This is a genomic window from Pedobacter nutrimenti (genome assembly GCF_032678445.1).
GTDB lineage: Bacteria > Bacteroidota > Bacteroidia > Sphingobacteriales > Sphingobacteriaceae > Pedobacter > Pedobacter nutrimenti_A.
In genome coordinates, this window is the sequence record NZ_JAVTSQ010000009.1 from 346,029 (window position 1) to 390,076 (window position 44,048).

The 44,048-nt window shown below is 40.8% G+C and carries 48 protein-coding genes (1 of these 48 only partly in view); 32 read left to right on the plus strand and 16 right to left on the minus strand.

The window, feature by feature from the left end; translation table 11 throughout:
- The 3 genes in view from R2S08_RS18195 to R2S08_RS18205 are tightly spaced (at most 17 nt apart) and all read left to right on the plus strand, a layout consistent with a single transcriptional unit that may run on beyond the window.
- On the plus strand, positions 1-959 hold the 3' portion of the coding sequence (locus R2S08_RS18195) for a GntG family PLP-dependent aldolase (protein ID WP_316836461.1). It extends 67 nt beyond the left edge of the window; the window shows 959 of its 1,026 coding nt (coding positions 68-1,026); its start codon lies off the left edge, out of view; its stop codon occupies positions 957-959.
- A 17-nt stretch (positions 960-976) separates the two neighbouring features.
- On the plus strand, positions 977-2,455 hold the full coding sequence (gene accC, locus R2S08_RS18200) for an acetyl-CoA carboxylase biotin carboxylase subunit (RefSeq protein WP_316836462.1): 1,479 nt from the start codon (positions 977-979) through the stop codon (positions 2,453-2,455).
- A 14-nt stretch (positions 2,456-2,469) separates the two neighbouring features.
- Positions 2,470-3,054 carry a riboflavin synthase gene (locus R2S08_RS18205; protein ID WP_316836463.1) on the plus strand — a complete coding sequence of 195 codons (585 nt, stop codon included), beginning with the start codon at positions 2,470-2,472 and terminating at the stop codon, positions 3,052-3,054.
- Position 3,055: 1 nt separating this feature from the next.
- On the opposite strand, the gene R2S08_RS18210 is transcribed toward R2S08_RS18205, so the two are convergent.
- Positions 3,056-4,231 carry a tetratricopeptide repeat protein gene (locus tag R2S08_RS18210; RefSeq protein ID WP_316836464.1) on the minus strand — a complete coding sequence of 392 codons (1,176 nt, stop codon included), beginning with the start codon at positions 4,229-4,231 and terminating at the stop codon, positions 3,056-3,058.
- A gap of 175 nt (positions 4,232-4,406) precedes the next feature.
- Here R2S08_RS18210 and R2S08_RS18215 point away from each other — a divergent pair, with 175 nt between their 5' ends.
- Positions 4,407-4,703, plus strand: a complete 297-nt coding sequence (locus R2S08_RS18215) for a hypothetical protein (RefSeq protein WP_316836465.1) — start codon at positions 4,407-4,409, stop codon at positions 4,701-4,703.
- Positions 4,704-4,737: 34 nt separating this feature from the next.
- Here R2S08_RS18215 and R2S08_RS18220 read toward each other — a convergent pair whose 3' ends face one another.
- Positions 4,738-6,504, minus strand: coding sequence for a histidine kinase N-terminal 7TM domain-containing protein (locus R2S08_RS18220; RefSeq protein WP_316836466.1), 1,767 nt, complete (start codon positions 6,502-6,504; stop codon positions 4,738-4,740).
- A 149-nt stretch (positions 6,505-6,653) separates the two neighbouring features.
- Between R2S08_RS18220 and R2S08_RS18225 the strand changes: the two genes are divergently transcribed.
- The gene (locus R2S08_RS18225; protein WP_108553566.1) at positions 6,654-7,241 is read left to right on the plus strand and encodes a porin family protein; all 588 of its coding nucleotides are present in this window, start codon (positions 6,654-6,656) and stop codon (positions 7,239-7,241) included.
- A 185-nt stretch (positions 7,242-7,426) separates the two neighbouring features.
- The gene (locus R2S08_RS18230; RefSeq protein ID WP_316836467.1) at positions 7,427-7,702 is read left to right on the plus strand and encodes a hypothetical protein; all 276 of its coding nucleotides are present in this window, start codon (positions 7,427-7,429) and stop codon (positions 7,700-7,702) included.
- Here the strand turns inward: R2S08_RS18230 and R2S08_RS18235 are convergent.
- From R2S08_RS18235 to R2S08_RS18245, 3 genes are all read right to left on the minus strand, one after another.
- The gene (locus tag R2S08_RS18235) at positions 7,699-8,607 is read right to left on the minus strand and encodes a YihY/virulence factor BrkB family protein (protein WP_316836468.1); all 909 of its coding nucleotides are present in this window, start codon (positions 8,605-8,607) and stop codon (positions 7,699-7,701) included. The genes R2S08_RS18230 and R2S08_RS18235 overlap by 4 nt on opposite strands.
- Before the next feature lie 179 nt (positions 8,608-8,786).
- On the minus strand, positions 8,787-9,917 hold the full coding sequence (gene hppD / locus R2S08_RS18240; RefSeq protein WP_316836469.1) for a 4-hydroxyphenylpyruvate dioxygenase: 1,131 nt from the start codon (positions 9,915-9,917) through the stop codon (positions 8,787-8,789).
- A 67-nt stretch (positions 9,918-9,984) separates the two neighbouring features.
- A complete protein-coding gene (locus R2S08_RS18245) occupies positions 9,985-11,151 on the minus strand; it encodes a homogentisate 1,2-dioxygenase (protein ID WP_133780184.1) in 1,167 nt (388 codons plus the stop codon).
- A gap of 397 nt (positions 11,152-11,548) precedes the next feature.
- Between R2S08_RS18245 and R2S08_RS18250 the strand changes: the two genes are divergently transcribed.
- Complete coding sequence (locus R2S08_RS18250; RefSeq protein ID WP_316836470.1) at positions 11,549-12,544, plus strand: fumarylacetoacetate hydrolase family protein; 996 nt, start codon at positions 11,549-11,551, stop codon at positions 12,542-12,544.
- On the plus strand, positions 12,544-13,437 hold the full coding sequence (locus R2S08_RS18255) for a flavin reductase family protein (protein ID WP_316836471.1): 894 nt from the start codon (positions 12,544-12,546) through the stop codon (positions 13,435-13,437). Before R2S08_RS18250 ends, R2S08_RS18255 begins: the two co-directional genes overlap by 1 nt.
- Here R2S08_RS18255 and R2S08_RS18260 read toward each other — a convergent pair.
- The 3 genes from R2S08_RS18260 to R2S08_RS18270 form a co-directional block, all read right to left on the minus strand.
- Positions 13,434-13,952, minus strand: a complete 519-nt coding sequence (locus R2S08_RS18260; protein WP_316836472.1) for a C40 family peptidase — start codon at positions 13,950-13,952, stop codon at positions 13,434-13,436. The two genes, R2S08_RS18255 and R2S08_RS18260, sit on opposite strands and share 4 nt — an antisense overlap.
- Before the next feature lie 79 nt (positions 13,953-14,031).
- Positions 14,032-14,733, minus strand: a complete 702-nt coding sequence (locus R2S08_RS18265; RefSeq protein WP_316836473.1) for an SDR family oxidoreductase — start codon at positions 14,731-14,733, stop codon at positions 14,032-14,034.
- A 3-nt stretch (positions 14,734-14,736) separates the two neighbouring features.
- Positions 14,737-16,521: an aromatic amino acid hydroxylase gene (locus R2S08_RS18270; RefSeq protein ID WP_316836474.1), complete on the minus strand. Its 1,785-nt coding sequence runs from the start codon at positions 16,519-16,521 to the stop codon at positions 14,737-14,739.
- 226 nt (positions 16,522-16,747) lie between these two features.
- Here R2S08_RS18270 and R2S08_RS18275 point away from each other — a divergent pair, with 226 nt between their 5' ends.
- Both R2S08_RS18275 and R2S08_RS18280 read left to right on the plus strand, forming a co-directional pair.
- Positions 16,748-17,092 carry a helix-turn-helix transcriptional regulator gene (locus R2S08_RS18275; RefSeq protein WP_316836475.1) on the plus strand — a complete coding sequence of 115 codons (345 nt, stop codon included), beginning with the start codon at positions 16,748-16,750 and terminating at the stop codon, positions 17,090-17,092.
- On the plus strand, positions 17,079-17,414 hold the full coding sequence (locus R2S08_RS18280) for a helix-turn-helix transcriptional regulator (RefSeq protein WP_316836476.1): 336 nt from the start codon (positions 17,079-17,081) through the stop codon (positions 17,412-17,414). The genes R2S08_RS18275 and R2S08_RS18280 overlap by 14 nt, the downstream gene beginning before the upstream one ends.
- A gap of 8 nt (positions 17,415-17,422) precedes the next feature.
- On the opposite strand, the gene R2S08_RS18285 is transcribed toward R2S08_RS18280, so the two are convergent.
- From R2S08_RS18285 to R2S08_RS18295, 3 genes are all read right to left on the minus strand, one after another.
- Positions 17,423-17,896, minus strand: a complete 474-nt coding sequence (locus tag R2S08_RS18285; RefSeq protein WP_316836477.1) for a GtrA family protein — start codon at positions 17,894-17,896, stop codon at positions 17,423-17,425.
- Positions 17,897-17,915: 19 nt separating this feature from the next.
- Positions 17,916-18,614 carry a CAP domain-containing protein gene (locus tag R2S08_RS18290; protein WP_316836478.1) on the minus strand — a complete coding sequence of 233 codons (699 nt, stop codon included), beginning with the start codon at positions 18,612-18,614 and terminating at the stop codon, positions 17,916-17,918.
- Positions 18,615-18,741: 127 nt separating this feature from the next.
- Positions 18,742-20,223, minus strand: a complete 1,482-nt coding sequence (locus tag R2S08_RS18295; RefSeq protein ID WP_316836479.1) for a glycine--tRNA ligase — start codon at positions 20,221-20,223, stop codon at positions 18,742-18,744.
- Positions 20,224-20,409: 186 nt separating this feature from the next.
- On the opposite strand from R2S08_RS18295, the gene R2S08_RS18300 reads away from it, so the two are divergent.
- The 6 genes from R2S08_RS18300 (at position 20,410) to R2S08_RS18325 (ending at position 26,159) form a co-directional block, all read left to right on the plus strand.
- A complete protein-coding gene (locus tag R2S08_RS18300) occupies positions 20,410-21,117 on the plus strand; it encodes an ATP-binding cassette domain-containing protein (RefSeq protein ID WP_316836480.1) in 708 nt (235 codons plus the stop codon).
- A 92-nt stretch (positions 21,118-21,209) separates the two neighbouring features.
- Positions 21,210-21,740 carry a hypothetical protein gene (locus R2S08_RS18305; RefSeq protein ID WP_316836481.1) on the plus strand — a complete coding sequence of 177 codons (531 nt, stop codon included), beginning with the start codon at positions 21,210-21,212 and terminating at the stop codon, positions 21,738-21,740.
- 96 nt (positions 21,741-21,836) lie between these two features.
- Entirely contained in the window at positions 21,837-22,565 is a 729-nt protein-coding gene (gldF, locus tag R2S08_RS18310) for a gliding motility-associated ABC transporter permease subunit GldF (protein ID WP_316836482.1), read from the plus strand.
- Entirely contained in the window at positions 22,559-24,229 is a 1,671-nt protein-coding gene (gene gldG / locus R2S08_RS18315; RefSeq protein WP_316836483.1) for a gliding motility-associated ABC transporter substrate-binding protein GldG, read from the plus strand. The genes gldF and gldG overlap by 7 nt, the downstream gene beginning before the upstream one ends.
- 34 nt (positions 24,230-24,263) lie before the next feature.
- The gene (gene dnaN, locus R2S08_RS18320; RefSeq protein WP_133780198.1) at positions 24,264-25,388 is read left to right on the plus strand and encodes a DNA polymerase III subunit beta; all 1,125 of its coding nucleotides are present in this window, start codon (positions 24,264-24,266) and stop codon (positions 25,386-25,388) included.
- Between the two features lie 111 nt (positions 25,389-25,499).
- A complete protein-coding gene (locus R2S08_RS18325) occupies positions 25,500-26,159 on the plus strand; it encodes a DedA family protein (protein WP_316836484.1) in 660 nt (219 codons plus the stop codon).
- Here the strand turns inward: R2S08_RS18325 and R2S08_RS18330 are convergent.
- The 4 genes from R2S08_RS18330 to R2S08_RS18345 form a co-directional block, all read right to left on the minus strand.
- Complete coding sequence (locus R2S08_RS18330; protein WP_316836485.1) at positions 26,156-27,112, minus strand: zinc dependent phospholipase C family protein; 957 nt, start codon at positions 27,110-27,112, stop codon at positions 26,156-26,158. The two genes, R2S08_RS18325 and R2S08_RS18330, sit on opposite strands and share 4 nt — an antisense overlap.
- A 42-nt stretch (positions 27,113-27,154) precedes the next feature.
- Positions 27,155-29,008, minus strand: a complete 1,854-nt coding sequence (gene dnaK, locus R2S08_RS18335; RefSeq protein WP_316836486.1) for a molecular chaperone DnaK — start codon at positions 29,006-29,008, stop codon at positions 27,155-27,157.
- 83 nt (positions 29,009-29,091) lie between these two features.
- Complete coding sequence (locus R2S08_RS18340) at positions 29,092-30,183, minus strand: DUF3810 domain-containing protein (protein ID WP_316836487.1); 1,092 nt, start codon at positions 30,181-30,183, stop codon at positions 29,092-29,094.
- The gene (locus R2S08_RS18345; protein ID WP_316836488.1) at positions 30,183-31,517 is read right to left on the minus strand and encodes a dihydroorotase; all 1,335 of its coding nucleotides are present in this window, start codon (positions 31,515-31,517) and stop codon (positions 30,183-30,185) included. Before R2S08_RS18345 ends, R2S08_RS18340 begins: the two co-directional genes overlap by 1 nt.
- Before the next feature lie 106 nt (positions 31,518-31,623).
- Between R2S08_RS18345 and R2S08_RS18350 the strand changes: the two genes are divergently transcribed.
- The 4 genes from R2S08_RS18350 to R2S08_RS18365 are packed head-to-tail and all read left to right on the plus strand — an operon-like array spanning position 31,624 to position 33,966.
- Positions 31,624-32,937: a DEAD/DEAH box helicase gene (locus tag R2S08_RS18350; RefSeq protein ID WP_133780203.1), complete on the plus strand. Its 1,314-nt coding sequence runs from the start codon at positions 31,624-31,626 to the stop codon at positions 32,935-32,937.
- Positions 32,910-33,218 carry a hypothetical protein gene (locus tag R2S08_RS18355; protein WP_316836489.1) on the plus strand — a complete coding sequence of 103 codons (309 nt, stop codon included), beginning with the start codon at positions 32,910-32,912 and terminating at the stop codon, positions 33,216-33,218. The genes R2S08_RS18350 and R2S08_RS18355 overlap by 28 nt, the downstream gene beginning before the upstream one ends.
- Position 33,219: 1 nt before the next feature.
- Positions 33,220-33,552, plus strand: a complete 333-nt coding sequence (gene gldC, locus R2S08_RS18360) for a gliding motility protein GldC (protein ID WP_108555058.1) — start codon at positions 33,220-33,222, stop codon at positions 33,550-33,552.
- Positions 33,553-33,555: 3 nt separating this feature from the next.
- On the plus strand, positions 33,556-33,966 hold the full coding sequence (locus R2S08_RS18365) for a hypothetical protein (RefSeq protein ID WP_316836490.1): 411 nt from the start codon (positions 33,556-33,558) through the stop codon (positions 33,964-33,966).
- 9 nt (positions 33,967-33,975) lie between these two features.
- On the opposite strand, the gene R2S08_RS18370 is transcribed toward R2S08_RS18365, so the two are convergent.
- Entirely contained in the window at positions 33,976-34,491 is a 516-nt protein-coding gene (locus R2S08_RS18370) for a DUF421 domain-containing protein (protein WP_316836491.1), read from the minus strand.
- 120 nt (positions 34,492-34,611) lie between these two features.
- On the opposite strand from R2S08_RS18370, the gene R2S08_RS18375 reads away from it, so the two are divergent.
- From R2S08_RS18375 to R2S08_RS18430, 12 genes are all read left to right on the plus strand, one after another.
- The gene (locus tag R2S08_RS18375) at positions 34,612-35,274 is read left to right on the plus strand and encodes a heme exporter protein CcmB (protein ID WP_108555056.1); all 663 of its coding nucleotides are present in this window, start codon (positions 34,612-34,614) and stop codon (positions 35,272-35,274) included.
- A 14-nt stretch (positions 35,275-35,288) separates the two neighbouring features.
- A complete protein-coding gene (ccsA, locus tag R2S08_RS18380; RefSeq protein ID WP_133780291.1) occupies positions 35,289-35,948 on the plus strand; it encodes a cytochrome c biogenesis protein CcsA in 660 nt (219 codons plus the stop codon).
- A gap of 1 nt (position 35,949) precedes the next feature.
- Positions 35,950-36,168 (plus strand): CcmD family protein, encoded by a 219-nt coding sequence (locus R2S08_RS18385; protein WP_316836492.1) that lies wholly within the window; start codon positions 35,950-35,952, stop codon positions 36,166-36,168.
- Positions 36,169-36,317: 149 nt separating this feature from the next.
- Positions 36,318-37,739, plus strand: coding sequence for a Glu/Leu/Phe/Val family dehydrogenase (locus R2S08_RS18390; RefSeq protein WP_133780208.1), 1,422 nt, complete (start codon positions 36,318-36,320; stop codon positions 37,737-37,739).
- A 109-nt stretch (positions 37,740-37,848) separates the two neighbouring features.
- Positions 37,849-38,511, plus strand: a complete 663-nt coding sequence (msrA, locus tag R2S08_RS18395; protein WP_316836494.1) for a peptide-methionine (S)-S-oxide reductase MsrA — start codon at positions 37,849-37,851, stop codon at positions 38,509-38,511.
- 140 nt (positions 38,512-38,651) lie between these two features.
- Positions 38,652-39,062 carry a cytochrome c maturation protein CcmE gene (locus tag R2S08_RS18400; protein ID WP_316836495.1) on the plus strand — a complete coding sequence of 137 codons (411 nt, stop codon included), beginning with the start codon at positions 38,652-38,654 and terminating at the stop codon, positions 39,060-39,062.
- A gap of 8 nt (positions 39,063-39,070) precedes the next feature.
- On the plus strand, positions 39,071-41,545 hold the full coding sequence (ccsA, locus tag R2S08_RS18405) for a cytochrome c biogenesis protein CcsA (RefSeq protein WP_316836496.1): 2,475 nt from the start codon (positions 39,071-39,073) through the stop codon (positions 41,543-41,545).
- Positions 41,542-42,309: a Rossmann-like and DUF2520 domain-containing protein gene (locus tag R2S08_RS18410; RefSeq protein WP_316836497.1), complete on the plus strand. Its 768-nt coding sequence runs from the start codon at positions 41,542-41,544 to the stop codon at positions 42,307-42,309. The genes ccsA (R2S08_RS18405) and R2S08_RS18410 overlap by 4 nt, the downstream gene beginning before the upstream one ends.
- Positions 42,310-42,348: 39 nt before the next feature.
- Complete coding sequence (locus tag R2S08_RS18415) at positions 42,349-42,681, plus strand: 2Fe-2S iron-sulfur cluster-binding protein (protein WP_108555049.1); 333 nt, start codon at positions 42,349-42,351, stop codon at positions 42,679-42,681.
- A gap of 20 nt (positions 42,682-42,701) precedes the next feature.
- A complete protein-coding gene (iscX, locus tag R2S08_RS18420) occupies positions 42,702-42,944 on the plus strand; it encodes a Fe-S cluster assembly protein IscX (RefSeq protein ID WP_133780211.1) in 243 nt (80 codons plus the stop codon).
- Between the two features lie 3 nt (positions 42,945-42,947).
- Complete coding sequence (locus R2S08_RS18425) at positions 42,948-43,475, plus strand: HAD-IIIA family hydrolase (protein ID WP_316836498.1); 528 nt, start codon at positions 42,948-42,950, stop codon at positions 43,473-43,475.
- A 158-nt stretch (positions 43,476-43,633) separates the two neighbouring features.
- Positions 43,634-44,029 (plus strand): DUF4890 domain-containing protein, encoded by a 396-nt coding sequence (locus tag R2S08_RS18430; RefSeq protein WP_316836499.1) that lies wholly within the window; start codon positions 43,634-43,636, stop codon positions 44,027-44,029.
- Positions 44,030-44,048: the final 19 nt, after the last annotated feature.

The following is a 44,048-nucleotide window of genomic DNA, read 5'->3' on the forward strand; positions in this document are numbered from 1 at the left end:
TGACAGCCAGAATTGGCGATGATGTTTTTGGCGAAGATGAGAGCGTTTCCGAATTGGAACATAAACTTGCTGCATTGTTTAATATGGAGGCAGGATTGTTCTGTCCCTCTGGTACAATGACCAACCAGATTGCTATTAAATGTTTTACACAACCGATGGATGAGGTGATTTGTGATCAGACGGCACATGTGTACCGTTATGAAGGTGGTGGAATTGCCTATCACTCTATGGCTTCTGTCCGGTTACTAAATGGGACAAGGGGGATTTTGACAGCAGAAATGATTGAGCGGGAAATCAATGAGGAAAATATACACTATCCCAATTCGAGCCTTGTTGTTTTGGAAAATACGGTAAATAAGGGGGGAGGCGCTTGTTATACATTGAAGGATATTGAGCCTATTTACCAGCTTTGTAAAGCCCGCGGCTTGAAACTTCACCTGGACGGTGCACGAATTTTTAATGCTTTGGAAGCCACAGGAGATCAAGCCTATGCATACGGTTCCTGTTTTGATGGAATATCAGTTTGTTTATCGAAAGGGCTGGGGGCTCCCGTGGGCTCTGTGCTGTTAGGTTCAAAAGAAATGATACAAAAGGCCAGAAAGATCAGGAAGGTTTTTGGAGGTGGTATGCGGCAGGCTGGGTTTTTAGCTGCTGCAGGTATTTATGCCCTGGACCATCAGGTTAGCCGCTTGTCCCTGGACCATGCACATGCAAAAGTGTTAGGTAAGGTCCTTTCACAAACAAAATATGTTTCCGGTGTTATGCCAGTGGAGACCAATATTGTCCTTTTTGATGTTGATGAGTCATTTTCTACGGCAGGATTAATCAATGAATTGAACAAAAGAGGGATTTTATGTAACGCTACTGGGCCAAAAACTATTAGATTTGTTACGCATTTGGATGTTTCCGCGGAAATGATTGAGCAGGCAGCAGACATTCTGAAGAATTTGATTCCATAATTATATAAAGATTATTAATGAATAAAATCTTAATAGCCAATAGAGGAGAGATCGCTTTGCGTATTATGCGTTCTGCTAAAGAAATGGGGATTAAAACCGTTGCTGTTTTTTCGGAAGCAGACCGGGAAGCTTTGCATGTAAGATATGCCGATGAAGCTATTTGTATCGGCCCTGCGGCCTCCAACCAGTCTTATCTGGTTGCTGAGAACATTATCGAGGCCTGCAGGAGATCGGGGGCGGAGGCCATCCACCCTGGATATGGTTTTCTGTCTGAAAATGCAGATTTTGCTAAAAAAGTAAAAGCGGCGGGGCTAATACTCATTGGACCAACACCAGAAGCCATGGAAATTATGGGAAATAAGTTATCTGCTAAAGCAGCGGCTTTGAAGTACAATATTCCAATGGTGCCGGGAACTGAAGAAGCGATAACCAATGTGGCCGAAGCAAAACTTCGTGCAGTAGAGGTTGGTTTTCCGATTTTGATCAAAGCTGCTGCAGGTGGGGGTGGAAAAGGAATGAGGGTTGTAAACCAGGTAGAGGATTTTGAAGAACAAATGCAGCTTGCAGTGAGCGAGGCCACCTCTGCATTTGGTGATGGTTCGGTATTTATTGAAAGATATGTTTCTTCGCCAAGACATATTGAGATACAGGTGCTGGGTGATACGCATGGTCATATTGTGCATCTCTTTGAACGGGAGTGTTCTATTCAGAGAAGACATCAAAAGGTCATTGAAGAGGCGCCTTCTTCTGTCCTGACAGAAGAGATCAGGCAAAAAATGGGTAAATGTGCAGTAGATGTAGCACGGGCTGTGAATTATGTAGGGGCCGGAACTGTAGAGTTTATCCTGGACGAGAATCTGGATTTTTTCTTTCTGGAGATGAATACACGCTTACAGGTTGAGCATCCGGTTACAGAGATGATCACCGGACTGGATCTGGTGAAAGAGCAAATCAAAATTGCCAGGGGCGAGGCATTGTCTTATACCCAGCAAGATTTGAAAATTAGCGGACATGCTATAGAACTCAGGGTATATGCAGAAGATCCGGAAAATAATTTCCTTCCGGATATCGGTTTGCTAAAGACTTATCGCACACCCAAAGGCAACGGGGTACGGGTAGATGATGGATTTGAAGAAGGCATGGAAATTCCGATATACTACGATCCGATGATTGCCAAGCTGATCACTTATGGTAAAGACAGAGAGGAAGCAATAGACAGGATGGTCAGGGCGATTGATGAATATGACATTACGGGCATACAAACGACATTAGCATTTGGTAAATTTGTGATGCAGCATGAGATGTTTAGAACAGGAGATTTCAATACACATTTTGTGAATAAATATTTTCACGCCGATAGCCTTAAGGCAGAAGACGAACAAGAGGCGTTTATAGCCGCGCTTAGTGCAGTACTGGCCCTAAAAAAACAGCATGTGGTCCATCTATCTGATGAAACGAGCGTAAAGGACACAAACTGGAGGAGAAACAGAAGTTAATATTAAAGATTTTTATGTTTACAGGAATTATAGAAACACTTGGTGAGGTTAAAGAAATTGTTAAAGAAGGAACAAACCTTCATTTCAAGATCCAGTCTGATATTAGCCGGGAATTTAAGATAGACCAAAGTGTTGCGCACAACGGAGTTTGTTTAACCGTGGTGGAATTGAATGAAGGCACTTATACCGTTACAGCCATACAGGAAACGCTTGAAAAAAGCAATTTAGGAAGTTTGGAGGTGGGTAGAAAAGTTAACCTTGAGCGTTGTATGTTGATGAATGGAAGGCTCGACGGGCATATTGTTCAGGGACATGTAGACCAGACCGCAGTATGTATTAAAAGAGAAAGTCTTGATGGGAGCTCAGAATATAGATTTCGTTATGACGCCTCAAGAGGGAATGTTACCGTGGAAAAGGGATCCGTTTGTGTAAACGGAATCAGCTTAACGGTTGTTCATTCCGAGCTCAATGAATTCTCTGTGTTTATCATTCCCTACACGCTTGAACATACCAATTTGCATGAAGTCAATGTTGGGGACACAGTGAACCTGGAGTTTGACATCATTGGGAAATATGTAGCCAGACTGATCAATAGATAAATTATCTCTTCAGGTCATCTATTTTACTTTTGATAAAGGCTGCAAGTTTAGGATTTTTATCCATTTCCTTGAAGTTTTTCAGGTATAGATTGTAATAGGTGACTGCATTTTTTTTGTCGTTTAACTTGTTCTCATAGAGAAGGGCAATATTGTAATACAAGCTGCCATTGTTTTCGAACAACAAACCTCGTTTGTAAGCGCTGAGTGCTTCATCATTTTGATGATTGGACTCATAGGCCTCCCCAAGCAGACCATAATAAGAGGCGGTTTTTGGAGAAATACCTTGAGTGACAGTCTTATTGAAGAATTTTATGCCATTTTTAGCGTCTCTTAAACCTCTGTAACATAAAGCAATGGAGTAGGAGAGGTTTTCGTTATTGGTGCCTTCTCCTTTGATTTTTAAGAAATAATTCAATGCATTTTTATAATCCAGAAGATCAAAATAAGATTTAGCAAGATGGTTTAATGTCAAAGTTGAGCTGTCTCCAAAGCTCAGGAGCTTTAAGCCGGTTTGAATCGCTTCCGGATATTGTTTTAAAGCCCTTGCAACAGGTAATTTGATTCTTAACAAATGAAGGTTGGCACTGTCTGCCTGTATTGCAGGCTTTAATACCTCATCAGCTTTGTTGAAGCTGTTAAATTTGAAATAAGCCTCCGAAAGCGTCGCCGCAATCTCCGAATCGCCAGGGTTTAGTTTATTTGCCTGTATCAGGTATTTAAGTTGCTCCTCTGCTTTACCAGTTTCAAAGTCCAGATTTTCCTTACTTAGGAGGGCAAGTTGTTTGTTTGCATCGAAATTTGCACTATCTATGCTGAGAATTTCTCTATAATAATTACCTGCCTTTTCAAAATTTCCTCTTTTTAAATTTACTGTACCAAGGTTGTAAAGCAAGGCTGTGTTTTTTGGTTCCAAGGCATTTAAATTAAGATAAATCCGTTCGGCGTTAGAGAGATCCCCTGTCATCATATAGCAATAAGCAAGCGGTCTCCATATTTTAATTTCCTTACCATCCTCTTTGTAAAAGTTTTGAAGATAATTTGCTGCATCAGTATATTGCTGGTTTTCATAATATTCTGCTAGTTTGACAGGATCGGGAAGCGACTTTTTTTGGGCATGCAATATAATGGGTAAAAGAAGGAACAGGAACAAGGAGAGTATGTTTTTTTGTAAACGCATAGCGGCAGAATATAGGATTTAGTAATTTTCTTTAAAACTAAAGTATTAGGTATTGTTGAATAAACCAAAACTTATTGTCTTTGTTTTCTCTACTCAGACATTATTGATCAAACATAACGGGGATATCGTTTGTTGTTTATTCAATAGGATTGATTTTTAATTTAAAAAACAAAATATGGATACTTTAAAGAAGTTTGAGTTGATGGAAAAGATAGTAAGGGAATTGGAAGACTTACAGCACTCACAGCAGGCGCTTATCCAGAAGCTAGGTAAAATAGAAGTGGATAACATAGAACTGGGTGATAAAAGACTGGATAAAGATTTGCCTGATATGCATCAAAGGGTTTCCGATAACCTGGATACTATTAAAGGAATATTGGAATATTTCGCGGAGAAAACCCAGAATTTTGGCGATAAGAATAATGTTGATGCCCTAAAAGAAAAGCAAGCCATTAACAACGCCAACGGTTAATCAAAAAGGTGCCCAAATTTGAATTTGGGCACCTTTATTCTTTTACTGGGTCAACAGGTATTTTAATCGTAAAAATAGTACCCTTTTCTGGCTCACTTTCTACGGTGATGTCACCATCATTCCTTTGCATAAATTCTTTACAGATCATAAGTCCCAGGCCTGTTCCTTTTTCATGCATGGTACCCCTTGTAGATATATTGGCGCCACCAAAGACATTTTGAAAGACTTCAGCCGGCATTCCAATACCTTTATCTTCAATCAACAGATGAACGAAGCCGGTGCGCTGATAACTGGCAGATATATCAATGATGCCTCCCTCATTACTGAACTTAATAGCATTGTTGATGATATTTCTAACCACAATCTGTATCATAAGCATATCAGCAAACACGATCACATTGGGGAAAACGTTATGTACAATTTTGATTTCTTTAATAGATGCAGGAGGCTGATGATAGTCTATTTCATTGATAATGAGATTTCGGAGGTTAAAATATTCTTTATTAATTCCGTAACCCTTAAGCTGGCTCCTGGACCAATGCAGTATGTTTTCCAGAAGATCAGTGGTATAGATAATGTCTTTACTTAAAATAGGTGCAAGCATTTTGAATTCTTCAGGAGTAATGATGTCATTCGAAATCATTTTAAGCACTTCGGATAAATTGACAAGTGGTGCCCTTAGGTCGTGTGCTATAATGGAAAAGATTCTATCCTTTAGCTGGTTTAACTTTTGAAGTTCGACCGCCTGATCTTTTATCTTTAAAGATTCTTTTTTAATAGCAGTCTGGTCCTGAAATTTGACAATAGTGAGATCGCTGTTCAAATTATCTTCGATCATATGTGTGATGTCTGCTTCAAGATCCAATACTCCCCCGGAGGTGTCAATCTTCAGATCTAATTTTCCTGAAGTTTTACTTTGCAGATAGTGCATAAAGTTTAGCTGCGTTCCAAACAATTCGCTGGCATGTTTACCTATAATCTTTTCATTAATGATGAAATACTTGCGAAATGCATCATTATAGTCTATAATCCTTTGGTACTGATCAAGGATTATAAAGCCATCTTGCATCAATTCCAATACTTTTTCTCTGGCAACCGGCAAAATATCAAAGAGTCTGAACCTGTAAATCCCAATGGAGACCAGAAAAATGGTCACGATAAATGCAAAGGGAGTGACATCGAGATTCCCAAGTGGCCTGTATCCAAGAAGGTAAGAGATATTGGCCATCCAGGGGATCAGTGCACCCACAAGTATACTGTAATTTTGCTTTTTATAGACGGGGTCTGCCTTTCTGAATTTGCTGATGAGCAAATAGCTTCCTGTTCCCAGTAAAAGATAAAAATAGATGGTGAAAATCCTGTATCCTATTCCAGGAACGATTACAGCCATTGGGAAATCACTATTGTAGCTGATATATAGGTCTTTGTAATGTATGTGATGGTGGGTATTAGACCAAACCAGAATCAAAGTTGCAGCGGGAATGAATAAGGTCATCAGGAGATTAACTGGCTTTTTGAACCAGTGGTCTTTCCCTGTCATTTTTAAACAAAAGAAGAACCAGGTCAGGGGTAGGGTAACAATTCCAATATATTCAATATTGATGAATGTCTTGATTTGTGCTAGTGTGGAACTGGCCAGTTCAAAGCCGTAACCAAGTGACCATATCGCGTTGGCGAGCATCATTAACCCGAACCATCGAACGGCACCCCGGTCCCTGTTATATACATAATAGGAGATAAAGAGCGTTATAGTTCCGCAATAGATTAACGTTAGGGAGTAAGAATTAAAGGTAAATTCCATTTAATAACTGACCATAAAAATAACTTCTCATGAATAAAACAATTGATTTTAAACTAGTACAGAATAGTACATAAATTTACATAATATACTTCGAATTAAAAATATTCTTAGTTTTACATAAATTTAAATACTTTACATTAACACTGATTATGAAAAAAATATTACTTTCTGCATTATTTCTTTTTGTTGGCGCAGCAGCATTCAGTCAAGTATTACCAAGTTTCCAGTTTGGTATTAAAGGAGGGGCGAATCTTTCCAAGTTTAGTACCAGCAATACATTTGACAGCGATAACCGCGCTGGTTACTACGCAGGTTTCTGGGCCCGTATAGGCGCCGCAGGAATACATTTACAACCTGAGCTTTACTTAAGCGGTAAAAACGCCACGCTAACCAATGATGCTGGCGGAGAAAATAAAGTGAAATTTACCAGCTTGGATGTTCCGGTACTGATTGGAACCAAGATTGGTGCTGCTGGTATTGGAGTACGTCTAAATACTGGTCCGGTGGTGTCCTTTATCCTGGATGATAAGCAATCTTTTGGTGCCGCTGCAGGAAACGTGTTTAAAGGAGACTTTAAAGGACAGAACTTTGCATGGCAATTTGGTGCAGGCCTGGATATAGGTGGTTTGGGCATAGATCTTAGATATGAGAAAGGACTTTCTAAAATAGGAAGAGACGGATACAATGACACGAAGTTGAATTTGTTTACTTTTGGTCTGGCTTACAAATTATTCTAGAAAAACTATTTATCCACATTTTTTCAACAGAAATATTGTCTTTCTGGCGAATAACAGTGATTAAAGCCTTTAGGCTTTTATAGATTATATAAAAGGGTAGCTTTTAATAAGTTACCCTTTTATTTTGGCGTTAAAATTGCTATTGAAAACCGCTAACTAAATCTATTCAAAAAAACTGTAAGGCCATGAAAATTAAAGAACTATTGCTCAACGGCAGGAGCTTCTCTGAACTGCTGAAACAATTTTCTATCGAAGCAAAAGATGTTAAGATTCAGGATGAAGATACCATCCTCCAGGACAGTAACCGACAACATAAAGACATTGTTAAAGAGAGCATTTGCATTGAGGGCAAAAATAAAGACGGGATTGTTAACTTCTTCGGTACCCTACATTACAACTTACTGGATCAGCTTGCAGTTTTTGAAGTTCAGGGTTATGAACAGGTACAGCAAGCAGGCTAAACCTCTTTAAGTTCATAATTGAAAGCGCCTTTTATAGGCCTTATGGGAGTTTTGCGGGCCTCACTTAATACTTTTACAAAGCAAGCACCAAAGTAGAAGATAAAGGACGAATAAAATACAAATAACATAATGAGTACTATAGAGCCCGAAGCGCCATATATGTTTCCTATATTGCTTAATGGCAGCATGATGCGTAATATGTAACGGCCAATTGCAAAAAAAACACCGGTCAAAATTCCTCCTCTGATTGAAGTAGCCCAGGTAGGTCTTCCATTGGTTAAGAAGCGAAAAAGCACCGTAAACCAAATGGTTACAATAGCGATAAACAACAGTTGGTTGAGACCCAAAAGAAGGAACTTGCTAAATGTTGGTGCTGCGGTTTTGATATAGGCTCCTATAAATACCTGAATACTATCTGTAAGAAGCCCCACAAAAAACAACAGACCTGCAAGAAGTATAATCACCATTGATCTGGCCCTTAATTTAAGTTTAAAGTAGAAGGAAGACTTATCTTTGATACCAATAGACCAAATCTGGTCCATGGAATTCTTGATCACGCTGAATAAGGTAGTGGCGACAAACAAAAAGAAAATAAAGCTAAATAACGTTGCGTACCAGTTCTGATCCAGCCCCCGTATATTCCTTAAAGTTTGCCTTATTTGTTTAATGCTGCTGTCATCCAGTAGATTGGCAAGCCTTTCGAAAAGACGGTTAACCAGGACTTTTTTGTCAATAAAAAAACCAAATAATCTGATCAGGATAATCAGGATTGGAGGAAGAGCAAAATTTGCAAAAAATGCAGTGGCTCCGGCCAGACGTAAAGGGTCGTTTTTTTGAAATAATTTGAATGCAAGTCTAAAATGTATTACAAATCTCTTTATTTCATGTGTCCAGTTCTTAAGCATTCCCCTTTTTATCGCCTTTTTTTGAACCGAAAGTACTTATTTTTTATGATAATCCATGTTCATAGACCAGAGCTTTGTAAATGAAACAAGAATGTTATGAATGAGGTGTTAAAAGAAAAGCCGGGAAATATTCACCGGCCTTCTCAGTTTTCACTATGAATAAGTATTTTTAAATAGAACTATAGATTTCCTCTCAGTTCCTGTTCGCGTTCAAGTGATTCAAACAGGGCTTTAAAATTCCCCGCACCAAAAGACTGAGCCCCTTTTCTTTGTATAATCTCAAAGAACAAAGTCGGCCTGTCTTCTACAGGTTTAGTGAAGATCTGTAATAAATACCCCTCTTCATCGCAATCCACCAGTATGCCCAATGCTTTCAGTTTTTCAATTTCTTCATCGATTTCGCCTACGCGTTCCGGCATCATATTATAATAGGCTTCCGGAGGTGCACTTAAAAATTCTACCCCTCTGGATTTTAATTCAGAGACAGTTTTAAGAATATCTTTAGTGGCTACAGCAATATGTTGAACCCCTTCACCTTCATAGAACTCCAGGTATTCTTCAATTTGCGATTTCTTTTTTCCTTCTGCAGGCTCATTGATCGGGAATTTAGAGAAGCCATTGCCGTTGCTCATCACTTTGCTCATCAGTGCCGAATATTCTGTATTGATCTGTTTGTCATCAAAAGAAAGGATGTTCACAAATCCCATAACATCTTCATACCATTTCACCGTATCATTCATTCTGTGCCAGCCTACATTTCCAACGCAGTGGTCAATATATAACAGACCTGCATCTGAAGGATTGTAATCACTTTTCCATTCCTGATAGCCAGGTATAAATATACCTTCATAGGCCTTCCGCTCTACAAACATGTGGATGGTCTCGCCATAGGTATAAATCCCGGACATACGAACTTCGCCATGCTCGTCAGTCAGGGTAACAGGCTCCAAATATGGTTTTGCACCGCGTTTGGTCGTTTCTTCAAAAGCGCTATAAGCATCATCTACCCATAGAGCAAGTACTTTAACCCCATCTCCATGTTTTTTAACATGTTCTGCAATTGGACTTTCTGATTTTAGAGCTGTGGTTAAGACCAAACGAATCTTTCCTTGCTTGAGTACATAAGACGCCCGGTCGCGAACGCCGGTTTCCGGTCCTGCATAAGCCAGGGATTGAAATCCAAATGCTGTTTTGTAGTAATGTGCAGCTTGTTTAGCATTTCCTACATAGAACTCGATGTAATCGGTTCCATTAATGGGCAGGAAATCCTGTGCTTTAGAGATCTTTTCTGCAAATGTTTGTGTTGACATTGTTTTTTTATTTAATAGAGTTAGTTTCGTTTCATTGCTGTTTGTGAGTATTCGCTCGTGTTGGCTTTTATTCTACGTTGATCTGCCAGCTTTTATGATAACTTTCATCCTCAATGCTCAGGGCATCTTCAGTTAGCATCAATGGACGGAAAGGATCGATCATCACCGCTAGCTCTTCTGTCTTTTCTTTTCCAATAGATTTTTCTACTGTACCTGGATGAGGGCCATGGGGAATTCCCCCCGGATGGAGTGTGATTTGCCCCTTCACTACGCTTTTTCGGCTCATAAAATCGCCATCTACATAATACAGAACTTCATCGCTGTCTACATTGCTGTGGTTATAAGGAGCTGGAATAGATAAAGGATGATAATCGTATTTCCGGGGTACAAAAGAACAGATCACGAAATTATGTCCTTCAAAAGTTTGATGTACCGGCGGTGGTTGATGTAAACGCCCGGTTATAGGTTCGAAATCGTGAATGGAGAAAGCCCATGGGTAATGAAATCCGTCCCAGCCAATAAAATCAAAAGGATGGGTGCCATAGGTATAAGGATAGATCAATCCTTGTTTTTTAATGAGTACTTTAAAATCACCAAACTCATCTATAGTTTCCAGATCGGTCGGTTTTCTAATATCTCTTTCACAATAAGGTGAATGTTCCATTAACTGACCATATTCATTGCGATAACGTTTTGGACTGCGTATCGGACTAAAACTTTCTATGATAAACAGGCGATTGTTTTCTCCATTGAATTCCATCTGGTAAATAGTGCCGCGGGGAACCACAACGTAATCGCCATATTCAAATTTGATCTTTCCAAAACCTGTTTTTAGCGTTCCACTGCCTTCGTGGATAAAGATCACTTCATCCGCCTGACTGTTCTTGTAAAAGTAATCCGTCATGGATTTTCTTGGCGCAGCCAGAGAGATATGCAGGTCACTGTTGACCAATACAGGCTTTCTGCTTTTCAGGTAATCATCTTCCGGTTTGATATTGAAGCCGATCAGACTGGTATGTTTCAGGTGTTTTTCCCGTGCAATTTTCGGTTCCACGGAGTAAGGTTCTCCCAGTGATTTTACAATAGTAGGGGGATGGCAGTGATAAACAAGCGAATACAAGCTTGAAAACCCTTCGGTAGACACCAATTCTTCGGCATAAAGTTCACCGTCAGGTTTACGGAAAACGGTATGACGTTTTGCAGGAATGGATCCTAAAGTATGATATATAGGCATATCGTTAGATATTTGGTTAACGTAAGTAAGTTTGTTAAAAACAGATAAAAACGGGAAACGTTTTATAAATCAGAGCGTAAGCGTACGTCCTAAAGAAATGTTACAGGAAAGAATATTGAGCAAAGATGAGCTTGGACAGCATAGCATACCTGAAAGCCGCCAGGATCTGGCTGGAAATCTGTTTCTGATAGGTAAGATTACTGTCTGTCATAATTGTAGTGCTAAGTTAATGAATTTATATTTAACCATACAAGTCCATCACTTCTATTTATTTCTGTAAGTTTTTATAACCAGGATTGGACTAATTTTTTCTAGCTTTGGCTGTCAAAATCAAATAACCGTATGAAATGTACCAGGAAATGCTGGTCCTTACAGATCGTACCTAAATGTAAAAAGTATGAAACTAGTATCTTATAAGACAGAAGACACAGAACATCTTGGTGTATTCGTAAACGGACACATTTACAATTTAAATTCCTGTGATAAACAATTACCGGATGAAATGAATGCTTTTTTGCAGGGTGGAGAGGTTTTGATGGAAAGGGCAAAGAAAGTTGATGCTCAGATCAAAGCAGGTGAAATAGCGCCTAAAGAAGAGGTCTTTTTCGAACTTCTGGCACCAGTGCCTCATCCAACGTCCTGCCGCGACGGCTATGCCTTTCGCCAGCATGTGGCAGCAGCCAGGCGCAATAGAAAAGTGGAGATGATTGCAGAATTTGATCAGTATCCTATTTTTTATTTTACCAATCACAATGCGATCCAGGGACCTGGTGAGATAGAATGCATGCCTGATCATTTTCAAAAATTGGATTTTGAACTTGAGGTTGCCATTGTTATTGGAAGAAAAGGAAGAAATATTACGGCTGCAGAAGCAGACGACTATATAGCAGGTTACATGGTGATGAACGACATGAGCGCAAGAACACTGCAGATGGAAGAAATGCTGCTGAACCTTGGCCCGGCTAAGGGAAAGGATTTCTCTACAGTGATCGGCCCTTGGCTGGTTACTCCAGATGAACTGGAAGCTTATAAAACGGAGGCAAAACCAGGTCATACAGGTAATACCTATAATCTTAAAATGATTTGTACCGTAAATGGAGTGGAAGTTTCTGCCGGAAATATGGCGGATATGGACTGGACATTTGCGGAAATTATAGAACGTTGTGCCTACGGTGTGGATATTTTACCTGGGGATGTGATTGGTTCAGGAACGGTCGGAACCGGTTGTTTCCTGGAACTGAACGGTACTGGCTTGTTAAATAATCCGGATTTCAAACCACAATGGCTGCAAGATGGTGACGAGGTTGAAATGGAAATTACCGGTTTGGGCAGGCTGATCAATACCATTAAAAAGGCAGATTCCGATTTTTCTATACTTGCCCTTAAAAAATAATGCTGACGATAAAAACATCTGATCTGAGCCCGGCGCAATTGCAGAATTATTTACAATATGCGATTGCACCGAGGCCCATTTGTTTTGCAACAACAATAGATCTGGAAGGAAATATCAATCTCAGTCCTTTTAGTTTCTTTAATATGTTTAGTACCAACCCGCCCTTGTGTATCTTTTCACCTGCCAGGAGGGTTAGAGACAATACGACCAAACATACTTTGGAAAATGTGCTGGAAGTGAAGGAGTGTGTGATCAATATTGTGAATTACGCCATGGTTCAGCAAACCAGTCTGGCCAGTACGGAATATGGTAAAGGGATTAATGAATTTGAGAAGGCCGGTTTTACCATGCTGCCTTCTCAGCTGGTTCAACCTCCCAGGGTGGCTGAGGCACCTGTTCAAATGGAATGTGTCATTACAGAGGTGATCCATTTAGGCGAAAATCCCGGTGCAGGTAACCTTGTCCTTGCGGAAATTAAACTTATCCATATCAAGGAAGAGATTCTGGATGAAGAGGGCAAAATAGACCAGGCTAAAATAGATCTGGTTGCCCGTTTGGGAGGGGATTGGTATTGCCGGGTTACGCCAGAAAACTTATTTAAAGTAGCCAAACCACTAACCACACTGGGAATAGGAGTTGATGCTTTACCTCATGCGGTCAGAAACTCGTTTGTACTGACTGGTAATGATCTTGGGATGTTAGGAAATGTAGAAATACTGCCCGAAGCGGAAGAAATAGAGCTGATCCGGTTCCATCCAGCGGTAAAAGAAGTCCTGGATGCGACCATCGGAGATGCGGGTACCCGTGAACGGGAACTCCATGAACTCGCGCAACAATTACTGCATGGAGGATACATTCAGGAGGCCCTGAAAGTAGTGCTTCTGGAAACTTAGATGATACTAACTGCTTTAAGGAATCTGCTTCGGTAATAATCATCCATTTGGGTAATCGTTACACCGTGAGCCTTACCAGAAGTAGAGTGGATAAACTTGATCTCATCACCATTAATAGAATAAATGATCCCTACGTGCCCGATTTTTCGGACGCGTGGGTTCGTTCCCGTAAAGATCAGAACGTCTCCAACTTTTGCATTTTCCAGCGACACGGGCGTTCCGGCATCAGGGAATTCCCTGGAAGAGCGTGGTACACTGAACCCGAAATTTTCAAATACATAACTCACAAAACCTGAACAATCGAAACCTCTTTTTGGGTTACGGGAAGCATAGTGGTAAGGACTCCCGATCAGGGTCTTTGCAAAGCTGATCAATTGACCTGCAGTTTGCTGTGCGGGTAATTGCAAAACCAGTTTCTGAACAATTTGCTGAAATTTTAAAGGAACAACAGTTTGTGACTTGCCTTGCAGAGCGAAAAAGAACACAAAACAAAAAAGTGTAAGGGTTTTCTTCATATACAGCCAAAGATATTAAAATATTTATGGCATGGTTATAATGTTGATAACTTGATGATTATCACCCTTACACCCTAATTTAAGGGGTCGTTACGGCAACTGGAATAATTTTTCCGTTAAAAAATTTGTGTCCGGTCTTTGCAAAATCGGCAATATATTTACCCATTTCAAAGGCCATAACAGGAGACTGGTAACCTGGAAAAGCTTGTTCCAGCATCTCTGTCTGAGCGGATCCGAGGGCCAGGCAATTGACCTTGATCCCAGTTTCGGCCAGTTCGAAAGCGAGACATTCTGTTAAGGTATGAAGTGCAGCCTTACTGGAAGAGTAGGCAGACAGGCCTGGAAATTTAACACTGCCCTGAAATCCTCCCATACTACCTATATTGACAATATGGCTGCCGCTTTTCATCAGGGGTAAAACATGCTTGATCATATTAAAATGGCCCAGTACGTTACTTTGCAGCATTTCTGCGAAATCCTGTGCACTGGTATCTTTAAAGGCCTTATTGATCAAAGCACCCGCGTTGTTGATCAGGATGTCCACATGCCCGAGTCTCTCCGTTAAGAAGGGGATAAGGGCCGCGTAGTCGTCATTTACAATGTCAAATTCTACCGGAAGCAGATTGCAATCCGGATTGATACCTTTTGCTATTTCCAGTAGTTTTCTCAGTTTATCTGCAGAGCGGGCGATGCAAACGATATGGTTTTCTGTTCTTAAGCTAAATTCTAAAGCAGCTTCAAAACCAACTCCGCTGCTGGCACCTGTAAGTACTATATTCATGTGTTAATCTTCTTCTGTAATTAATTGGTTAACGGGATTCTCAATAACATTAAGACCGTCGGTAATCAGTTTTTTGTAATCCGATTTTATTGTTGCTTTGTGGGTAAGATAGCTGCGCAATTCCAGTTCCAGTTCCGGAAACAGCTTTTTATGGTAAACAATTTCAAGAATTTCCAGGGCACAAAGCCAGTCTTCAGGATATTCGTTTTTCAGAAACAGAAACAGTGCAGGCAGTTCTTCAGTATAGGTATTTTCTTCCCTGATAGAGCGTACGCGGGCATACAATTGATGCAGATGCTGCGTATGTTCATCACAGGTGATTTGGTGTGTTTTCTTCTGGCTAACGTGGATGATTTCGTCAAAAGCTTCTTTATCTGCCGATCCGTTAAATACGGAAATGATTTTTTCTCCCACAGCCATATCGTACGTGCCCCACTCTGGCTGGAATAAGATGTTTCCGGAGGCCTCTTTCACCGTACAATTCACCAGGCTGATCAGGATATTTTTGTCTTCATGCTGAAGTACCCGGGTAACCTCTCCCTTTACCTGGATTCCACTTTCAAAAATAAGGTCTGTGTGCTGTCCTGCATTTATACCATGTTTCTCCAATTCAGTAGTATCCATGTCTTCAATAGGGGTGCTTATCCCTTTTAATTTTCCTACTGGTGAAGAAAATCCATCTTTGTGATAGTGTTTGCTATGACCTTCCAACTGTTTGTTTGTAACAGCCAGTGCGGTACCTCCTGTAGTCCTGATGAAACTCAATTCGCCCTTCTCATTTGTGCCCATATCGGTAAATATACCTGTTACCTGCAAACCAGAGCTGTACACAGCAGTTGCAGGGTTTTTGCATTCTATGGCTTTATGAATGCTTTCTGCCCCGCCACGTCTGAAAGACATGGTATCTGCAAATTGTTCCAGTACATCAATTAGATTCTGGAAGGTTTCTGTGACAAACAATTGAGGCTGCGGTTTGGTAATATCGTACTGATAGTTGATGGTGTCAATGGTATACCACAGCTTTTCAACATCTTCTTTCATACAGGTTGAACTCTCTCCGATAGAGGAAAGCAAGCCTGCACCATAGATTTTTGGATTTTCTAAAGTGCCAATCAGGCCATACTCTACAGTCCACCAGTGCAGGCGGCCAAGTAAGGCCATTTCTGATGGTTCGCCCATATTGTCTGCAATTTTCCGTAAGTGTTTTTCTGCTTTCTCTATTTCGGTCTCATTGGCGTCTACAGCTTCTTTTAAAATGGAAAGATGACGTATGGCCTCATAGAGTTCAAAATCTTTGGACGAAAACATTGCTTTCGCACCAATAGAGCCGAAATAGCTTAAATAGCTGTTGTAATCTGCATCTGCAATAATAGGAGCATGTCCAGCCGATTCGTGAATGATATCGGGGGCAGGTGTATATTCTATATGATTGATCTGACGGATATCGGCGGCGATAACCAATACATGATAAGCCTGATATTCCATAAAAGCAGCCGGGGGGATAAAACCATCTACGGTTACAGCACCCCAGCCAAGCTTGCCCAGGTTGTCATTCATGGTCTGAAGATCAGGTATGCGTTCTATACTTAAGCCTGCGCGCTGTAATCCTTTTATATATGGATAATAGGCAACGTGTTTCAGGTAGCTGTAATTCTGGCGCATCACATAGCGCCACACCGCCTGGTCTATTGGAGTGTATTTTTTATAGTGCTGTTCCACAATGAATTGCCTTAGATGTTTTGGCAGTTTAGCCACTTGTGGATTGTTAAAGTCGTTGAAATCGGACATCACAGTTTTTTATAATCTGGTTAGTTAAATCAGTTGGGTAAAGTTAAACAAATAAAATCTAGAGGAGTTAATGTTGTTGCCTGGTTTGGAAAAGGAATATATATGGCTCAGGCCTAAAAGGGTATTGCAAAATTTTTAAATTATTTATTTTGCTGATGGTGATTAAAATATTTTTTGAATCTACATTGGTGGGTTATTAACTAAAACTTTACTGATTAAGAAATGTATGATGGAAACTATTTTGAAAAAAATTTCAGCCCTGAGAATTAGAAAGGGAATGCCGCAAAAGAATGTTGCGGAAGTTTTGCATGTTACCGCTTCTACTTATTATAAAATGGAGATGGGGGTCATCAAAATTACGTTGTCGAAATTGCTGTTGATTGCACAGGCACTTGGAGTTGATTGTGCTGCATTGCTGGATCAGGAAGATCCTGAGCAGGATCCTCTTGAGGCTGAATTAGAAGAAGATGAACGTCTGTTGAGCCAGTATCGCAGCCGGATTATTGAAGAACAGGGGAAATTAATCAGTTTGTTGGAGAAAAATATGGAGTATACAAATGAAACAAAATAGAGAGAACGTGGCCTCAGAAAATGTAGTAAACTTATTGAGCGGAACCAGTGCCAAAGAAAGAAAAAACATCGCTCTTGCACTTGGAATCGCAGTTAGAACCTACCAGAAGATTGAAAATGGACAAAAGGAGATCAACTTACAACAATTGTGCAAGATTGCAGAAATATTTAAAGTAAGAAGGGGAGCCCTGGTTACACCAGATCATCTGCGCCCCCATTTATCCAGTCCCGAAAAACTATTGATGCTACAAAAAATGAAAGATGCAGAAGATACCCTATGCATTTTGAAGGAAAGAATAGAAAGCTTCAGAGACGAGTCATAAAATAAGGACTATTTTCTGACTTTGAAGGAGAAGTGTTTTTGTGCAAAATAACTGAAAATAGCCAGGATAATGGTCGTAACGGCCTTAGCTATGGTTGGATAAAAGCCAAATGCCTCAATGAGGACTTTTATAAAACCGTAGTTAAGGCCAACATTTATGGCCACTACAAAGCCGTAACGGAACAACTGAATCCGGCCTTTTAAATTAGAATGTGTAAAAACCAGGTATTTGTTTAATGCAAAACCAATCAGGAAAGTAATAATGGATTCAATAGCCAATGCAGCTATAGGTGCGGTAACCAGCAAACCATCCATCTGCACATCTTTTTGGTGGAGAATGAGATTGTAAACGATAAAATAGACAACAATTCCAGACGCAGCGGTTGTTCCTCCAGAAGCCATATACCTGAAAGTATGCAGGGATATCCAGCGGGAAAAGAGCGGATAAAAGAAATCTATGATCTTTAATAGTGCTTTGCGCATGTTTTAAATTTGGGCGAAGTTAAATCTTAAGATTTGGAATACCAACAAAATCTATAACAGCGGCGTATTTATACCTGGGGTGTTGACGGATGCTGATCCCAACAATATTCAGTCCATAGGTACTGTTCAGGATATTCTTGCGGTGGCCCAGATCGGGAACACCCTTATCGATCAGCAACACACATACATTTGCCAGACCATTAGAAAAGCCAAATGCCAGATTTTCGGCCATAGACCTATTGGGATAGTATTTTGTAATCCTGTCCTTCATCGTTCGGCCGTCGTAGGAATTATGTCCTGCAAGATTATGATTGTTCATATCTTTTGCGTGCTGCAGCGAAACATAGGTTAATGTTTCATCGGGATAAAACAGCCCAAGATTTTTGATTTTTTTCAGATCAGCTTCCAGACTTTTGTAGTATCGGTCATTTTTTACGATTTTAAGTTCGTTATAATTGCTGTACTGCTGCATCCTTTGGTTATAATCAGCTATAAAATCCTGTAAATAGGTATTGAAGAATCGTGTACCATCCAGCCGGACCAGATTCATATAGAGAATAATGTCCTTTTCCTCCTGGGAGAGATAAGGTGTATTTTTTGCTGTGTTCGCCATATCCAGTTCTTCTTTAGACCAGGAGTTCTCCGGATGGACAGGCTTTTTCCCCGCAAGGGCAATCAGAGGGAAAACTAGAAATAAGGCTATAATGGTAGATTTCATGGTAAGATAAACGTCCTGATTTTCATTTTATGTATACAGGTTACATTTTGGCATGGTTCTGGTCTGTATTTAGCTGAATAAGAAGAAGAAGAAAGGGCCTGTAAAAAATACAAGCCCTTTTTAGTTTTTATCTCAGCAGGTTCTTCCAGCTTACTTTGCTCTCAATGATCGACTGAAGATCTTTGATCTCAATTCGCTGTTGCTCCATCGTATCGCGGTGACGGATGGTTACCGTATTATCTTCCAACGTTTGATGATCAATAGTTAAGCAAAATGGCGTTCCTATAGCATCTTGTCTGCGGTAACGTTTTCCAATCGCATCTTTTTCTTCGTAAGCACAGTTGAAATCGTATTTTAAACTGTTCATTACTTCTTTGGCCTTTTCCGGTAGACCATCTTTTTTGGTTAATGGGAAAATCGCAACTTTAACCGGCGCCAAAGCAGGATGCAAACGTAAAAGAGTTCTGCTGTCCTGTTTATCCCCTTCACTTAAATCTTCTATTTCAAAGGCATTGATCATGGTTAATAAGAACATACGATCTAAACCAATAGAAGTTTCAATAACATAAGGAACATAGTTTCCATAAGGTTTGCCTTCCTCGTTCAGGTCGTTGTCAAAATATTGCATCTTTTTACCTGAAAATTCCTGGTGCTGCGTCAGGTCAAAATCTGTACGGCTGTGTATACCTTCTACTTCTTTAAAGCCAAAAGGGAATTCAAATTCAATATCAGTAGCTGCATTAGCATAATGCGCTAGTTTAACGTGATCATGGTAACGGTATTTTGCCGGATCCGTGCCCAGAGCGGTATGCCATTTTAAACGGGCCTCTTTCCAGTAAGCAAACCACTTCTGATCCTCTCCCGGACGAACAAAGAATTGCATCTCCATTTGTTCAAATTCACGCATCCTCATAATGAACTGACGGGCAATAACCTCATTTCTAAACGCTTTTCCAATTTGAGCAATTCCGAAAGGAATTTTCATTCTTCCAGACTTTTGTACGTTTAAAAAGTTGACAAAAATTCCTTGTGCAGTTTCAGGGCGAAGATAAACCTCTTCAGAACCTTCGGCCATTGCGCCAAACTGGGTACTGAACATCAGGTTGAACTGGCGTACTTCTGTCCAGTTCTTTGTACCACTAACCGGACAAACAATATCGTGTTCTTCGATGATCGCTTTTAAACGGGGCAGGTCTTCTGCTTTCAATGCATCATCCATTGCAGCCTGGAGTTTGGCCGCTTTATCTGTTTTGCCGTCTTTTTCATAACGGGCAATTTTATCTTCAATTAACTGGTCTGCGCGATAACGTTTCTTTGAATCTTTGTTATCGATCATCGGGTCGTTAAAACCATCTACGTGACCGCTGGCTTTCCATACTTTAGGGTGCATGAAAATAGCAGAATCAATACCCACAATGTTTTCGTGCATCTGTACCATGGCCTTCCACCAGTACGTTTTAATATTGTTTTTTAATTCAGCACCAAGCTGTCCGTAATCATATACAGCACTCAGCCCGTCATAAATTTCACTGCTTTGAAATACAAAACCATATTCCTTGGCATGAGATATTACATTTTTAAATTGTTCGTCGTTATTGTTTTTGGCCATAATACTGCAAATATATAAAGTTGGGCATAAAAAATATTGTTATTTTTGACGGGAGGAGATTAATCTGATGCATTTCGTTAGGAGGGTATATAATAATACGGCCGTCATCCTGAATTTATTTCAGGACCCCGCACCTGCTATTCAAACCTTGCTTAAACGAGATCCTGAAATTAAAAAGATCAAAAATTGAGTGTAGAAGTAGAATCTTTATCTAAACATTATGGATCGCAGATAGCGGTAAATGCGATCAGTTTTAAAGCGGTACCTGGCAGGGTCATGGGATTCTTGGGTCCAAATGGTGCAGGTAAATCCACAACGATGAAAATGCTCACCGGATATCTGCAACCCAGTTCAGGAAAAGTACATGTAGGCGGATTTGATGTATTGACCCAAGGTCTGGAGGTAAAGCGTATTATGGGATATTTGCCTGAAAATACGCCTCTATACACGGATATGTATGTGAAAGAGTTTTTAAGTTTTGCAGGTCAAACCTATCAGCTTAGCAATTTGAACAGAATCGTTGCAGAGGTGATTGAAAGAGTGGGATTGGGCCCGGAACAGCATAAAAAAATAGGACAGTTATCTAAAGGTTATCGTCAGCGGGTTGGCCTTGCCCAAGCTATTGTTCATGATCCAAGCGTTTTAATTCTGGATGAGCCTACTTCCGGACTGGATCCAAATCAGCTGGCGGGTATCCGTAAGCTGATCAAGGAATTAGGAGGGGATAAAACGGTGATACTTTCCACCCACATCATGCAGGAAGCAGAAGCTGTTTGTGATGATGTTGTTATTATTAACAAGGGTAATATCGTCGCAAATTCGTCTCTGGCCGATTTGAAGAAGGATCAGGATTCAGAAGTGCTGGAGGATATTTTTAGAAAGTTAACCTTATAAAATTTTCTTTAAAGCGCTAAAAAACTGAATTGGCAAAATATTTGCTAACGGTGGAGGTAGAGAAATGTTTCTCTTTAAATTAAACGAACTTTATGAAAAAATTATTTTTACTTACAGCAATCGCAGGTGTTTTAGCTTTTTCCAGTGCTTCTGCACAGAATAGAAAAGATCCTGCTATGGGTGGGGCTAAATTAAGCGTTGGTGCGGAATTTGGATTACCTACTGGTAACTTTGGAGACTTTTATAAATTGGGTGTTGGTGGATCATTGGTTTATATCGCACCGATTGCAGAAAACTTGAAAGTTACCGGAAGTGCAGGTTATATAAGTTATTCACCTAAAGAAGTTTTAGGTTATAAAGGACCTAGTTCTTCTTTCATTCCGGTTAAAGCTGGTTTAAGATACTATTTCGTTGAAAATTTCTATGGAGCTGCTGAATTAGGTGCTGTATTTGCAGGTAAAAATGCAAACGGAACTGCCTTCGCTTATTCGCCAGGTATTGGTGTTGAATTCCCGGTGGCTGATAAAGCTTCTATTGATCTGGGCGCTCGTTATGAAGGATGGTCTAATAACGGAACCTTATCTTTCTTCGGAATCAGGGCCGCAATTAACTTCGGTTTGTAGATTTTAAAATACATCAAAGAGAAGGCTTTCCATATTTTGGGAAGCCTTCTTCATTTAGACGATATTTTTCTAACTTCGGCGTCATTATATAAATGCATGTACGCAGTTTTTAAAAGAGAATTATTTGCTTTACTGAATTCCCTGATGGCCTATATCACCATCGGTGTCTTTTTACTGGCAGCAGGGTTATTGCTGTGGGTTTTTCCAGACACTTCGATTCTGGATTATGGCTATGCAGAGCTTAATGGCTTTTTTAGCCTGATTCCATTCCTCTTTATTTTTCTGATCCCGGCCATGACCATGCGTTCCTTTGCCGAAGAACGGAGAGAAGGTACATATGTATTATTGGTTATACGGCCCATTACCGACTGGCAGATTATCCTGGCTAAATATTTTGCCTGCCTGACCCTGGTGTTGTTTTCACTGCTGCCAACGCTGATCTATTATTTTTCTGTATATCAGCTTGGATTGCCTTCCGGAAATATTGATACCGGTGCGGTTATCGGATCCTATATTGGTTTGTTGCTGTTGGGCAGTTCGTTTACTTCAGTAGGTGTCTTTGCTTCTTCATTAAGTAAAAACCAGGTTATTGCTTTTGCCATAGCTGCTTTTATATGTTTTTTTTGCTACACCGGCATTGATGCGATGGGAAAGATCTTTTCCTTACAATCATTTGAAACGCTATTGAACAACCTGAGCGTAAATGCACATTATCAGTCATTAGGCAGGGGAGTACTGGATACCCGTGACGTGCTCTATTTTCTCACGTTTGATGTGCTTTTCCTAAGTCTAACCCGTTTTGTGATCGGAGGCAGAAAATGGTAAGATCGAGAGGTGTTCAGTTAATTGCCGTAATTGCAGTACTGATTGGTCTGAATATAACTGGTCAATACTTATACACCCGGTTTGATTTTACCAAAGAACACCGGTTTACATTGAGTCCTAAAACCCAGGAAGTTTTAAATAAGCCGGTCAAAGAAATTAAAGTGACTGTTTTCCTGGATGGGGATTTGCCTCCTGCATTTAAAAGACTAAAAAATGCCGTTCAGGATCTGCTGGCGGATTATAAAGCCAACTCCAAAACAGACTTAAAAATTGTTTTTGCAGATCCGATATCAGGTTTACCGCAAAATGAACAAGATACAGTGATCAGCCATTTGTATCGTATAGGTGTAGAACCCACAAGCCTTAATATCAAAACGGATAACGGATTTACACAAAAAACGATCTTCCCTATGGCGGTTGTCCAATGTGATAACCGGCAAATTCCTATAAAGCTGTTACAGAATCAGGCCGCTGCAGGGGGATATGAAGAAAATATCAATAATTCCATTCAGAACCTCGAGTACGCCTTCACTTCAGCTATAAAAAAGGTTGTTACGGGTGAAAACCCCAGAATTGGTTTTACCGAATCCAATGGAGAACCATCAGACGCCTATTTGGATGATGCCATAAAAAGCCTCTCTGAAAGTTATGAAACTGGAAGGGTCAATTTAAAACTCATTGATCAGGCAGGCCTGGATAAGCTGAAAGTCCTTTTTATCGTCAAACCCCGCGAAGAATTCTCAGAGGCTGAAAAATATAAGATCAATTATTTTGTGATGAAAGGGGGCAGGGTGGTCTGGAGTCTAGATCAGGTGAGTGCAGATCTGGATAGTTTGAAAGGAAAAGGAGAACAACTGGCTTTTAACAATAAACTGAGGCTGGACGATCAACTTTTTACTTATGGTGCAAGGATCAATTATAACCTGGTGGCAGATGCCAATTGTGTTGAAATCCCCCTGGCTATGGGTAATACACAACAAATCCAGTTGGCACCCTGGGTTTATTATCCTTTGATGCTCCCGGATTCTGCCAGTGATCTGGTTAAAAATATAGATGCTATAAGAAGCGAATTTTCCAGTACGGTAGATACCATTGGGGTTAAGGGCATTAAAAAACAAGTGATCCTCAAAAGTTCTGCATTCAATAAAGTGCACAACACGCCTATGCTGCTGGCATTGCAGACCGTGGCCGAACGTCCGGATCCCAGAGAATATGCCAGTACACCTAAAACTCTGGGGGTATTATTGGAAGGCCGGTTTCCTTCTCTTTTCCTGAACCGGGGCGTACCCGAAGGAATACCTGTTCCGTTTGAAACCCCCGATCTGAGCCAGGCTACTAAAATGGTGGTGATTGGAGACGGAGATATTTTTAAGAACCAGGTTAGTGCAAAAGACGGGTCGGCCTTTCCCCTTGGATTTGACCGGTACACCCAACAGAATTTCGGAAATAAATCATTATTATTAAATATTGCAGATTACCTGGCTCATGATGATAATTTAATTGAATTGAGAAATAAAGAGGTTAAGATCAGGTTGTTGGATAAAACTAAAGTACATGCAGAAAGGCTGAAATGGCAAGTCCTGAATGTTGTTTTCCCAATATTGGTGTTGATATCGTTCGCAATTTTTCAACATTATTACCGTAAACGTAAGTATGCAAGGTAATTTTTATATTTTTGAGAATTGACAAGATCATATTATGAGATTTATAGTTTCCACTTCAACATTATTAAAACATTTACAAACGGTTAATGGTGCGTCCAGCAGCAGTACTGTTTTGCCTATATTGGAGAACTTCCTTTTTGAAATTAAAGAAGGCAACTTAACCATTTCAGCTACGGATCTGCAAACCAGTATGACCACTTCTCTCCCTGTAGAGTCAAAAGAAGGCGGTAAAGTAGCCGTACCGGCCAGAATTTTACTGGATACTTTGAAAACCCTTCCGGATCAACCTATTTCTTTTAATATTGATGACAACTCTTTCTCTATTGAAATCAGTGCGGGTGATGGTAAATATAAATTAAGCGGAGAAAATGGAGATGATTTCCCTAAAATACCGGTTGTAGAGAATGCCTCCTCTGTAAATTTACCGGCATCAGTATTAACTGAGGCTATTACCAAAACCATTTTTGCAGTAAGTAACGATGAATTGCGTCCAGCAATGACAGGTGTATTCTGTCAGTTATCTGATCAGCATATCACCTTTGTGGCAACTGATGCCCATAAATTGGTGAGATACAGAAGAATGGATAGTAAAGCGGATAAAACCACTTCCTTCATTTTGCCTAAAAAAGCTTTGACCTTGTTAAAAGCTGCATTACCAAACGGAGATATTAACGTATCTGTTGACTACAATGCAACCAGTGCCTTTTTCAAATTTGAGAACATTAACCTGGTTTGTCGTCTGATTGATGAGCGTTATCCGGATTACGAAGCCGTTATTCCTGCCAACAATCCAAATAAACTGGTCATTGATCGTGCTTTGTTCCTGAATACCTTAAGAAGGGTAGTTATTTTTGCTAATAAAACCACACACCAGGTTCGTTTGAAGATCAGCGGAAGTGAGCTGAATATTTCTTCGGAAGACCTTGATTTTGCAAATGAAGCGCATGAGCGTTTAAGTTGCCAGTACGAAGGAGAAGATCTTGAAATTGGTTTCAATGCAAAATTCTTAATTGAGATGCTGAGCAATCTTTCTGGTGAGGAAGTAACTTTGGAACTTTCTACACCAAACCGTGCAGGACTGTTGATCCCGCAAACCAATGATGAAAATGAAGATGTTTTGATGCTGGTGATGCCAGTCATGCTGAACAGCTATAACTAATTATATTTATTTCAGTTATAAAAAAAATGGCTTGTATTAAATAAGCCATTTTTTTATAATGATCATGGTAAATACCCTGATATTCCTATTTTTGGATTTAATTATACTGCCTTGGAACTTTTCTCACAATTATTAGACTTTATTCTCCACATTGATAAACACCTGGAGGAGATCATCAGGGATTACCAAACCTGGACTTATCTTATCCTTTTTCTGATCATTTTTGCAGAGACAGGATTCGTTGTTACTCCATTTCTGCCTGGAGATTCCCTGTTGTTTGCTATGGGTACTTTAATTGCTGGAGAAAATACAGGGTTAAATATCTGGGTCATGTTGCTGATTCTTATTGCAGCCGCTATTCTTGGTAATAGTTTAAACTACAAACTGGGTAGTATTCTGGGGATAAGGGTATTTAGCGAAAAGAACAAAATACTGAAACTCGAATATTATCATCAATCACACGAGTTTTTTGAAAAGCACGGTGGTAAAGCAATCATTTTTAGCCGTTTTCTGCCCATTTTCAGAACAATAGCCCCATTTGTTGCCGGAGTTGCCAAGATGCCATTTGGCAGGTTCACTTTTTACAATGTAATAGGAGGTGTGGCCTGGATTGCAAGTTTATTACTGGCTGGTTATTTCATTGGTCAGATTCCAGTTGTGAAAAAGAATTTCGACATCGTGATCATCGTGATTGCTGTAGTTACATTCCTTCCCGCAATACTGGCAGCAGTTAAATCAAAATTGAAAAAGAAGGAAAATAAAGCGGTCTAGTATTCACGTCCGATAATTGATCCCTTTTCGTATTTTAAGTTTTCCAAGGTTTCTGCTTGCCTTTCTTCTGAGGTAAGGTCAGTTCTTTTGAGTTGCTCCATATCCGGCTGGCCTGCGTCAACCCAAGCAGAATACCAGAAGGAACCGATATATAGGATAGCCAAACGCATCTGACGTTCTACCATATGGTTCATGGCCTCATGATAAGCTTTGGAATAATCTTCGGAGTATTGCCTGGTCAACAAGCCTTTTCTTTTGGAAAAACTATATTTTCTATAATGGGGAAAGCTCAGACTTAACCTGGCTTCCAGTTTCAAAACAGAATCCACTAAGGTGTGCGTATGGCTGACCATATTCCAGGCTTCCTGCAATGGCTGGTTAACGTAGAAGGCCTTACCAACCCGGTAATTATAACGATCCGCATAGAGCTCCGGCAACCTGCTTTCCCAGAAGGCATGGATGCCCACCTGGTTTGTAAGTTGTCCATTGTGGTTGTTGGTTGTATGCAGTGGTACATGTGCATCGGCAATGTAATGCCCCAATTGGGCAGAACAGACCAGTATTTTAACAGAATCCTTTTGTTTAAAGGCATTAACCAGTTTCAGATAGCTTCGCTGAATATGCCAGGGGAGTATTCCATTTTCCTGTAACATTTTCCTACCATATTTTTTTAAAGCAAGATCCCACTTTCTTGGAATACTGTCTATGCAATTTTCATAAGCTTCCACATCGAGGTAATGTCTTGGGGCTTCTGCGGTGTCTGCATATCTTCTCTTATCCGGATCAACCGCGTGATCTGATAAATAAGTAATGTTGGATTTGTAAAAGCGGCTGATGCCCTTAGGTAGGGTAAATACAGCCAGGCGATTGATTTGCCTATGGGCATAAAATCCCCAGGATCCGAAAACGAGCAGTGTTCCCGTCAACGTTACGTAAATAAAGACTTGCTTCATTTACGTAAAATTAAAGATCGGGAACGGAATATTTGCTATGCCTTAAATAGATTTACCTTTCATGGCCTGGGCCACAGCGAGGTCCATCAGGCGCTCAGCAAATGGTCTGGTAAATTCATTCAGCTCATCTGCTTTTTTAAGGATCTCATCTTTACCACCAGTCTGTAATGCAGATTTCAAAGCCTCAATATGGGTCAAAGTATCTTTTCTTTCTTCTTCAGTCAGCACCTGCCCATTCTTTTCTACAAAACGGTCTGCGGTATAAACCAGTTGTTCTCCCTCGCCCTTAGCTTCAATCAGCATACGCTGTTCTACATCACTCTTTGCATAGGTAATGCTGTCAATCAGCATTTTTTCTACGGCATCATCCGTTAAACCATAAGAAGGAATGACTTCAATCTCCTGTTTAACTCCTGAGCGCAGTTCAATGGCTTGAACAGTTAAAATACCATCCGCATTTAAGACGAAATTAATATCCACTTTAGGTAATCCCGCAGGCATGGAAGGAATCCCTTTTAAATCAAATTCGGCTAGTTTTCTGTTCTCCTGCACCAGGTCACGTTCGCCCTGGAAGACTGATATTTTCATGTTGACCTGACCATCGATAGAGGTGGTATATTGTCTGCCTGCTTTTGTAGGTACTTTTGCATTTCTGGGGATGATCACATCCATTAAGCCGCCCATGGTCTCTATACCTAAGGAAAGTGGGGTTACATCGAGTAAGAGGATGTCAGAGCGATTTCCCGCAAGGATGTCGGCCTGTATCGCAGCACCAAGAGCAACTACTTCATCCGGATTGATCTGGTCATGAGGTTCGCGGTTAAAGAAAGTACTGACTTGTTTTTTAACAAATGGTGTTCTCGTAGAGCCACCCACCAGGACCACTTCATCAATATCAGCAGCATTGAGTTTGGCATCTTTAAGGGCTTGCTTACAAGAGTCCAGCGTTTGCTCAACTTTGGAAGAAATCAAGTCTTCAAATGTATTTTTATCTATGCTGCACCAGATATCACCCAGCTTCTCATTAAATAAATTCTGTGTAGACAGGGCTTTTTTTGCCTCTTCGGCCTTAAGACGAAGTTGTTGCATCAGGCCAGCATTCTCTTTCAGTTGTTGCTGGTCCAGTTTATTCTTTTCAATCCAGTAATGGACAATAGCCCGGTCAAAATCATCTCCACCCAGGAAGGTATTGCCGTTCGTTGCCAGAACTTCGAAGATTCCATTTTGAATGGATAAAATAGAAACATCAAATGTGCCTCCACCCAAATCATATACGGCAATGGTTTTCTGCTGAGCAGGATCTAAACCCAGTCCATAGGCCAGGCTTGCCGCTGTTGGTTCATTTACAATTCTTAAAACATCCAGACCAGCCAGTTTACCCGCATCACGGGTGGCCTGGCGCTGGCTATCGTTAAAATAGGCCGGAACTGTAATTACAGCCCGGTTTACAGGTGTTTTTAAAGCATGTTCTGCCCGGCCCTTAAGTTCCTTTAAGATCTCTGCAGACAACTCGATGGGCGTATAAAAGCGATTTCCAGCTTTGATCTTGACCAATGCATCCTGATCATCATCAATGATTTTGTACGAAAAGGTATCCTGATGGCTGGCTACATCCTTATAAGAACGACCAAGTAAGCGTTTTACAGAAAAAATGGTGTTTTCCGGATCTGTAATTAAAAATTCTTTGGCATCATTTCCAACAAGGGCATCGCCCTGGGCATTAAAATGAACCACTGAGGGTACCAGAAGACCTTTGCCCAGGTCATTGATCACTTGCGGATGTTTCTCAGGATTGATAAAAGCAACCAAACTGTTTGTTGTTCCTAAATCAATTCCAACGATGATCTCTTCTTGTTGTAAAGAACCCGTTGCCAGGTTAATGGATATTTTTGCCATAGTCTGGCAAATTTAGGAATGTTTTTAATGCTTTTCTTATTTAAACCGCTAATTTGATGTTTTGGTGATGAAAGCCTGCTGTCTTATTTTAATTCTTTCTCATGGAAATTATATACCCAGAGTACAATATCCTGGTAGCTGTTTAATCCTTTCTTTTGATTGTTTAATTTTAAAAAATTATCAAAGGCTGCTCCAAAATAATCGACCATCTCGCCATTATATTTTCTCCAGAACTCCCGGTCTTTTTTGTAGTTCAGAAGTACGGCGGGATGAATGGTTTTATATAATACTTTATAATCCTCCGGAGATTTCATGCGGATTTCGAACAATACGTTTCTTAATATAGAATAATAGCCGGAATAGCGAAAGTCAGGATCAGCACTGCTCGTTGAAACCAGGTAGCCCACCAGGTTGGCCTCATCTTCTCTTGCTACCCCAATCTGATGAGCAATTTCGTGGCAGGCGATAAAAGGCAATTCGGCAGGAGGAATGCGCATATTCACATTGGCCTCTCCGGAAAGCGGGCTGTAATAACCTTCAATTCCAATCTTAGTGATGACCCAACTGTTCAGTACAGGTTTTACTGAAGGTCGGGTATAATCGAAAAATGCTTGTTTCTGCGCCATCAGATCATAGGCCTGTTTGGCGCCTTGCCGAAGCTCTGCAATAGTGTAAGCCGTTTTTTGATCGGCAGGCCGTTGGTCTTTCAGCTGCTGTAATTCATTGATCCGGCCAATCAAAAAATTTCCAAGCATCACCAGTTCTTTTACGTTGTATTTTTTATGGCCGATGGCCAGAGTAGAAGATACAGATGGTCTGGAATAATTCAGGCCCCAAAGAAGTTTAAAAGCGATATAAAGGATCAGTAGAAAGTTCAAGAGCTGTAAGGGAATCAATACGCGGTGTTTACGCTCAAGTCCTTTTTTGTATAGCACTTTACTGAAAAGCCACAGCTTCCAGATCATATAGCCGATCAGCAGCAGGTACAAAAAATCGCCCAGTGCAAACGGAAACAGAAAACTGACCGACCTTAAGGCTACAGAAATAAGCGGATAAAGACCATCGTAATACCAGCTTTCGGTTAAACTGCTGCTCAGCCCCCAGGCAAAAATTAAACCTGCCAGGACAAGTTCGATGAGGAATTGCCTTAAAGCAGGTTTATAAGTTTTGTTCATTATCTGTTAAAGGTTAAGCGGCGTCCTTTCTCATTCGTGGTGAATTTTCCTTTATGGTAGGCAAGGTTACCGGACACAAAGGTATGGGTAATGTCTGATTGGAATACCTGACCTTCAAAAGGTGACCAACCGCATTTGTACCAAATGTTTGCGCGGGTTACCTTAACAGGGTCATTTAGGTTAACCAACACGAGATCTGCCCAGTAACCCTCCCTGATAAAGCCTCGCCGGTCAATATTGAAACAAGTAGCCACATTGTGTGCTGTCTTTTCAGCGATCTGTTCCAGGGTTATTTTTTTCTGATGATACATCTCTAATAAAGCGGAGAGCGCATGTTGTACCAGGGGGCCACCAGAAGGTGCCTGCAGATAGGGCTGTTCTTTTTCTTCAATGGTATGAGGAGCATGGTCTGTTGCAATGATGTCAATATGGCCATCCAGTACACCTTTTAAAATGGCATCTTTGTCCTGCTCTGTTTTTACAGCCGGATTCCATTTAATCCAGTTTCCTTTTTCAGCATAATCCCGGTCATCAAACCAAAGGTGATGTACACAGGCTTCTGCAGTAATTCTTTTATCCTTCAAAGCGGTTTTGCTGTCGAACAGCGCAACTTCTCTGGCTGTGGAGATGTGTAAGATGTGTAAGCGGGTATTGTGCTTTTTAGCGAGCTCAACAGCCATAGAAGAGGAGGTATAACAAGCCTCAGCACTTCTGATCAGCGGATGCATGTCGATGGTGATTTGATCCCCGTATTTTTCCTTATAAATGGCCATGTTGCGGCGTATGGTCTGTTCATCTTCGCAGTGCGTGGCAATCAGCATAGGCGCTTCCTTAAAAAGGTTCTCTAAAACTTTTGCATTGTCAACCAGCATATTGCCGGTTGAAGACCCCATAAATACCTTAATGCCGCATACATTTTTAGGATCTGTTTTAAGAACCTCTTCCAGGTTGTCATTAGATGCCCCCATAAAGAAGGAGTAATTGGCCAGTGATACATCAGAAGCAATTTTATACTTGTCCTGCAGCAGTTCCTGGGTTAATGTATTTGGAACAGTGTTGGGCATTTCCATAAAGGAGGTTATGCCTCCTGCAACAGCAGCCATGCTTTCCGAAAAAATGTCCGCTTTATGCGTCAATCCGGGTTCCCTGAAATGTACCTGGTCATCAATCATTCCAGGAAACAGATGTAGCCCTTCGGCATTGATCTCCAGATCGGCGCTTTGGCTGATCGAAGGAGCGATCTTTTCAATAAATCCGTCTTTGATCAGGACATCGGCAATAAATATCTGGCCCTCATTGACCAAAGAAGCAGCTTTTATCAGAATAGTATTCATAGGCTTCAAAATTAGGAAAAAAATTAAAATCAATTCTATAAATTCAGGCTGATGATGAGTATACAGTTTTCTCAGCCACTAAATAAATTTTGACTATTTTTGCAAAATGCCCAAAAAATTCGAAGAGTTTAACCTCAACCGACAGATCCTAAACGCCGTAGAGGACGCGGGGTTTACTGTTGCCACCCCAATACAAGAAAAAGCCATTGCGCCGGTACTCTCCGGACAGGATATTTTTGGAATTGCTGAAACAGGAACCGGGAAAACTGCTGCCTATGTTTTACCTATGCTTATGCAGTTGAAATATGCACAGGGCGATTCCGCAAGGGCTTTAATTCTTGCTCCGACCAGGGAACTTGCTATGCAGATTGCAGAACAGGTACAGCTGTTTTCTAAATATACGGACCTCCGCTCTGTAGTGATCTTTGGCGGAATAGGCCCTAAAACTCAGATCGAGAAGCTCAAAGGAGGTGCCGATTTGATCATTGCCACACCAGGAAGATTTTTAGATCTTTATCTGGCCGGACATATCAATACCCAATACCTGAAATTCTTAGTGCTGGATGAAGCCGATAAAATGATGGATATGGGCTTTATTGGTTCCATCCACCGGATACTAGAGGTAGTTCCCCGCAGAAGACAAAACTTGCTGTTCTCGGCCACTATGAGTGATCTGGTGCAGAAAATTGCAGGAGATTTTCTAAAACACCCAACTATTATTGAAGCCTCAGCACAGGCTACGCCGGCTTCTACGGTCACCCAGTCTCTGTACGAGGTGCCCAATTTTAAAACCAAGATCAATCTGCTGCAGTTCTTGCTTAAAAATGATGAGGAAGTAAAAAGGCTCATCATCTTCTGCAAAACTAAAACTGTGGCCGATAATATTTTTAGCTTTATTGAGCGCAGGTTTGGACCGGAAGCAGTTCGGGTCATCCATGCCAACAAAGGACAAAATACGAGGATCAACTCTATCAACAGTTTCAAGGAAGGAAATATTCGTGTGCTGGTAGCCACCGATGTTGCCTCACGGGGAATTGATGTCAGTGAGGTCAGCCATGTGATCAATTTTGATGTACCTATTATTATCGAAGATTATGTACACCGTATCGGACGTACAGGAAGAGCCTTCGCAACAGGTGAGGCACTCACTTTTTGTACAGAAGCTGAAAAATATTACATCAGGAAGATAGAAAAATTGATCAGACAACAAATTCCTGTTGTAGCTTTGCCGCCTGAAGTTTTTGTGGAAGAAACACCATATGACGAAAGACAAGCCATTGCAAAGGAAATAGATCTTCAAAAGAGAAAGGATGATCCCGATTTTAAAGGAGCATTCCATGAAAAGAAGAAAACATTTCCACCGGCCGGAAAGAAAAACGACAGGACACCTCCATGGAAGAAAAAGAAGTTCAAAAAGTAAAGCAATCTGCCATCCGGCTTACACCGCTTAATATACTTGCTGCGGGAAGTCTGGTTGCTGCTTATTTTTTTCTGACAGGAGATGCCTCAGGAGCAGGGATCGAAAAGAAAGTAAACTGGCTGTTTGCTGTACTTTGTTTATTTGCCTGCCTGGTGGCCATCATTTCAGATCTGATCTTCCGGAAAGCCATTCCCTCGCTGAAAAAGCTTTGGGTAGTGGAATGTACCCTGATCTTGTTTACCCTAGTTTTGATACTTATTATAAAAACCATCATATTTTAAAATGAAGAAAGCTGAAATAAAAATCACTGTAGAACTGGATGATAATAACGTGCCCGAAAATCTGTTGTGGGAATCAACTGATTCAGAAACTAAAGAGCAAGTTGCGGTAAAATCTATGATGCTTGCCCTGTGGGACCACAATTACAAAAACTCTTTGAGGATTGATCTCTGGACTAAGGATATGCCGGTAGATGAAATGAAAAGATTTTTTTATGAAACGCTGCAAACCATGGGAGATAGCTTTCTGAAAGCAACCGGCGAAAAATTAATTGTAGAAGACCTGCGGGATTACTGCGCTCATTTTGCAGATAAAATGGGGATTACACAACAATAAAAAATGAGGATTCAGGGAATTTTAGGTGCAGTAATTATGGCTGCTGGTGGGTTATGTCCACTCATCAGGGTACCCATTATGGGCAACTGGAACTATTTTGATATTGATCAGACGCTGGCTACAGTATTCTATTGCCTGGTGACCATAGCGCTGATTGGAGCTTTGCTCCAGAAAGCGGGGTTAATCCGTTTTGCCGGATGGGCTGGTATAGGGCTGGTGCTCCTTACGCTGGCGGGGGTATATTTCAAGTCTCATGATTATTTCAGCTTTGTGCATTTCAAGAAGGTCATCAATTTTGCGGCCGGTATGGTCAAATACAAATGGGGATGGCTGGTTATTTTTGCAGGTACCTTATGCCTGATCAGTGTCAGGAAACCCAAAGTATTTAATACAGAACAGGCGCCAGTAATCTAGCGCCTGTTCCTAATTTAAGCCACCCAGGGCTTTTCTCTTTTTCTTTCTTTTATACTGCGTATGTTTCAGTGAACCTTCTCCACTGATGATGCTGATATTGCCATCGGCCTCCAGGATAGCCAGTTTAACATCCTTATAACGGTCAACACCATGTTCCCTGCAGGCTTCCTGTAATTCTTCATTGGTAATGTCCAGTGCACTCAACTTGTCAAAATCTAATTTTCCATCGTGGATCAGGATCTCTGGTTTTTGCAGGACCAGGTCACGAAGGCGTTTGTTTTTGAACATGAACTTCTTTAAAACATAGTTGAGCAGGAACAGCACAGCAGCAGCACAAAGCCCACCCAGCAGACTCGAATCTGAGCCGACCATCGCATTTTGAACCGCATTACTAATTAAAAGAATCAGGACAACATCTGTAGTGTTTAATTGCGAAAGTTCTTTTTTTCCGGTCAGACGGATGGCCACCAGCATAAACGCATATACAGCCAGGCTTCGCAGTGCAATATCTAAATAAGGGTTCATTGCTTCATGTTTTTGTGCGCTGCCATATTTTATCACGGCAATACAATATTATTGATATTTAAATTACAAACGGCGCTAATGAATTAAAAATAAGTGATTAAAAATTATCTTTGCCCCAAGATGCATTTATTAAACCAGGTAAAATACCTCATTAAAAAAGAAATACTACTGGAATGGCGGTCAAAATACGCCATAAATGGTGTTTTATTGTATGTAGTCTCTTCCGTATTTGTATGTTTTCTGTCTTTTATTACCATTGACAACAAAATCACCTGGAATGCCTTATTTTGGATCATTATCCTTTTTTCATCTATTAATGGTGTTTCCAAAGGCTTTTTGCAGGAAACCAAGGGGCAGCAGCTGTACAGCTATATAGTGGCCAGCCCTATAGCAATTATCCTGGCCAAAACGATTTATAATATTCTGCTGATGCTGGTCCTGACCACCATAGCCCTGGCAGTATATACAACTGTTTTTAGTTATGTACCTGTCGACTTTTTGATGTTCTATGTGGCTGTTGTATTGGGGAGTTTAAGTTTTTCTACCATTTTTACTATGGTTTCGGCTATCGCAAGTAAGGCTGGCAATGGCGGAATGCTGATGGCTATCCTAAGTTTTCCGGTCATTATTCCTGTACTTATTGTATTGATCCGGCTGGCAAAGAATGCCATTGACGGGCTGGACAGAAGTGTGAGCCTGGATGAGATCGGTATCTTGCTGATGATTAATGTAATGGCCATTTGTGCATCTTTATTGTTATTTCCTTACCTTTGGCGCGATTAAATATGAACGGATTTATGTACAAAAGCTGGTGGAAGATCTTAGGATCTGTAATTGTTATATATACAACAGTGGCCGGTTTACTGTTGGGCGTGCCCCATCTGCCAATTTTAAATGAGACCATCAGGAACCTCTATTTTCATGTGCCTATGTGGTTTGCCATGCTGACACTTTTTTCCATATCCGTTTTTTATAGCATTAAACATTTACTGACCGGCGACCAGGCCGATGACCTGCGGGCAGTGGAGAGTGTGAATGTCGGTGTGGTTTTCAGTTTACTTGGGCTGGTCACCGGCTCTCTTTGGGCCAAATATACCTGGGGCCAGTACTGGAGTTTTGACGTTAAACAGAATTTTACCGCTGTGGCCATCCTTTTGTATTTTGCCTATCTGATTTTAAGGAACGCGATTGATGAGCAGCAAAAAAGGGCCAAGATCTCCGCTATTTATAATATTTTCGCTTTCCCAATGATGATTGTACTGATCCTGGTTTTACCAAGGCTATCAGATTCTCTGCATCCGGGTAATGGCGGAAATCCGGGATTTAATAAGTATGATCTCGATGAGAGAATGCGGATGGTATTGTATCCGGCCTTTATTGGCTGGTCCATCATCGGTTACTGGATTTATACAATTCGTTTTAGAATCCGTTCCATAGAAAACCAACAAAACTCATAACATGAAGAAGTTTATAGTGGCTTTTGCCCTTTTGTTCAGTTCAGTACAGCTGTTTGCTCAGACAGATAGTGTAGAGATGGCTGATGTACTGCGTAGCAATGGAAAAATATACGTTGTCGTGCTCTGTATCGTGATTATCCTGGTAGGATTGTTGTTTTATCTGTTTTCGCTGGATCGCAGATTAAAAAAAATTGAAAAAAAATCTACTGGTAAAAACTAATTTTAAACTGTTTAAGGCCAGTTTTTGCTGCATCTTAGCTGTGGTGTTGTGCATACACTAAGTCGTTTTTTATTTGCATTAATCACTTTTTTTAATGCAATTTTGCACCAAAGAATAAGAACTTATTTCAAATTCATAAAAAACAAATAATGGCTAATACAGCAAACGAGACCAATTTTTTTACAGATGTTTGTAAAAATTTTGACAGTGCCGCACAATTCACCTCCCATCCGGAAGGTTTACTTACCCAAATCAAAGCTTGTAACAGTGTGTATCGTTTCCAGTTTCCAATTCGCAGAGGAAACGGATTTGAAGTTATTGACGCCTGGCGTGTAGAGCACTCTCACCATATGAGCCCAACCAAAGGTGGTATCCGTTACAGCGATATGGTAAACGAAGATGAGGTAATGGCACTGGCGGCTTTAATGACCTACAAATGCGCCATCGTTAACGTACCTTTTGGAGGCGCAAAAGGAGGGATCAAAATCAACCCAAAAAACTATACAACAGGGGAACTGGAGAACATTACCCGTCGTTATACTACAGAATTAATTAAAAAGAACTTTATCGGTCCTGGTATCGACGTTCCTGCTCCAGATTATGGATCCGGTGAGCGTGAAATGAGCTGGATCGCAGATACCTATATGACCATGAATCCGGGACAGCTGGATGCCTTAGGTTGCGTTACCGGTAAGCCTATTGCTTTACACGGAATCAGAGGCCGTAAAGAGGCCACCGGCCGTGGTGTAGCTTATGCCGTAAGAGAATGTGTAAGTGTAGCGGAAGACATGAAGAAAATCGGTCTGAAGGCAGGCCTAGGCGATAAAAAAGTAATTATCCAGGGTTTAGGTAACGTAGGTTACCATTCCGGTAAATTCCTTGCAGAATTTGGTGCAACCATCGTTGGACTTTGCGAATTCGAAGGTGCCATCTACAACGAAAATGGAATAAACATTGACGAAGTATTTGCACACCGTAAGCTGACAGGATCCATCCTTGGTTTCCCTGGTGCCAAAGAATTTAAAAATTCAATGGAAGGTTTGGAACAACCTTGCGATATTTTGGTTCCTGCTGCTTTAGAGAACCAGATCACAGAAGAAAATATCAGAAATATCAAAGCTAAAATCATTGCAGAAGGCGCGAACGGACCAACTACTCCGGAAGCAGAAGCCATCTTCACTGAAATGGGCGGTATCATCATCCCGGATATGTATTGCAACGCGGGTGGTGTAACTGTATCTTACTTTGAATGGTTGAAAAACCTTTCTCACGTCGCTTTTGGACGTATGGAAAACCGTTATGCAGAAAATTCCAATGCCAACCTGATCAATACACTGGAAACATTAACTGGAAAAAGCATCCCTGCGGAACACCGTTCTATGCTGGTTAAAGGTGCTTCTGAGTTAGAGCTGGTGAATTCAGGTTTGGAGGATACCATGATCCATTCTTACCATGAGATCAGAGAGACTTTAATGATTAAACCAGGTGTTCAAACTTTAAGAACAGCTGCTTTTGTTGGTTCAATCGACAAAATTGCTGTTTCTTATATGAATTTAGGTATCTGGCCATAATCAGGTCTTGAACCGATAGAAAAAGCCGTAGCGGAATCCCGCTACGGCTTTTTTTTTATTACACAAGTATGAGGATCTTCCCCTGTCAGCTTTCGTATATTTAAGAAACATGAGACCAGACTTCCTTTTTATGATTGCTGCCTTGCTTTTTCTGGGAGGCTGCACCTCAGATACTCAACATTTGCAAAGCCGCAACGGGTTTGCCGTCCTCCCGGCACCTCAGAGAAATGAAAAGGTAGCCGATTTTGCCGGAGGTTGTTTCTGGGCAATGCAGGAATGCATGCTGGAACTCAAAGGTGTACATAAAGTGATTAGCGGATATGCAGGTGGGCAGACCAGAAATCCGGATTATACTGCTGTTTCCGCAAAAAATACCGGTCATGCAGAAAGTGTGCAGGTCTATTACGATCCTTCTGTAATTAGTTATGAGCAATTGGTTTCCGCTTTTTTTTACGCGCATGACCCAACTCAAATGGACGGGCAGGGCCCAGATCTTGGCTCTGATTACCGGTCAATTGCCTTTTACCGTTCCCCACAAGAATATAAGACCATCAGAGTTGTGATGGATAAAGTAGAGCAAAGCCATTACTATGCAGATCCATTGGTTACCGAATTAAAACCTTTTGAGGTATTTTATCCTGCAGAAATGGCGCACCAGGATTATTACAGAGCACATTCCTGGGAACCCTATATCCGCCGTGTTTCCAAACCTAAAGTCTTAAAAATGAGAAGCCATGTGCCTTCTTTGGTCCGGTCTGAATACCTTCATTGAAGCGGCATTGTTTTTTATTGTTTACTTTTTGTCAGAGAACTATCAATAAAATGTCATCAATTGGAATAGAGGGCTTTCCAAAGTGATTAGGCGGGTATATTTTTTATATTTGTGGTTATTCTTTTAACAGGTAAGTATCCATGAGAAAAAGTGCAATTATAGGCTTAATCACAATCGCAATTTGTGTGGGGTTTTTGGTAAGCTTAAATGCTGACACCAGTAATTATTCGACCTTTACAGAAGCCGCTAAAGATGCCAGAGAATTCCATGTAATGGGCTACTGGGAAAAAAACAAAGGCATGTACTATGATGCACAAAAAGATGCCAATCACTTTGCTTTTTATATGAAAGATTCTAAAGGACAGGTGAATAAAGTAGTTTATAATGGTGCCAAACCTCAGGATTTTGAAAGATCCGAAAAACTTGTCCTCATCGGGGAAATGAAGAACGATACTTTTTACGCTTCTAAAATATTGATGAAATGTCCTTCCAAATACAATGATAACCTTGTGGAAGTGAAGCGGGACGGACAAGTAAAACAATACAACTAACACATTTAATGGATATACAATTTGTTGGAGAAAACCTCCTTCCCGGCAAGATCGGGCAGTTTCTTATTGTTCTGGCGTTTTCAGCCTCTTTGCTTTCAGCATTATCTTATTTCTTTGCCGTAAAAAATAAAGAACCAGAAGAGCAAAAATCCTGGCAACGTTTAGGAAGGATTGCTTTTGTCATCAACTGGCTGAGTGTTATTGGTATAGGTTCAACTTTGTTTTATCTGATCCTGAATCATTTTAATGAATATTATTACGTTTATTTCCATTCTTCAAAAGCTTTACCTGTTTATTATATTGTTTCTGCCTTTTGGGAAGGACAGGAGGGAAGCTTCTGGCTTTGGGCATTCTGGCAATCTCTGCTGGGTGTTATACTGATCAGGAAAGCTAAAAACTGGGAAAATGGGGTGATGACTGTGGTGGCTTTTTCTCAGGCCTTTTTAACATCTATGTTGTTGGGGGTAGAGATTTTCGGTGAACGTATCGGAAGTTCACCTTTCATCCTGCTCAGGGATGCGGTGAACCTGAAAGACATGGCACCAGTTGTTTTTGCTAACCCTGAAAATTTCAAGAATTACCTTAAATTCATTACCGACGGGCGCGGTTTAAATCCATTGCTGCAAAATTACTGGATGGTCATCCATCCGCCAACCCTTTTTCTTGGTTTTGCGAGTATGGTAGTTCCTTTTGCTTATGCCGTTGCCGGACTATGGCAGCGTAAATATAAAGACTGGGTTAAACCAGCTATGCCATGGGCTTTATTTGCCTGTATGATCCTTGGAACAGGTATTATCATGGGGTCTTTCTGGGCCTATGAGGCACTGAATTTTGGCGGCTTCTGGGCTTGGGATCCTGTAGAAAATGCTTCGATGATTCCATGGCTCATGCTCATCGGTGGTGTACACGTGATGATCGCTTACAAGAATACCGGACATGCCTTTTTTACAGCAATAGTTCTGGTCCTGCTGAGCTTTATTCTCGTATTGTATGCCTCCTTCTTAACCAGAAGTGGTATTTTGGGTGAAACCTCGGTGCACTCCTTCACTGACCTGGGCATGTTTGGACATCTGATCCTGTATAACGTGGTTTTCCTGGCCATTCCCGTCTACCTGCTGATCTCCAGATGGAAAGAATTGCCGATCACCAATAAAGATGAGGAAACCTATTCCAGGGAGTTCTGGATGTTTATCGGTGCCCTGGTTGTTACAGTAGCTTGTATCCAGGTGATTTTCTCTACCTCAGTTCCCGTATTCAATAAAGCTTTTGGAACCAATTTCGCACCTCCAATAGACGCTATTAAATATTATAACCAATGGCAGGCACCTTTTGCCATTCTGGTGACTATTATATCTGGTTTCTCACAGTTCCTGAAGTACAAGCGAACAGATACCCGTAAATTCTACAGCAGCCTGATTGCATCCATCATCATTTCCCTGGTGGTGACCGCGTTGTTTGTTTGGGTAACAAATGTTTATAATAATCTGATGTATATTCTGCTGAGCTTTAGCTGTGTATTTGCCATCTTGTCTAATGCCCGTGTCGTTGTGCAGGGCTTTGGAGGTAAGGGTAAACTGGTTGGAGCTGCGGTGGCCCATGTGGGATTTGCCTTATTGCTGCTTGGGGCTTTAGTTGCTGCTGCGACCAGCAAACCGATCTCGATCAACGATACGAATTTCATTCCGGTAAAGGACTTTGAAAAAGTAGAGAAACCGGGTCAGAACATTGTTTTGTATAGAAATGAGCCTAAAAAGATGGGCCGGTATACGGTTACCTATGTAAGTGATACAACCGTTGCGCCCAATACTTTTTATAAGCTGAATTTTAAAGTGATGGACGAAAAGACCGGAGCCATTAAAGAAGATTTCGACTTGAACCCACATGTTCAGGTGAATGAAAAGATGGGATTGATTGCCTCTCCGGATACCAAACACTACCTGACTTTTGATATCTACACCCATATTACCAGTGCGCCAGATAAACAGGCAGCGCATGCAGGTCACGACGGACATTCAGAGGAAGAAAACTATAAAGCACCACGGGTACTGAACGTAAGTACCGGTGATACGATCCATACCAGTAGTGGGGTAATTACCGTTCAGAACCTGAACTTTAAACCTGTGGCTAAAGATCTTAAACTGGATGCCAAAGACGTAGCTGTTGGTTTGCCACTGGAAATTAACCTGAACGGAAAAATCTATAAAACAGAGCCGCTGTTCCTGGTGAAAGGTAATAATACTTTCGATTTTGCAAGGAATATTGATGAACTTGGCCTTCGTGTCAGGTTTACCAAAATCATTCCTGATCAGAAGAAAGTAGAACTTCAGGTGTACGAAAAACCACAACAAGCTAAAGACTGGGTCGTATTTAAATCTATAGAGTTCCCATATATCAATTTATATTGGGTGGGAACTATTGTGATGGTTGTCGGATTCTTTATTTCTATTTTAAGGAGGAAAAAAGAACTAAAACCTTTAAGATGAGAATAGTCTGTCTGGGATCCGGAAATGTAGCCACACATATGGCTCTGGCTTTTAAATCGGCGGGTGCCGAACTTCTGCAGATCTGGAGTAAGACTTTAAGCCATGCAGAGGTACTTGCCGTGCAAACAGGAGCAACAGCAACAGACAAGCTTAAAGATGTAGACAGGAACGCAGATCTATATATCATTGCTGTTAAGGACGATGCTATTGCTGAAATAGCAGACAGTTTAAAAGGTGTCTGGGGGCTTATTGTCCATACCTCCGGGGCAACCTCCATCGATGTATTTAAACCCGCTGCGACCAAGCATTTTGGGGTGCTTTATCCACTGCAAACTTTTTCTAAAAGTAAAGCTGTCGACTTTAGCAAAATACCCTTATGTATTGAAGCCGGAACAGCGGAGAGCCAGGTTTTGCTCAAAGAAATTGCAAAAGCCATCAGCCCCCTGATATACGAAGTGAGCAGTGCAGACCGGAAGCTGCTGCACCTGGCGGCAGTATTTGCCTGTAACTTTACCAATCATCTTTACCATCTGGGGCAGCAAATCCTGCAGCAGAACGAACTGAGTTTTGATTTGCTGAGGCCATTGATCCTGGAAACAGCGGAAAAAGTACAGACAGCTTTGCCTTATGATGTACAGACAGGACCGGCCGTTCGTGACGACAAACAAACCCTGGAAAAACACCTGGAATTACTGCAGAACATGCCTGAACTGGCAGAAATTTATAAAACACTAAGCAAAAGCATTAAAAAAACATATCTATAACCGAATTGCCGTTTTTGCTTCTTATTTTTGACACACATTATGAGTATTTTTAAATTAAGAATAAATTTTGAAGAACAAGGTAAAGATCCAATTGAACTTCCTATTACCGGTGGAGAATCGGTACTGGATGCTTGCCTTGACCATGGAATAGAATTACAGCACAATTGCGGTGGGGTATGCGGTTGCAGTACCTGCCACGTGTATGTGACCAAAGGAATGGACAATATCCAGGAAATCTCTGATAAAGAAGAAGATTTCATTGACAGGGCTGTTCGTCCAAGGATCACCTCAAGGCTGGGCTGCCAATGTGTAGTCATTGATGGAGATATAGAGGTAACCATACCAGACCAATCAGAGTTTTTAGGCCATTAATCAAATAGAAACAACCATTTATGCAAGATAAATTTGCGCTTCCGATTTACTGGAACGACCATGAAGATATAGCTCAGGAGCTGTATGAAAAGTTTGGTGATGATTTTAACGAGGCGAAAATCTACCGCATCCGCTTTACAGAATTGATAGAGTGGGTACTGGAACTGCCTAATTTTAAAGGAACCAGAGAAGAAAGTAATGAAGGCCATCTGGAGCAAATCCAGTCTGCCTGGGTTTATGAATGGAGAGATAACCAGGATTAAACGATGTTTCTGCAAAAACTCAAAGAGATCAGCACCTTCATCTTCGATGTAGATGGTGTATTAACCAACGGCGATATCTTAGCAACTGATAGCGGAGAGTTTTTGCGCACATTTAATATAAAAGATGGTTATGCCCTGCAATTGGCCGTCAAAAAAGGCTATCAGGTTTGTATCATTTCCGGTGGCAGCGGTGCAGCCATGCAAAAACGCTTTGATGGCCTCGGAATTAAACATGTTCATTTGGGGGTATCCGATAAAGTTAAAGTCTACGAGGATTTCCTTCATCAGCATCAGATCACAGATGCTGAGGTGCTTTATATGGGTGATGATATCCCTGATTATAAAGTGATGAAAAGGGTTGGCCTGCCCACCTGTCCGGCAGATGCTGTTGAAGAGATCAAATCCATATCTATGTATATATCTCCGCAAAAGGGCGGGCGCATGGCTGTTCGGGATGTCATAGAAAAAGTACTTCGGGTACAAGAGAAGTGGTTTGATGAAAATCCTTCTGCCGTCGATTCCGGCAAATAAAATCAGTCAACATCTTTCTTTTTTTTCTGCAACAAATTAATTACAATTTGGGATTAAACCCTGTGTATCTTTTTTCCTCTAAACAATTACAAAACACATACATTGGGAATCCCGATAAGGAGATTTCAGCAACATTAAAACTAAAAAAAAGAAAAATTATGAAAAAGTTATTGATGATCTTCTGTTTGTTATTTAGTGTAATCACTTTTGCAAACGCACAAGGCGGCCGTAAAATGGCGGATCCGGCTGAAAGAGCTAAAAAATCTACAGACAGACTGGCTGAAAAATTGAGTCTGAATGACGATCAGAAAACAAAAGTACTGGCCATTTACACTGATCAGGCTACACAAATGAACAAAGCTTGGGAAGACAGTAAAGAAGACAAGGGCGCAATGAAAACCAAAGTTGCAGGTATCATGTCAGACAGTGATGCTAAAATTACGGCCTTATTAACTGATGATCAGAAAAAAGCTTATGATGCTTTAAAAGCAGAAAGAAAAGCCGCGATGGAAAAAAGGAGAGGAAACGGAGATAACGGCGGTGGTAGTCAATAATTTTTTTTAGTAAAATAAT

Excerpts from the sequence above, each read along its gene's own strand:
- accC (WP_316836462.1), top strand. The coding sequence starts at position 977 with ATGAATAAAATCTTAATAGCCAATAGAGGAGAGATCGCTTTGCGTATT.
- R2S08_RS18205 (WP_316836463.1), top strand. The coding sequence starts at position 2,470 with ATGTTTACAGGAATTATAGAAACACTTGGTGAGGTTAAAGAAATTGTT.
- R2S08_RS18210 (WP_316836464.1), bottom strand. The coding sequence starts at position 4,231 with ATGCGTTTACAAAAAAACATACTCTCCTTGTTCCTGTTCCTTCTTTTA.
- R2S08_RS18215 (WP_316836465.1), top strand. The coding sequence starts at position 4,407 with ATGGATACTTTAAAGAAGTTTGAGTTGATGGAAAAGATAGTAAGGGAA.
- R2S08_RS18220 (WP_316836466.1), bottom strand. The coding sequence starts at position 6,504 with ATGGAATTTACCTTTAATTCTTACTCCCTAACGTTAATCTATTGCGGA.
- R2S08_RS18225 (WP_108553566.1), top strand. The coding sequence starts at position 6,654 with ATGAAAAAAATATTACTTTCTGCATTATTTCTTTTTGTTGGCGCAGCA.
- R2S08_RS18230 (WP_316836467.1), top strand. The coding sequence starts at position 7,427 with ATGAAAATTAAAGAACTATTGCTCAACGGCAGGAGCTTCTCTGAACTG.
- R2S08_RS18235 (WP_316836468.1), bottom strand. The coding sequence starts at position 8,607 with ATGCTTAAGAACTGGACACATGAAATAAAGAGATTTGTAATACATTTT.
- hppD (WP_316836469.1), bottom strand. The coding sequence starts at position 9,917 with ATGTCAACACAAACATTTGCAGAAAAGATCTCTAAAGCACAGGATTTC.
- R2S08_RS18245 (WP_133780184.1), bottom strand. The coding sequence starts at position 11,151 with ATGCCTATATATCATACTTTAGGATCCATTCCTGCAAAACGTCATACC.
- R2S08_RS18250 (WP_316836470.1), top strand. The coding sequence starts at position 11,549 with ATGAAACTAGTATCTTATAAGACAGAAGACACAGAACATCTTGGTGTA.
- R2S08_RS18255 (WP_316836471.1), top strand. The coding sequence starts at position 12,544 with ATGCTGACGATAAAAACATCTGATCTGAGCCCGGCGCAATTGCAGAAT.
- R2S08_RS18260 (WP_316836472.1), bottom strand. The coding sequence starts at position 13,952 with ATGAAGAAAACCCTTACACTTTTTTGTTTTGTGTTCTTTTTCGCTCTG.
- R2S08_RS18265 (WP_316836473.1), bottom strand. The coding sequence starts at position 14,733 with ATGAATATAGTACTTACAGGTGCCAGCAGCGGAGTTGGTTTTGAAGCT.
- R2S08_RS18270 (WP_316836474.1), bottom strand. The coding sequence starts at position 16,521 with ATGTCCGATTTCAACGACTTTAACAATCCACAAGTGGCTAAACTGCCA.
- R2S08_RS18275 (WP_316836475.1), top strand. The coding sequence starts at position 16,748 with ATGATGGAAACTATTTTGAAAAAAATTTCAGCCCTGAGAATTAGAAAG.
- R2S08_RS18280 (WP_316836476.1), top strand. The coding sequence starts at position 17,079 with ATGAAACAAAATAGAGAGAACGTGGCCTCAGAAAATGTAGTAAACTTA.
- R2S08_RS18285 (WP_316836477.1), bottom strand. The coding sequence starts at position 17,896 with ATGCGCAAAGCACTATTAAAGATCATAGATTTCTTTTATCCGCTCTTT.
- R2S08_RS18290 (WP_316836478.1), bottom strand. The coding sequence starts at position 18,614 with ATGAAATCTACCATTATAGCCTTATTTCTAGTTTTCCCTCTGATTGCC.
- R2S08_RS18295 (WP_316836479.1), bottom strand. The coding sequence starts at position 20,223 with ATGGCCAAAAACAATAACGACGAACAATTTAAAAATGTAATATCTCAT.
- R2S08_RS18305 (WP_316836481.1), top strand. The coding sequence starts at position 21,210 with ATGAAAAAATTATTTTTACTTACAGCAATCGCAGGTGTTTTAGCTTTT.
- gldF (WP_316836482.1), top strand. The coding sequence starts at position 21,837 with ATGTACGCAGTTTTTAAAAGAGAATTATTTGCTTTACTGAATTCCCTG.
- gldG (WP_316836483.1), top strand. The coding sequence starts at position 22,559 with ATGGTAAGATCGAGAGGTGTTCAGTTAATTGCCGTAATTGCAGTACTG.
- dnaN (WP_133780198.1), top strand. The coding sequence starts at position 24,264 with ATGAGATTTATAGTTTCCACTTCAACATTATTAAAACATTTACAAACG.
- R2S08_RS18330 (WP_316836485.1), bottom strand. The coding sequence starts at position 27,112 with ATGAAGCAAGTCTTTATTTACGTAACGTTGACGGGAACACTGCTCGTT.
- dnaK (WP_316836486.1), bottom strand. The coding sequence starts at position 29,008 with ATGGCAAAAATATCCATTAACCTGGCAACGGGTTCTTTACAACAAGAA.
- R2S08_RS18340 (WP_316836487.1), bottom strand. The coding sequence starts at position 30,183 with ATGAACAAAACTTATAAACCTGCTTTAAGGCAATTCCTCATCGAACTT.
- R2S08_RS18345 (WP_316836488.1), bottom strand. The coding sequence starts at position 31,517 with ATGAATACTATTCTGATAAAAGCTGCTTCTTTGGTCAATGAGGGCCAG.
- R2S08_RS18350 (WP_133780203.1), top strand. The coding sequence starts at position 31,624 with ATGCCCAAAAAATTCGAAGAGTTTAACCTCAACCGACAGATCCTAAAC.
- R2S08_RS18355 (WP_316836489.1), top strand. The coding sequence starts at position 32,910 with ATGGAAGAAAAAGAAGTTCAAAAAGTAAAGCAATCTGCCATCCGGCTT.
- gldC (WP_108555058.1), top strand. The coding sequence starts at position 33,220 with ATGAAGAAAGCTGAAATAAAAATCACTGTAGAACTGGATGATAATAAC.
- R2S08_RS18365 (WP_316836490.1), top strand. The coding sequence starts at position 33,556 with ATGAGGATTCAGGGAATTTTAGGTGCAGTAATTATGGCTGCTGGTGGG.
- R2S08_RS18370 (WP_316836491.1), bottom strand. The coding sequence starts at position 34,491 with ATGAACCCTTATTTAGATATTGCACTGCGAAGCCTGGCTGTATATGCG.
- R2S08_RS18375 (WP_108555056.1), top strand. The coding sequence starts at position 34,612 with ATGCATTTATTAAACCAGGTAAAATACCTCATTAAAAAAGAAATACTA.
- ccsA (WP_133780291.1), top strand. The coding sequence starts at position 35,289 with ATGTACAAAAGCTGGTGGAAGATCTTAGGATCTGTAATTGTTATATAT.
- R2S08_RS18385 (WP_316836492.1), top strand. The coding sequence starts at position 35,950 with ATGAAGAAGTTTATAGTGGCTTTTGCCCTTTTGTTCAGTTCAGTACAG.
- R2S08_RS18390 (WP_133780208.1), top strand. The coding sequence starts at position 36,318 with ATGGCTAATACAGCAAACGAGACCAATTTTTTTACAGATGTTTGTAAA.
- msrA (WP_316836494.1), top strand. The coding sequence starts at position 37,849 with ATGAGACCAGACTTCCTTTTTATGATTGCTGCCTTGCTTTTTCTGGGA.
- R2S08_RS18400 (WP_316836495.1), top strand. The coding sequence starts at position 38,652 with ATGAGAAAAAGTGCAATTATAGGCTTAATCACAATCGCAATTTGTGTG.
- ccsA (WP_316836496.1), top strand. The coding sequence starts at position 39,071 with ATGGATATACAATTTGTTGGAGAAAACCTCCTTCCCGGCAAGATCGGG.
- R2S08_RS18410 (WP_316836497.1), top strand. The coding sequence starts at position 41,542 with ATGAGAATAGTCTGTCTGGGATCCGGAAATGTAGCCACACATATGGCT.
- R2S08_RS18415 (WP_108555049.1), top strand. The coding sequence starts at position 42,349 with ATGAGTATTTTTAAATTAAGAATAAATTTTGAAGAACAAGGTAAAGAT.
- iscX (WP_133780211.1), top strand. The coding sequence starts at position 42,702 with ATGCAAGATAAATTTGCGCTTCCGATTTACTGGAACGACCATGAAGAT.
- R2S08_RS18425 (WP_316836498.1), top strand. The coding sequence starts at position 42,948 with ATGTTTCTGCAAAAACTCAAAGAGATCAGCACCTTCATCTTCGATGTA.
- R2S08_RS18430 (WP_316836499.1), top strand. The coding sequence starts at position 43,634 with ATGAAAAAGTTATTGATGATCTTCTGTTTGTTATTTAGTGTAATCACT.